The sequence below is a fragment of the Pseudomonas sp. ICMP 460 genome (genome assembly GCF_002723595.1).
Lineage (GTDB): Bacteria > Pseudomonadota > Gammaproteobacteria > Pseudomonadales > Pseudomonadaceae > Aquipseudomonas > Aquipseudomonas kitaguniensis.
In genome coordinates this window covers 1-57,433 of the sequence record NZ_LKBR01000022.1, presented here as the reverse complement: position 1 = coordinate 57,433, position 57,433 = coordinate 1, and the positions used below count along the sequence as shown (strand labels likewise).

General features: G+C 61.0%; 52 protein-coding genes (1 of these 52 cut by a window edge). 13 read left to right on the top strand and 39 right to left on the bottom strand.

The features are described 5' to 3' along the window. Window positions 1-156: the beginning of an urease accessory protein UreE gene (gene ureE / locus AO240_RS16250; protein ID WP_058411306.1), read on the bottom strand. Its footprint begins 345 nt before the window's first position; only the first 156 of its 501 coding nucleotides appear in the window; the start codon lies at window positions 154-156; its stop codon lies off the left edge, out of view. A gap of 352 nt (window positions 157-508) precedes the next feature. Between ureE and AO240_RS16245 the strand changes: the two genes are divergently transcribed. After that, complete coding sequence (locus AO240_RS16245; RefSeq protein WP_099237423.1) at window positions 509-1,003, top strand: C40 family peptidase; 495 nt, start codon at window positions 509-511, stop codon at window positions 1,001-1,003. Between the two features lie 5 nt (window positions 1,004-1,008). Here AO240_RS16245 and AO240_RS16240 read toward each other — a convergent pair whose 3' ends face one another. Further along, entirely contained in the window at window positions 1,009-1,641 is a 633-nt protein-coding gene (locus tag AO240_RS16240; RefSeq protein ID WP_058411305.1) for a TetR family transcriptional regulator, read from the bottom strand. Between the two features lie 175 nt (window positions 1,642-1,816). Then, window positions 1,817-2,188 (bottom strand): hypothetical protein, encoded by a 372-nt coding sequence (locus tag AO240_RS16235; RefSeq protein ID WP_058411304.1) that lies wholly within the window; start codon window positions 2,186-2,188, stop codon window positions 1,817-1,819. A gap of 367 nt (window positions 2,189-2,555) precedes the next feature. On the opposite strand from AO240_RS16235, the gene AO240_RS16230 reads away from it, so the two are divergent. Further along, window positions 2,556-4,622, top strand: a complete 2,067-nt coding sequence (locus AO240_RS16230; protein WP_099237393.1) for an AsmA family protein — start codon at window positions 2,556-2,558, stop codon at window positions 4,620-4,622. 140 nt (window positions 4,623-4,762) lie between these two features. Here the strand turns inward: AO240_RS16230 and AO240_RS16220 are convergent, their stop codons facing one another. Continuing rightward, window positions 4,763-5,293, bottom strand: a complete 531-nt coding sequence (locus AO240_RS16220) for a bacterioferritin (RefSeq protein WP_058411302.1) — start codon at window positions 5,291-5,293, stop codon at window positions 4,763-4,765. Between the two features lie 284 nt (window positions 5,294-5,577). Continuing rightward, window positions 5,578-6,468 (bottom strand): DMT family transporter, encoded by an 891-nt coding sequence (locus AO240_RS16215; protein WP_099237389.1) that lies wholly within the window; start codon window positions 6,466-6,468, stop codon window positions 5,578-5,580. Between the two features lie 180 nt (window positions 6,469-6,648). On the opposite strand from AO240_RS16215, the gene AO240_RS16210 reads away from it, so the two are divergent. Together AO240_RS16210 and AO240_RS16205 are read left to right on the top strand one after the other, a co-directional pair. Further along, on the top strand, window positions 6,649-6,951 hold the full coding sequence (locus AO240_RS16210) for a PsiF family protein (protein WP_099237387.1): 303 nt from the start codon (window positions 6,649-6,651) through the stop codon (window positions 6,949-6,951). Window positions 6,952-7,145: 194 nt separating this feature from the next. Next, the gene (locus AO240_RS16205) at window positions 7,146-8,159 is read left to right on the top strand and encodes an AI-2E family transporter (RefSeq protein WP_099237385.1); all 1,014 of its coding nucleotides are present in this window, start codon (window positions 7,146-7,148) and stop codon (window positions 8,157-8,159) included. A gap of 202 nt (window positions 8,160-8,361) precedes the next feature. On the opposite strand, the gene AO240_RS16200 is transcribed toward AO240_RS16205, so the two are convergent. After that, entirely contained in the window at window positions 8,362-9,630 is a 1,269-nt protein-coding gene (locus AO240_RS16200) for an Hsp70 family protein (protein WP_058411298.1), read from the bottom strand. 238 nt (window positions 9,631-9,868) lie between these two features. On the opposite strand from AO240_RS16200, the gene AO240_RS16195 reads away from it, so the two are divergent. Together AO240_RS16195 and AO240_RS16190 are read left to right on the top strand one after the other, a co-directional pair. Then, window positions 9,869-10,807 carry a DnaJ C-terminal domain-containing protein gene (locus AO240_RS16195; RefSeq protein WP_099237383.1) on the top strand — a complete coding sequence of 313 codons (939 nt, stop codon included), beginning with the start codon at window positions 9,869-9,871 and terminating at the stop codon, window positions 10,805-10,807. A gap of 79 nt (window positions 10,808-10,886) precedes the next feature. Continuing rightward, window positions 10,887-17,897 (top strand): dermonecrotic toxin domain-containing protein, encoded by a 7,011-nt coding sequence (locus AO240_RS16190; protein WP_099237381.1) that lies wholly within the window; start codon window positions 10,887-10,889, stop codon window positions 17,895-17,897. Between the two features lie 122 nt (window positions 17,898-18,019). On the opposite strand, the gene ureC is transcribed toward AO240_RS16190, so the two are convergent. The 20 genes from ureC to AO240_RS16090 form a co-directional block, all read right to left on the bottom strand. After that, the gene (ureC, locus tag AO240_RS16185; RefSeq protein WP_099237379.1) at window positions 18,020-19,720 is read right to left on the bottom strand and encodes an urease subunit alpha; all 1,701 of its coding nucleotides are present in this window, start codon (window positions 19,718-19,720) and stop codon (window positions 18,020-18,022) included. 117 nt (window positions 19,721-19,837) lie between these two features. Further along, entirely contained in the window at window positions 19,838-20,143 is a 306-nt protein-coding gene (locus AO240_RS16180; RefSeq protein WP_058414486.1) for an urease subunit beta, read from the bottom strand. After that, a complete protein-coding gene (locus AO240_RS16175; RefSeq protein WP_058414487.1) occupies window positions 20,140-20,673 on the bottom strand; it encodes a GNAT family N-acetyltransferase in 534 nt (177 codons plus the stop codon). The genes AO240_RS16180 and AO240_RS16175 overlap by 4 nt, the downstream gene beginning before the upstream one ends. A gap of 5 nt (window positions 20,674-20,678) precedes the next feature. Continuing rightward, window positions 20,679-21,191: a GNAT family N-acetyltransferase gene (locus tag AO240_RS16170; RefSeq protein WP_058414488.1), complete on the bottom strand. Its 513-nt coding sequence runs from the start codon at window positions 21,189-21,191 to the stop codon at window positions 20,679-20,681. A 9-nt stretch (window positions 21,192-21,200) separates the two neighbouring features. After that, window positions 21,201-21,503 carry an urease subunit gamma gene (gene ureA, locus AO240_RS16165; RefSeq protein WP_003171437.1) on the bottom strand — a complete coding sequence of 101 codons (303 nt, stop codon included), beginning with the start codon at window positions 21,501-21,503 and terminating at the stop codon, window positions 21,201-21,203. Window positions 21,504-21,588: 85 nt separating this feature from the next. Beyond that, window positions 21,589-22,428: an urease accessory protein UreD gene (locus AO240_RS16160; protein ID WP_058414489.1), complete on the bottom strand. Its 840-nt coding sequence runs from the start codon at window positions 22,426-22,428 to the stop codon at window positions 21,589-21,591. A 31-nt stretch (window positions 22,429-22,459) separates the two neighbouring features. Further along, the gene (urtE, locus tag AO240_RS16155; protein WP_099237377.1) at window positions 22,460-23,158 is read right to left on the bottom strand and encodes an urea ABC transporter ATP-binding subunit UrtE; all 699 of its coding nucleotides are present in this window, start codon (window positions 23,156-23,158) and stop codon (window positions 22,460-22,462) included. 119 nt (window positions 23,159-23,277) lie between these two features. Continuing rightward, on the bottom strand, window positions 23,278-24,126 hold the full coding sequence (gene urtD / locus AO240_RS16150; protein WP_099237375.1) for an urea ABC transporter ATP-binding protein UrtD: 849 nt from the start codon (window positions 24,124-24,126) through the stop codon (window positions 23,278-23,280). Beyond that, window positions 24,123-25,202, bottom strand: a complete 1,080-nt coding sequence (gene urtC / locus AO240_RS16145; protein WP_099237373.1) for an urea ABC transporter permease subunit UrtC — start codon at window positions 25,200-25,202, stop codon at window positions 24,123-24,125. The genes urtD and urtC overlap by 4 nt, the downstream gene beginning before the upstream one ends. After that, complete coding sequence (gene urtB / locus AO240_RS16140; protein WP_099237371.1) at window positions 25,202-26,704, bottom strand: urea ABC transporter permease subunit UrtB; 1,503 nt, start codon at window positions 26,702-26,704, stop codon at window positions 25,202-25,204. The genes urtC and urtB overlap by 1 nt, the downstream gene beginning before the upstream one ends. A gap of 138 nt (window positions 26,705-26,842) precedes the next feature. Next, window positions 26,843-28,108, bottom strand: a complete 1,266-nt coding sequence (gene urtA, locus AO240_RS16135; protein ID WP_058414494.1) for an urea ABC transporter substrate-binding protein — start codon at window positions 28,106-28,108, stop codon at window positions 26,843-26,845. 241 nt (window positions 28,109-28,349) lie between these two features. After that, window positions 28,350-29,360, bottom strand: a complete 1,011-nt coding sequence (locus AO240_RS16130) for an iron ABC transporter permease (RefSeq protein ID WP_099237369.1) — start codon at window positions 29,358-29,360, stop codon at window positions 28,350-28,352. Continuing rightward, window positions 29,357-30,304 (bottom strand): ABC transporter substrate-binding protein, encoded by a 948-nt coding sequence (locus AO240_RS16125; protein WP_099237367.1) that lies wholly within the window; start codon window positions 30,302-30,304, stop codon window positions 29,357-29,359. Before AO240_RS16125 ends, AO240_RS16130 begins: the two co-directional genes overlap by 4 nt. After that, the gene (locus AO240_RS16120) at window positions 30,301-31,089 is read right to left on the bottom strand and encodes an ABC transporter ATP-binding protein (RefSeq protein ID WP_099237365.1); all 789 of its coding nucleotides are present in this window, start codon (window positions 31,087-31,089) and stop codon (window positions 30,301-30,303) included. The genes AO240_RS16125 and AO240_RS16120 overlap by 4 nt, the downstream gene beginning before the upstream one ends. A 208-nt stretch (window positions 31,090-31,297) precedes the next feature. After that, window positions 31,298-32,782: a PepSY domain-containing protein gene (locus tag AO240_RS16115; protein WP_256585966.1), complete on the bottom strand. Its 1,485-nt coding sequence runs from the start codon at window positions 32,780-32,782 to the stop codon at window positions 31,298-31,300. A 93-nt stretch (window positions 32,783-32,875) separates the two neighbouring features. Further along, the gene (locus AO240_RS16110) at window positions 32,876-33,277 is read right to left on the bottom strand and encodes a DUF2946 domain-containing protein (RefSeq protein WP_099237363.1); all 402 of its coding nucleotides are present in this window, start codon (window positions 33,275-33,277) and stop codon (window positions 32,876-32,878) included. A gap of 11 nt (window positions 33,278-33,288) precedes the next feature. Further along, entirely contained in the window at window positions 33,289-33,771 is a 483-nt protein-coding gene (locus tag AO240_RS16105) for a copper chaperone PCu(A)C (protein WP_099237361.1), read from the bottom strand. A 46-nt stretch (window positions 33,772-33,817) separates the two neighbouring features. After that, window positions 33,818-34,213 (bottom strand): DUF2946 domain-containing protein, encoded by a 396-nt coding sequence (locus AO240_RS16100; protein ID WP_099237359.1) that lies wholly within the window; start codon window positions 34,211-34,213, stop codon window positions 33,818-33,820. A 97-nt stretch (window positions 34,214-34,310) separates the two neighbouring features. Beyond that, window positions 34,311-34,601 carry an addiction module antidote protein gene (locus tag AO240_RS16095; protein ID WP_058414501.1) on the bottom strand — a complete coding sequence of 97 codons (291 nt, stop codon included), beginning with the start codon at window positions 34,599-34,601 and terminating at the stop codon, window positions 34,311-34,313. Window positions 34,602-34,604: 3 nt separating this feature from the next. After that, window positions 34,605-34,907, bottom strand: coding sequence for a type II toxin-antitoxin system RelE/ParE family toxin (locus AO240_RS16090; protein ID WP_099237357.1), 303 nt, complete (start codon window positions 34,905-34,907; stop codon window positions 34,605-34,607). A 361-nt stretch (window positions 34,908-35,268) separates the two neighbouring features. Here AO240_RS16090 and AO240_RS16085 point away from each other — a divergent pair, with 361 nt between their 5' ends. Together AO240_RS16085 and AO240_RS16075 are read left to right on the top strand one after the other, a co-directional pair. Continuing rightward, complete coding sequence (locus AO240_RS16085; protein WP_099237419.1) at window positions 35,269-35,517, top strand: DUF6124 family protein; 249 nt, start codon at window positions 35,269-35,271, stop codon at window positions 35,515-35,517. A 358-nt stretch (window positions 35,518-35,875) separates the two neighbouring features. Then, window positions 35,876-36,121 carry a DUF6124 family protein gene (locus tag AO240_RS16075; protein ID WP_099237353.1) on the top strand — a complete coding sequence of 82 codons (246 nt, stop codon included), beginning with the start codon at window positions 35,876-35,878 and terminating at the stop codon, window positions 36,119-36,121. Between the two features lie 105 nt (window positions 36,122-36,226). On the opposite strand, the gene AO240_RS16070 is transcribed toward AO240_RS16075, so the two are convergent. Next, window positions 36,227-36,946, bottom strand: a complete 720-nt coding sequence (locus AO240_RS16070) for a cobalt-precorrin-6A reductase (RefSeq protein WP_099237351.1) — start codon at window positions 36,944-36,946, stop codon at window positions 36,227-36,229. Then, entirely contained in the window at window positions 36,943-38,148 is a 1,206-nt protein-coding gene (gene cbiE, locus AO240_RS16065; RefSeq protein WP_099237349.1) for a precorrin-6y C5,15-methyltransferase (decarboxylating) subunit CbiE, read from the bottom strand. The genes AO240_RS16070 and cbiE overlap by 4 nt, the downstream gene beginning before the upstream one ends. Before the next feature lie 38 nt (window positions 38,149-38,186). Here cbiE and cobG point away from each other — a divergent pair, with 38 nt between their 5' ends. From cobG to AO240_RS16040, 5 genes are all read left to right on the top strand, one after another. Continuing rightward, window positions 38,187-39,533: a precorrin-3B synthase gene (cobG, locus tag AO240_RS16060; protein WP_099237347.1), complete on the top strand. Its 1,347-nt coding sequence runs from the start codon at window positions 38,187-38,189 to the stop codon at window positions 39,531-39,533. After that, window positions 39,526-40,152 (top strand): precorrin-8X methylmutase, encoded by a 627-nt coding sequence (locus AO240_RS16055; RefSeq protein WP_058414508.1) that lies wholly within the window; start codon window positions 39,526-39,528, stop codon window positions 40,150-40,152. The genes cobG and AO240_RS16055 overlap by 8 nt, the downstream gene beginning before the upstream one ends. Next, complete coding sequence (locus tag AO240_RS16050) at window positions 40,152-40,883, top strand: precorrin-2 C(20)-methyltransferase (protein ID WP_099237345.1); 732 nt, start codon at window positions 40,152-40,154, stop codon at window positions 40,881-40,883. Before AO240_RS16055 ends, AO240_RS16050 begins: the two co-directional genes overlap by 1 nt. Then, the gene (cobJ, locus tag AO240_RS16045; protein WP_099237343.1) at window positions 40,883-42,520 is read left to right on the top strand and encodes a precorrin-3B C(17)-methyltransferase; all 1,638 of its coding nucleotides are present in this window, start codon (window positions 40,883-40,885) and stop codon (window positions 42,518-42,520) included. Before AO240_RS16050 ends, cobJ begins: the two co-directional genes overlap by 1 nt. Window positions 42,521-42,757: 237 nt before the next feature. Then, window positions 42,758-43,537, top strand: coding sequence for a hypothetical protein (locus tag AO240_RS16040; protein WP_099237341.1), 780 nt, complete (start codon window positions 42,758-42,760; stop codon window positions 43,535-43,537). Here the strand turns inward: AO240_RS16040 and AO240_RS16035 are convergent. From AO240_RS16035 to aroQ, 11 genes are all read right to left on the bottom strand, one after another. Continuing rightward, entirely contained in the window at window positions 43,534-44,130 is a 597-nt protein-coding gene (locus AO240_RS16035; protein ID WP_003171467.1) for a MarC family protein, read from the bottom strand. The genes AO240_RS16040 and AO240_RS16035 overlap by 4 nt on opposite strands. Window positions 44,131-44,527: 397 nt before the next feature. Next, entirely contained in the window at window positions 44,528-47,299 is a 2,772-nt protein-coding gene (locus AO240_RS16030; RefSeq protein WP_099237339.1) for a hybrid sensor histidine kinase/response regulator, read from the bottom strand. A gap of 115 nt (window positions 47,300-47,414) precedes the next feature. Continuing rightward, the gene (gene purD / locus AO240_RS16025; protein ID WP_099237337.1) at window positions 47,415-48,707 is read right to left on the bottom strand and encodes a phosphoribosylamine--glycine ligase; all 1,293 of its coding nucleotides are present in this window, start codon (window positions 48,705-48,707) and stop codon (window positions 47,415-47,417) included. A gap of 169 nt (window positions 48,708-48,876) precedes the next feature. Next, window positions 48,877-50,484: a bifunctional phosphoribosylaminoimidazolecarboxamide formyltransferase/IMP cyclohydrolase gene (gene purH, locus AO240_RS16020; RefSeq protein WP_099237335.1), complete on the bottom strand. Its 1,608-nt coding sequence runs from the start codon at window positions 50,482-50,484 to the stop codon at window positions 48,877-48,879. An 82-nt stretch (window positions 50,485-50,566) separates the two neighbouring features. Then, on the bottom strand, window positions 50,567-50,887 hold the full coding sequence (gene fis / locus AO240_RS16015) for a DNA-binding transcriptional regulator Fis (RefSeq protein WP_002555375.1): 321 nt from the start codon (window positions 50,885-50,887) through the stop codon (window positions 50,567-50,569). Next, window positions 50,884-51,897 (bottom strand): tRNA dihydrouridine synthase DusB, encoded by a 1,014-nt coding sequence (gene dusB, locus AO240_RS16010; protein WP_099237333.1) that lies wholly within the window; start codon window positions 51,895-51,897, stop codon window positions 50,884-50,886. The genes fis and dusB overlap by 4 nt, the downstream gene beginning before the upstream one ends. 185 nt (window positions 51,898-52,082) lie before the next feature. Continuing rightward, entirely contained in the window at window positions 52,083-53,366 is a 1,284-nt protein-coding gene (locus AO240_RS16005; protein ID WP_099237331.1) for a DUF3426 domain-containing protein, read from the bottom strand. 30 nt (window positions 53,367-53,396) lie between these two features. Further along, complete coding sequence (prmA, locus tag AO240_RS16000) at window positions 53,397-54,275, bottom strand: 50S ribosomal protein L11 methyltransferase (RefSeq protein ID WP_099237329.1); 879 nt, start codon at window positions 54,273-54,275, stop codon at window positions 53,397-53,399. A 261-nt stretch (window positions 54,276-54,536) separates the two neighbouring features. Beyond that, on the bottom strand, window positions 54,537-55,898 hold the full coding sequence (gene accC / locus AO240_RS15995) for an acetyl-CoA carboxylase biotin carboxylase subunit (RefSeq protein ID WP_058414519.1): 1,362 nt from the start codon (window positions 55,896-55,898) through the stop codon (window positions 54,537-54,539). Between the two features lie 17 nt (window positions 55,899-55,915). Then, window positions 55,916-56,377: an acetyl-CoA carboxylase biotin carboxyl carrier protein gene (gene accB, locus AO240_RS15990; protein ID WP_058414520.1), complete on the bottom strand. Its 462-nt coding sequence runs from the start codon at window positions 56,375-56,377 to the stop codon at window positions 55,916-55,918. A gap of 24 nt (window positions 56,378-56,401) precedes the next feature. Further along, entirely contained in the window at window positions 56,402-56,857 is a 456-nt protein-coding gene (aroQ, locus tag AO240_RS15985) for a type II 3-dehydroquinate dehydratase (RefSeq protein WP_058414521.1), read from the bottom strand. Window positions 56,858-57,433 lie beyond the last annotated feature (576 nt).

The window sequence follows — 57,433 nt, the reverse complement described above, 5'->3', positions numbered from 1 at the left end:
GCGCAGCGGCGGCTGGCCGCGCTCCAGGAACAGGCCGACGTCTTCACCGTCGGCACTGAAACAGCGCAGGCGGCTTTTGCTGCGTGCTTCGAAATTCAGCAGCAGTTCGGCGGCCCAAAGGGCTTGCGGGGCGATTCGGCGGTGTATCACCAGCATCGGAAGGCTTCCAGCTATGAGCGGTTGGGGATCAGCAATAAAACAGCTAGAGCAAGGGGCTTGCCAATCACGCAGGCAGGTCGGAAAACCCTGTAGGCAAGCGCGGTTGTGCAACCGAACAGTGCGTAAGCCTGCACGGCCTGTGCTTTAATTTGGTGCGCTCACGGTTTTATGGCACTGGAACGGGGCGTTCTGCGTGTAAGTGAGCAAGCGGCTGTATGAACATTCCTTCATCTGAGTCGCGCAGGTGTTTTTAAGCCTATTCCTACGCAATGCGAAGATTCGCCGTTCATGGAGTTACGCGCTGTTTGATTAGGATGTGCGCCGTATTCACACCACGGCGGCACGCCTCATGTTCAGATCAATGTTGTGCTCAGTTATAGTCAGTCTGTCTTGCCTGATGACCTCGGCGTCAGCCAATTTTCGGCCGCATGTGGCCTTCGGGTCTGCGCCAAAGCCTTCCATCAATAACCTTATCGACCGCGCGCATGCGTTGCTCGGCACGCCTTACAAGGGCGGCGGCACGTCGGTGGACCAAGGGTTTGATTGCAGCAGTTTGCTGGTTTACCTGTTCAAGACCGAAGCCAATATTGGGCTACCGCGCACCACCACGGCGATGCATCGCTCCAGTGCCGCGACCATCGCGCGCGAGGCGCTCAAACCTGGCGACGCGGTGTTTTTCAACGGCGATGGGCGCGGTCAGGTCAGCCACGTCGGTCTGTATATAGGCGAAGGCAAGTTCATCCATTCACCGAGTACCGGCAAACGCGTGCGTATCGACTCGCTCAGCAGCAGTTACTGGAATAAGCACTACACCACGGCCAAGCGCTTCCACACGGCGGGCTGACCGGCTTACTCGGTGCTGCCCAGCCCTTGCCAGTGCTTGAGCCCGATAAAGATAAAGCGCAATTGCTGGGTGATCTTCGCTTGCGGTGTCAGGTGCGCAGGCAGCGCTTGGGCGGGTGGGTCGATGATGTCGGGCAAGGTCGCAAACACACTCTTGACGATCAGGTCGGCCATGACGTGCAGCCCTTCGGCATCCAGGTGCTGGAGTTTGGGCATGCGCGTAAGGTCGGCAGCCAGGTCGCTGGTGATGTCTTCGCGCAGGGCGCCGATGGCTTGGCGCACCGCCAGGCAGCCGCCGTATTGTTCGCGGGCGAGGAACAGGAACTGCGAACGGTTGGCCGAGACCACATCCAGAAAAATGCGCACGGACGCATCGATGATGCCGCCCATCACGAATTCATTGTGGCGCACCAGGCGAATCGTAGCGCGGAAGGTCTGGCCGACTTCACTCACCAAGACCAAACCCAGTTGGTCCATGTCGTCAAAATGACGATAGAACCCGGTAGGCACTATGCCGGCGGTTTTCGCCACTTCGCGCAGGCTGAGGCTGCCGAACCCACGGCCACACTCCATCAGATGGCGGGCTGCGTCCATCAAGGCGAGTCGGGTCTGTTGCTTCTGTTCGGCGCGGGGCAGCATTGGCGGGCGGGCTTTGTCGGCAAGTCAGCGAAGCACTCTAGCAAAACAGCTTCGTCGGCGTCGAACTTGGCGCACGCTATGCGCGGCAAATGGGGGGCACAGGCTGTTTAAAACAAATCTTCAGAAGTCAAAAGCCCGATCCACAGAGCGGGCTTTTTTCTGGGCTACCACAGGCTTAGCTCTGTGCTTGATGCAGGTCTTGCAAACGGTCTGAACCACCTTCAGCCACACCTTCAGTGTAAGCGCGCTCGTTGGCGTTTTCCGAGCCACCTTCTACCAGGCCTTTTTGTTCCAGGCGATCACGGCCACCTTCGGCGACGCCTTCGGTGTAGGCACGTTTGTTGGCGTGTTCCGAACCATTTTCAGCAACAGCGCCACTGGCGTAGTCACGGTTTTCTTCTTCTTGCGAACCGCTGCGGGCCAGTGTTTGGCTGGTTTGCACGGCTTGGGCGGAATTCTGTGGGGTCGCTTGTTCAGCGGCTGGCAGGGCAAAAGCGCTGGAAGCCAGGACCGACAGCATAACGGTAGCGAGTAATTGGCGTTTCATGAGGGTTGCTCCTTGGGAGTGCGATAAAGTGGGTACAGGGCTAATGCTACTCTCGATAAGTCGATATAAAAGTTCATAAACACAATGGTAATAATCAACAGAATTGATTGTTCCCGGCGGAGGCTCTAGCACGCACCTCTCAAGCCCGCGGTTTTGCACCAAGGTGGGTATTTTCGACTCGTTTGTGGGTAACACCGGTGCAGTGTTGATGGTTTATTCGACCGCAGCTGTAGGATGAGTCGCTTTTTTTGCGATGAATTCGTACTCCGGCTAAACCCCCAGACCGTTTGTCAGTCGTAGCCTTATAAGCTGTAGTTAAAAGGTGCGCGCAGCGCGCACCCTCAGTCGTAATCAGGAGTTATGTGCAATGACGCGCACTCGTAAAATCGTCGCTTGGAGCTGCGCCAGCTTCGTTGTGTTAATCGCCGTGGTGGTATTGGTTCTGGTGTTCTTTGACTGGAACCGCATCAAGCCGCCGCTCAATGCCAAAGTCTCCGAAGAGTTGCATCGCCCGTTTGCTATCAATGGCAACCTGGCGGTGGTGTGGGCGCGTGAGCCGGATGAGGGCGGCTGGCGGGCGTGGGTGCCGTGGCCGCACGTGATTGCCGAAGACCTGAGTTTGGGCAACCCCGACTGGTCGAAAAAACCGCAAATGGTCACGCTCAAGCGCGTGGAGCTGCGTATTTCGCCGTTGGCGCTGTTGGTGCAGCGCGTGGTGATCCCGCGTATCGACCTGACCGAGCCGAGCGCCGACTTGCAGCGCCTGGCCGATGGTCGCGCCAACTGGACCTTCACCTTCGACCCCAAAGACCCCAACGCTGAACCTTCCAACTGGGTGGTGGACATCGGCGCGATTGGCTTCGACAAGGGCCACGTCACTCTTGATGACCAAACCCTCAAGACCCAACTCGATGTGATCATCGACCCGCTGGGCAAGCCGATTCCGTTTGGTGAAATTGTCGGCGACGCGGATGCCAAAAAGGCCCTGGAAAAAGGCTCGGCGCCGCAGGACTACGCGTTTGGCCTCAAGGTCAAAGGCGAGTATCACGGGCAGAAACTCGATGGCACCGGCAAGATCGGTGGCCTGATTGCCTTGCAGGACGCGACCAAGCCGTTCCCGTTACAGGCCCAGGTTAAAATCGCCGACACCCGCATCGCGCTGGCCGGCACCCTGACCGACCCGCTGAACCTCGGCGCGCTGGACCTGCGCCTGAAACTGTCCGGCAGCAGCCTCGGCAACTTGTACCCATTAACCGGCGTGACGCTGCCGGATTCGCCGGCGTACTCGACCGACGGCCACCTGATCGCCAAGCTGCACGAAGCCAGCGGCGCCTCGTTCAGCTACGAGAATTTCAACGGCAAGATCGGCGACAGCGACATCCACGGCAACCTTGGTTTTGTGGCCAGCAAGCCACGGCCCAAGCTCAGTGGCGCGCTGGTCTCCAACCAATTGCTGATGGCTGACCTCGCGCCGTTGATCGGCGCAGACTCCAACGCCAAGCAAAAAGCCCGAGGCGGTGAAAGCAAGCAGCCCGCGACCAAAGTGCTGCCGGTGGAAGAGTTCCGCACCGAGCGCTGGCGTGACATGGACGCCGATGTCGAATTCACCGGTAAACGCATCGTGCACAGTGCCGACCTGCCGTTCACCGACCTCTACACCCACGTGGTGCTCAACGACGGCGAACTGAGCCTGGAACCCCTGCGTTTCGGCGTGGCCGGCGGCAAGCTCGATGCGCAGATTCGTTTGAATGGCCGCACCACGCCGATGGAAGGAAGCGCCAAACTCACGGCTCGCAACTTCAAGCTCAAGCAGCTGTTCCCGACGTTTGAGCCGATGAAAACCAGCTTTGGTGAACTCAACGGCGATGCCGATATAGCCGGGCGTGGCAACTCGGTGGCGGCGCTGCTGGGCAGCTCGAATGGTGATCTGAAAATGCTCATCAACGACGGCGCTATCAGCCGTGGCCTGATGGAAATCGCCGGGCTTAACGTGGGCAATTACGTGGTGGGCCGCCTGTTTGGCGACAAGGAAGTGAAGATCAATTGCGCGGCGGCGGACTTCGGCATCAAGACCGGTCTGGCAACCACGCGCTTGTTTGTGTTCGATACCGAGAACGCGATTATTTACATCGATGGCACCGCGAATATGGCGTCCGAGCAGTTGGACCTGACCATTACGCCGGAGTCGAAAGGCTTCCGCCTGTTCTCGCTGCGCTCTCCGCTGTACGTCAACGGGCCGTTCATCAAGCCCAATGCCGGGGTCAAAGCGGTGCCGCTGATGCTGCGTGGCGCGGGCATGGTGGCGCTGGGTGTGATAGCCGGCCCGGCAGCGGGGTTGTTGGCACTGGTTGCACCGAGCACGGATGAACCTAACCAATGCGCCCCGTTGTTGCAGCAGATGCAGCAAGGCAAGGCGCCGAAGACCGTGAAGTAACGGTCAAAACCCGCATCCCGCATCCCAATGTGGGAGCGGGCTTGCTTGCGATGGCGGTGGTTCAGTCAACATGTGTATCGACTGTTACTCCGCTATCGCGAGCAAGCCCGCTCCCACAGGGGGTGTTGCAGTGTTGCTGATTACAGGCTGCTAAGGATGTCAGCCATGTCGTCTGCGTGTTCTTCTTCCTGTGCCAGGATTTCTTCGAACAGGCGGCGAGTGGTTGGGTCCTTGTCACCGATGTACTGGATAATCTCGCGGTAGCTGTCCACCGCGATGCGCTCGGCCACCAGGTCTTCGTAGACCATTTCCTTCAAGCTGTTGCCCGCCACGTATTGAGCGTGGGAGTTTTTCGACAGCAGGTCCGGGTTGAACTCCGGCTCACCGCCCAGTTGCACGATGCGCTCGGCGAGTTTGTCGGCGTGCTCGGCTTCTTGGGTGGCGTGCTCAAGGAACTCTTCGGCGGCAACGTGCGCTTTCACGCCGGTTGCCATGAAGTAGTGGCGCTTGTAGCGCAGTACGCACACCAGTTCAGTGGCCAGCGAGCCGTTGAGCAGGCGAATGATCTCTTCGCGGTCGGCGTCATAACCCTCGGTCACGGCACCGTTTTCGACATTCTGGCGGGCGCGTTGGCGCAGCGTCGCAACGTCAGTCAAGTTTGCTTCAGTCATCTCAATCTCCTGGTGCTAATCCGGTTTTACGCCACGCTCTACCGGCGTGATCGCTCGAAGTTGTGAGTACTTGAGGCGGCAAAAAGTTTTATCGGATTTGCCCGCAGCGTCATACGTCAGGCGAAGGCGCCGAGCCTATTCGCTTGTTTATCGAGCCTGCGCAGCGGCTTAAGGACGCTGGGGGGTAGCAGGTCTACCGCGTTAGCGTTGATCGCGAGCAAGCCCGCTCCCACCGTTGAAATAAGCTCAACTGTGGGAGCGGGCTTGCTCGCGAAGGCGGTTTATCAAGCGACGCGGGCTGCCTGACTGCGCACCGGCGTAGTCCAGCGCTCCGACAAAATCACCCCGCCCAAGGTCAGCAAGCCACCGACGAGGTGATACAGCGCCAACGCTTCCTTCAACACCAGCGCGGCAATCAACGCGGTGATCAACGGCAGCAGGTTGAAAAACAGCGTAGTCCGGCTTGGTCCCAGGGTTTTTACCGAGTGCATCCACGCCAGCGGCGCGAGCATCGACGCCAGCAGGCACGCGTACATCACCAGCGGAATATTCGCCCAGCTCAAACCGGCTTTGGTCGAAAACAGGAACAGCGGAAACAGCACCACCACCGCCACCAGCACCTGCAAATACAGCAACACCAACGGTGGCAGGCGCAGCTGCCATTTTTTCAGCAGGGTGCTGTAGACCGCGTAGGCCAGGGTAGCCACCAGCATCATGCCGTCGCCAAGGTTGACGCCGTGTTGCAGCAACGCGCTGAGGCTGCCGGCTGACACCACCACCACCACGCCTGCGAACGACAGCACTGCGCCGGTCAGCGCACCAAACGTGAGGCGCTGACCGAGGCTGATAATGGCGGCGGTCAGCGCCATCAATGGCATCAACGAAAGGATGATGCCCATGTTGGTGGCGCTGGTCAGCGTGGCAGCGTAGTAGGCCAGGCTTTGATAGACGGCCATGCCAAGCACGCCGAGGATGAAGATCTTGCCCAGGTTCGGGCGGATCAGCGGCCAGTTGGCAACCACCGGCTTGAGCATGAACGGGGTAAACAGCAGCGCCGCCAGCAACCAGCGGTAAAAGCCGATTTCGGCAGGGAAGATCGCGCCCACGGCCAATTTGTTGATGACCGTGTTACCGGCCCAGATAAAAATGGCGAGCAGGGGATACGCATATTGCATCTAAAAAAACCAGGTGGGTTGAAGAGGCGCGATTATCCCCTGTCTGGAAAAATCCTGTACGGCGATCAAGGCTGCAGCAGTATCGGCGGTCGAATCTTTACCGCCCCTGACAGGTAACAGGCTTTGACTACACTGCTGGTAGGCCGTGCCCCTTCGGCACGGTAACAGGGAGAAAACTCCATGAAGATGCTGCGTATTCCGCTGTTGATGATGGGCTTGCTGTTGTGTTCTCAAGGGTTTGCCGCGACCGCCCAGCAAAATAAAATGACCACCTGCAATGCTGAAGCCAGCACCAAGACGCTTAAAGGCGATGACCGCAAGGCCTTTATGAAGACCTGCCTGTCGGCGCCGGCCGCCAATGACGCCAAGACCCTGACCCCACAGCAGCAGAAGATGAAAGACTGCAATGCGTCGGCGAAAACCAAAGCCCTGGCCGGCGATGCGCGTAAAACATTCATGAGCACCTGCCTCAAAGGAAGCTGATGACGCGAATCCGCTGTGGGGGCGGGCTTGCTCGCGAAAGCGGTGGGTCATTCAACACATCAGTGACTGGCCTACCGCATTCGCGAGCAAGCCCGCTCCCACACTGACGGTGTTCACCGCAATCAGACCTCTCGCTTGATTGTCTCAAGGCTGGCAGACTGCCCATCCTTTAACGCCGTTCGTTTTGAGGCTGTATGCCAACGTTTTCTCAGCGTCACGTGTTGTTGCTGGTCAGTTGCATCATCATTTTCGGTGGTTTACTGCTGGTTCTGCCGCTCAAACTGCTGCCCAGCCTGTTGGCCGGCCTGCTGGTGTATGAACTGGTCAATATGCTTACCCCGCAGTTGCAACGGCTGATCGAAGGCCGGCGCGCGCGTTGGCTGGCCGTGGCGTTGCTGGGCACCTTGATCGTCAGCGTGCTGACCTTGATCTTCGCCGGTGCCATTAGCTTTTTGCTCCACGAAGCGGAAAACCCCGGCGCTTCCCTGGATAAATTCATGGGCGTGGTCGACCGCGCGCGTGGCCAGTTACCGCCGTTCCTTGACGCGTACCTGCCGGCCAGCGCCGCCGAGTTCCGCGTGGCCATCGGCGATTGGCTGAGCAAACACCTGAGCGAACTGCAACTGGTCGGCAAAGACGCCGCCCACATGTTCGTCACCCTGCTGATCGGCATGGTGCTGGGCGCGATCATCGCCCTGCAACGCGTGCCCGACGTGACCAAGCGCAAGCCACTGGCTGCCGCCTTGTTCGACCGCCTGCACCTGCTGGTGCAAGCGTTTCGCAACATCGTATTCGCGCAGATCAAGATTGCCGCGCTCAATACCGCCTTCACCGCGATCTTCCTGGCGGTGGTGCTGCCGTTATGCGGGATTCACCTGCCGCTGACCAAAACCCTGATCGTACTGACCTTCCTGCTCGGCTTGCTGCCGGTGATCGGCAACCTGATGTCGAACACGCTGATCACCATCGTCGCGCTGTCGCTGTCGATTTGGGTGGCGGTGGCGGCGCTGGGGTATTTGATCGTGATTCACAAGGTCGAGTACTTCCTCAACGCGCGAATCGTCGGCGGGCAAATCAGTGCCAAATCGTGGGAATTGCTGCTGGCGATGCTGGTATTCGAAGCCGCATTCGGCCTGCCGGGCGTGGTGGCCGGGCCGATTTATTATGCGTATTTGAAGAGTGAGCTGAAGCTGGCGGGGATGGTTTGACCGTATTCCGGCAGGGCGACTGAAGAGCCGCCCTGTTCCCGCTTGGGCGGCAAGGGGTTCAGGTGTACACAGATCAAACTGTGGGAGCGGGCTTGCTCGCGATGAGGGTGTGACAGCCAGCACATCAATTGACTGTCACACCGCCATCGCGAGCAAGCCCGCTCCCACAGTTGATTTTCAGTGTTAATGACATCGGGGCCGGTCAGCTGCCGTAGCGCTTGCTGGCCTCAATTGCCAAACCGCTGCCGATGCTGCCGAAGATATTCCCTTCCACGTGTCGCGCATTCGGCAACATCGCCGAGATGCTGTGGCGCAGCGCCGGAATGCCGCTGGAACCGCCGGTAAAAAACACCGTGTCGACTTGCGCCACGTCTACCGAGGCGTCGGTGAGCAGTTTGGTCACGCTGTTGCGCACGCGCTCCAGCAAGCCATCAATCGCCGACTCGAACAGCGTGCGGCTCAGGTCCACGCTCAAGCCCGGTTCCACCCGGTCCAGCAGCACGTGACGGCTGTGTTCGTGGGTCAGTTGGATCTTGGTTTCTTCCACTTCCATGGCCAGCCAGTGCCCGGCGCGCTGCTCGATCAGCTTGAACAGGCGGTCGATGCCGCCGGTGTCTTCGATGTCGTAACGCATGCTGCCCAGCGCCAGTTGGGATTTTTGCGAGTACACCGAGTTGATGGTGTGCCAGGTAGCCAGGTTCATGTGGTGGCTGGTGGGCATGTAGGCGCCGCTTTTCATGCGGCTGCCGTAGCCGAACAGCGGCATCATGCCGGCCAGCGACAGTTGCTTGTCGAAGTCGGTGCCGCCGATGTGCACACCGCCGGTGGCGAGGATGTCGTCGTGGCGGTTGTCGTTATGGCGACGGTCCGGCGACAGGCGCACCAGCGAGAAGTCGGACGTACCGCCGCCGATGTCGACGATCAGTACCAGCTCTTCCTTTTGAATGGTGGACTCGTAGTCGAAGGCTGCCGCAATCGGTTCGTACTGGAACGAGATGTCCTTGAAGCCGATCGCGCGTGCCACGTCCACCAGGGTGTTTTCGGCTTCCTGGTCGGCCATCGGGTCGTCGTCGACAAAGAACACCGGGCGGCCCAGCACGACTTCTTCGAACTCGCGGCCGGCGGTGGCTTCAGCGCGGCTTTTGAGTTGGCCGATAAACAGCCCAAGCAGGTCGGTGAACGGCATCGCGGTGCCGAGTACGCTGGTGTCGTGCTTGATCAACTTGGAACCGAGCAGGCTCTTGAGCGAGCGCATCAGCCGGCCTTCGTAGTTTTCCAGGTACTCGTGCAGGGCCAGGCGGCCGTACACCGGGCGGCGCTCCTCGAAGTTGAAGAACACCACCGACGGCAGGGTGATTTTGTCGTCCTCCAGCGCGATCAGCGTTTCCATGCCGGGGCGAATCCAGCCGACGGTAGAGTTGGACGTGCCAAAGTCGATGCCGCAGGCACGGGCTGGGGATGAGTTTTCCATGTCTATCGGGTTCCGGTTGAAAAACGGCCGCGCAGTGTATGCCAGTCGAAGGCGGATGCGTAGGCCGACCATCCGTTAAATCGTGCTTGAAACCTCAGGTTTTGCCCCCACATCTGTTGCATACGGCTAGCGCCGATAACACTTTGACGCACCCACAGGCCACAACACTCAACAGGTGCAAAGCAGCGCACGTTGTGCCCAAGGCTGTGCGATCTCGATTAAGGATGGTGAACCGCCGATGGATTTCAAAGACTACTACAAGATTTTGGGTGTCGAGCCGACGGCCGATGACAAGGAAATCAAAGCCGCCTACCGCAAGCTCGCGCGTAAATATCACCCGGACGTGAGCAAGGAAAAAGACGCCGAAGAGCGTTTCAAGGACGCGTCCGAAGCCTATGAAGCGCTTAAAAGCGCAGACAAGCGCGCGGAATACGACGAACTGCGCAAATACGGCCAACATGGCCAGCCGTTCCAGGGTCCACCGGGCTGGCAGAGCCGTGGCGGTTTTGGCGGCGGCCAGAACACCGAAGATTTTTCGGACTTTTTCAGCTCGATCTTCGGCAACCGTGGCGATGCTTTCGGTGGCGGCCAGCGCCGCCCTGCCGGGCGCAAGGGCCAGGATGTGGAGATGCACCTGACGGTCTCGCTTGAGGACACGCTGTCCACCGAGTCCAAGCAGATCAGCTTCCAGGTGCCGCAGTACGACGCCTCGGGTCGCCACGTGAGCAATACCACCAAGAGCCTGAACGTGAAGATCCCCGCCGGCGTAGCCGATGGCGAGCGCATCCGCCTCAAGGCCCAGGGCGCGCCGGGCATTGGCGGTGGGGCGAATGGCGACCTGTACCTGATCATCAAGTTTGCGCCGCACGCCAGGTTTGAAGTGGATGGCGAAAACCTGATCATCAACTTGCCCCTGGCACCATGGGAACTGGCGCTGGGCGCCGAAGTGGCGGTGCCGACCCTCACCGGCAAGATCAACCTCAAGGTGCCCGCCGGCAGCCAGAACGGCCAGCGCATGCGCGCCAAAGGCCATGGCTTGCTGAACAAGGCCGGGCAGCGCGGCTACCTGTTTGTGCAGCTCAAGGCGGTGATGCCTAAAAGCAGCGACGAAGAGGTCAAGGCGTTGTGGCAGGAGCTTGCGCAGAAAGCGGCGTTTAATCCGCGTGAACATTTTTGATCGGCATAAATATCTAGGCTTTTCAGGCAGGGCTATTCGATAGGTTGGTTGTTTTACAGCCCATCACGGATAGCCCGCTATGTCAGAACAACCCGTCACCTCCACCCCCGAAGGCACCTTCAACGTTGACCTTCGGGGCGTGCATTACGACTTCCTCAAAGACCGTGTGCCCGCCTGGTTCAATCAGGCCAGCGTAAAACGCCAGCAAGAACTCGCCAGCCATGAAATGGAACTGCCCAGTTGGTACCTGACCGCCACGGTTCAGCAACGGGCGGCTTTGGCCGACAGCCATGTCCGTTATCGCGAGACCTTGAACCAGGTGGAAAACCGCCTGGGCAACATCAACGATGTGTTGGCGTTTGCCGAGCCACTGCTTAAACAGGCGATCAAGCAACGCTTCAACCTGGACCTGGACGTCAACAACGTCTTTTTCGCGCGCAAGTATGGGTTTAAAGATCGCGACGACCTGTTCGGTGCCTTTGTCTTCGACCAGCAAGACGATCCGGCGCTGCGTTACGAGTACCTCACGGTATCCCTGCTTGAGGCCGCCCTGGCCAACTTTGAACCTGACGAAGAACAAGCAGGTCCGTGCAGCGACTGCAGGCTCATAACCACCGTGAGCGCTGCCTATGGCGCCGACGTAGTCCCGCCCCTCAGGGTTTTCACGGCGGGCGCTGTGCCCATCGCAGCGCATGACTTCGCCCGGATGTGTCGCACCCTGGACCTCGGGAATATGTACCAGCAGCACATCAACGCGGTCGTGCAACCCGGCGACGAGAGCCAACGCACCGCCGTGCACAATCAGTTGCAAGAGCATCAGCGCCAACGGCTGGCGCTGAGTGCCGAAATTGCCAGCCGCCGGCCCGAGTGGGGCATCAGCGCGGATGCCTACCGCATGGTCCAGCAGCTCATCACCGACCCGAGCCGTGCCACCCTCGATGGCAAAACGGTGACGGTTGCCGCGCTTCAGGTGTTTGGCAGTGTGTTGGTGGGGCCGTTGCTGATTGGGCCAGACCGTAAAGACAGTGACAGGGTTGAACGCCTGGTGGTGTTCATTCCCAATGACCCACAGCAGCCGCTCAAGGAGTACGCCTCCAGCGCTGCGTTCATGGCAGAACTCAGGGACCGTTTGCACAGTGCCTCGTACCGGCGCTTTTTCAGCCGGTTCGTGCCGCAGCGCGAGCAGGGCATCTTTTTTCAGCGCTTTAACACGCTGTATAAACCCGTCAACGGCAACGGCGCGGCAGGCGATTACCCGCTCGGCTCAAGGGTGAAGTTGCCGCTGGATGAGGTGGGCATCAACGGCAACCTGTGGGCGCAATTGCGCGATGCGCAGGTGCGCAAAATTTTAGCCGATGCCCGCGCCGTGGCCGTGCCCACCGGCGACGAAGACAGCAAAGCCCGCGAGGAGCGCCTGGAAAGCTACCTGGATGCGGTGGTCAGTGTGTTCAACCTGGCCGCTTTTGTGGTGCCGGGGCTGGGGCCGATCATGCTGGCGGTAGGCGCCGCGCAGATGTGCACAGAAGTGTATGAAGGCATCGAAGCCTATGAGCAAGGCGACGTGAAGACCATGTGGGCGCACTTCTCGAGTGTGGCCCTGAATGCGGCGATGCTTGGCACCGGGGCCAGGGTACTGCCCGAAATCAAGCTGTCGAGCAGCGTCGATAACCTCAAGCCGGTCACGCTGCCGACGGGCAAGCAGGTGCTGTGGAACCCCGATCTTGCGCCGTATAAAGTGCCGGTCAAACTGCCCATCGATGCCAAGCCGGACGCCTTGGGCCTCTACTCGCACAATGGGCGCACAGTCTGGGCGCATGAAGGTGACCACTATCACGTCAGGCAGGAGGCCGATACCTTCCAATACCGCATCCAGCACCCCAGCCGCCCCGGCGCCTATGAACCGCAGCTGGAGCATAACCATGCCGGCGCCTGGCGCCATGAAGTCGAGGAACCACTGACCTGGGACAAGCCGACCCTGATGCGGCGCCTGGGGCTGGAGCAGCGTGGGCTTGGCAGCGAAACGCTGGAGCAAGTGCGTACCGCCAGCGGTGTTGAGGAGGACACCTTGCGCCAGACGTTTGTCGAGCATGCGCCGTTGCCTTTGTTGCTTGAGGACACGCTCCAGCACTTCAAGGCCCACCAGGCGCTGAGCACTTTTGTTGAGCAAATGCACAGCAGCGACCCGTCGGCCTACGCCAAGGCTGAGCCGGCGCTGCAACTGAACATGATGCGGCGCAGCGGAATGTTGCCGGTCGACGCAGCGCTTCGAGTGCTCGACGGCAACAACCGGATTCTTTGGCAAGATGACGCCTCGGCGACGGCTTCCCGGCGCGTGGTGGTGGTCAGCGAAAGCCAAATGGCGCGCGGCGGGTTGCTCGAACAAGTGTTGAGCACCTTGCAAAGCGTTGACCCCACGCTCAAGGAAATCCCCGGCAGTACCGAAGACTCGCTGGCCGTGCGGGCGGGCAAGTTACGCGAACACATCGCCAATCTCGTCGATACGTTCAAGGGCCAACTGGTCGAGGAGCGCTACAAAGCGTTGAACGCATCCGACGACCCGGATGTAGGGCAGGTTTTGGCGACGTACACGCGGCTGCCGGCGTCGATGGCTGCCGAGCTGATCAAAAGCCTGACCGACGAGCAACTGCAGGCCTTTCGCAACAGCGCGCTGTTGCCCGAGGCGCAGCGTGAACAAGCGCGCTGGTTTGAGCAGGAAATACGCGTGTCGCGTGCCTATGAGGGGCTGCAGCTGGACACCCTGGCAAACATCGACAGCCAGCGCCTGGCCTTGCGAACCCTGGGAACCTTGCCTGGCTGGCCACTCGGAACGCGGGTGGAGCTGCGCCAATATTCGGTTCAAGGCAAGTTGCTCGATGCCATAGGTTCCGCCGATTCCACCACCCGCAAGATCCTGGTGCTCAAAGACAACGGATTGTTCGAAGCCCCGGTGCCCCGAGACTTTTACGCCGCAGCCTTTGAACTGCTGTCTGTCGCAGAGCGCCAAGGCCTTGGGTTCACCGACGCGATGCAACTGAAGGCAGCGATTGTTCAATCGCCCTTGCCGCGTGCGCCGTTGCGCAGCGTGTTGCTCGACAACCCGGTACGCAAGCCCAGCGTTGAAGCGGGGTTGGGCTTGCTCGGCGGCGGCCGTGGGTTTCGAAAGCTTGTGGCCGGCGTTTTTAGCCCGTCAGAGGCGTCGATAAACGCGCGGGTGCGCACGCTCTACCCGGACTTGAGCGATGAGGCGGTCACGGCCTTTATCCAGTCATTGGGCCAGGATGTTAAAAGTGGCTTGAAACTTCGCGAAGCTGAGTTCGAGACACTGAAGAGGGAATTGAACGTTTGGGTTCACGCCAATACAGCGCAATCTTCGTCGGGGGCGTTGGACCCCTTTGCCCGAGCGCCTTCCATCGCCAGGCAGATCATCAGCCACTGGCGTCGCGTCGATAAAGGCCCCATGCAATTAAGAATGGGTGGGGACGCGTTCGAATTGCCGGTTTTGAGTGCCGACTTCAGCCATATCGAGACGCTTGAGCTGTTCGCGGTCAGGCACTCCGCCAACATTGACGCTTTTCTTAAAAAGTTCACTCAGCTTAAAGGGTTGATGATTAACCGTTGCGGGCTTACCGAGTTGCCCGCCGCCATCGGTGAAATGAACAACCTGACCTCGTTGAACTTGACCGGCAACAGCATTCGCTTGAGCCCGCGAAGCGCCAGGATGCTCAGCACACTGGGCAACCTTAAAGAACTCTACCTCACCAATAACCCGCTGGGGATGGCCCCGGACTTCAGCGCGATGCCGCGCTTGCGAAGCCTGAACTTGAGGAACACTCAGCTGGAGCAGTGGCCAACGGGGCTGAGCGCCGACACCGGCCTGACGCTCGTTGACTTAAGCCATAACCTGTTGCGTGAGGTACCCCAGCAGCGGCTCAACCCGCCGATTGAGCGACTCGACGCGACGGCGCGCCTGAATAACGTCACCTTGCTTGAGGGCAACCGTTTCCCTGCCGACTACTGGCAGCAGTTCGATAACTACTGGCGACGGCTGAATCAGGCCCTGCCGGAGTTGGCCAAAAGCGCGCGCGAGGGCGCGTTCGACAGCGGCAACCCCAGGCTTGAAAAAATTCGACGCATGTACCCGGACAAACGCATGCATGAGGCCCGGGAGTTGATCTGGGGGTTGGGCGAGGGCGCCGATGCAGAGCTGGCCAGGCTCGAATTGGAATTCGATACCTTACAGCGGCAATTGAGCGCGTGGACATTTTCGGGCGGCGGCGAGCGCCAACGTTACCTGCGCGCCGGCCAACGGCAAGCCAACGCAGACTGGCTGGATGATCGTTACCTGGCGCAACAACGGATTCGCGCATGCTGGCGCCGGGATACCCCGCAAATGCTTAACAATGACGGGCAACCGATTGGCCTGGAGCTGGATTTGGGGGACCTGAGGTTGCCCAGCCTGCCGGATCTGGATGTTGATTTCAGCCATGTTGGCTCACTCAAGCTGAACAACATGAACCTCAGCACTTCGCCCGAAGGGTTCCTTACGCGTTACCGGCATCTGCGCTGGCTGGACCTGTCAAACAACCAGCTACGCACACTGCCGCCGGCCCTGGGCGAGATGAATGGCCTGACCCGCTTGTTTTTGCAAAACAACCAGATTCGCCTGACCCCCGAAACGGCGCAGATTCTGTCGCAGCGCGTGACCCTGCGCGCGTTATGGCTGCAGAGCAACACGCTCGGCATCGCGCCGGACTTCAGCCTGATAACCGATATGCGCTCCCTCGTCTTGAGCAACGCAGGTATTGATGCCTGGCCTGCCGGTTTGGCTGCGCAACCGAACCTGGACCAGATAGACCTGCGCAATAACACCATCACGAGCGTTCCGGCCGCAGTCATTGCGCCACCTGACGCACAGTTGGCGCAAACCGCACGGGTCAATAATGTGACCTCTGTCTCGGGTAATCCTTTGACTGCCGACACGTTGCAACAGGTCAGGCAATACAGGCTGCGGCTTGAACAAGCGGGCTTGGCAACAGCGGACAATCCGAACCTGTTGGTCGCGACCGCGCTGCACCCACGTGCTGCAATCGTGCCTGCTGGCGGTGCGCAGCAGCCGTTCTTGCGCTGGACCCAGGGCTTGTCTGCGGACGAGGTGTCCGCCAAGAGAGCGCAGTGGCTTGCGTTACGCGGCCAAGAGGGCGCCGACGGCATTTTCTGGCAGTTGGATAAATTGGAAACGACCACGGGCGACCATGCCGATCAGCAGGCTCGGGTGTGGGAAGTGATAGAGGCCATCAGTGAAAATACCGTCGAGTCCGAGCGCCTGCGTCAAGAAATATTCGAGCTGGGCGCAGAGGCAAAATGTTGTGATCGCGCAGCGTTCATCTTCACCAATATGGAGGTTGCGGTGATGGTCTCCAAAGCGCGCGCAGTGGCTGGCGACCAAGGCCAGGGTGCGCAGTTGCAGACGTTGGCCAAGGGCCTGTTTCGGTTGGACGAGGTGGACCGAATTGCCTCGGCAGACATTGCCCGTAGCGAAGCCATCGTCAACGACCCGACCGTCAGCGTGGATGACAGGCTGCCGCATATTCAACGCTTGAGCGAAGAGGTTGAGATAAGGCTGGTCTACCGTGTTGGCCTCAAGGAGCGCCTGCAATTGCCGGGGCCGCCTCAGCAAATGAAGTTCGCCGACTTGGCCAAAGTCACCCAGGCGATGCTCGACGCAGCGTATGAGCACATTCTGACATTGGACAGTTCGCCGAAAGAGTTCCGCGCGCTGCTGTCGAGGGAGTTTTGGCAAGACTACGTCACCAGCAAATATCGGGCGAAATTTGAGGCCCAGAGCCAACCCTATCAAGAGCGACTGGCGGACCTGACGGCTCGTTTTGAAGCGCAGGAGTTGGCAAAAACCTTGTACAAGCAACAGGCTGACGAGCTGCAGGCGCGGCTGGCGATAGAAGAAGGCACGCTGGTCGACGTGCTGAGCCGAGAGGAAATCGCGCAGATCTTGCTGCCTCGCGAACCGCTTGAAGTGCTGGTCGAGCCAGGCAAGAGCACCCCGCGTGGGTTACAGCTCGCGCAGGCGCGAGCCATCGAGTTCAATGGCAAGCCGTACTTTGTTGCAAGCCTGCCGGATGCGGAGGGCGAGCACTACCTGTTGTGGGTGCAGGCGCCGGATAATCCGTTTGCGTTGGCCAGTAGCGGGGTCGTCGCCAAGCCTAATGCCGACGGGGTCTGGAAGCGCCCACGCACGCCGGGAGGGATGCGCCCTGCGGTTTCCGATGATGAGTTTGAAGACGCACCCGAGTCCATGCCGATGGCGCCGTACACGGCGGACGAACTCAGCTTCATGCGGCGTGAGGTGCATTTTACCGCCGCGCCCAATCGCGTCGGCAGTTATAACCGTGCGAACAACGGCAAGTACCCGCTCAGGGACTATCAGGGCCGGCCGATACGCATTCGAAAGCTGCAACGAAACGTCGACCTGGCGGAGTCGGGCACGCGATACACGTCAGATCAGGTCAAACCTTACATAAAGTTTGCCGCCTATGAAGAAGTCGGTGCGCGTTATGAAGAAAAACTGCAATGGCGTACGTTCACTGCGCAGGACCTGAAAGTGCCTCAGGAAAGCTCGCTGATAGGGCAGTCCATGGTGGCGGCCAACCGGCGTATCGCTAAAGGCGAAATACTCGGCGTATACGGCGGCACGGTACTTCCCACTGGAATATTTGGCCCCTCGGGTCAAACCTACACCATGCTTGTCAGCGAACTACCGATACTTGGGGGCATGCAGTTGGGCAGGGAATTGGTTCACCTGTCCGGGGACAATATCCTCTCCAGAATCAATACCAACTTTGAATATGGCGCGGATGGCAAACCGTTACGCCAGGCCCTGGAGGGTTATAACGTGGAGGCCGTGCCGTTCAGCATTGAGGCAGATATGTGGCTTGGAATGGGGCCGGAGGCCACACTTAAATCCAAGAAATTTACGCTGACGGCGGTATTTGCGACCGAGGATATTGCGGCCGGCACCGAGCTGCGCATGGATTATCAATACACCGAAGGCATGATTAAAACGCTGTTCACATAAGGCGCCACAGTCTGCGTGGGAGCGGGCTTGCTCGCGATTGCGGTGTATCAGTTGAAAGCTACTTATCTGACACACCGCATCGCGAGCAAGCCCGCTCCCACCGTTAGCTGCTTTCGGCTTGGCTAGAACAAAAAGTAGCGCTGGGCCATCGGCAGCACTTCCGCCGGTTCGCACCATAGCAACACACCGTCGGCCTTGACCTGATAGGTCTGCGGGTCCACCTCGATATCCGGCAGGTAGTCGTTGTGGATCAGGTCGGTTTTCTGCACGTTGCGGCAGCCTTTAACCACCGCGATTTGCTTCTTCAAGCCCAACGCTTCGGGCAACCCGGCGTCCTGCGCGGCCTGGCTGATAAAGGTCAGGCTGGTGGCGTGCAACGAGCTGCCGAAGCTTGCGAACATCGGGCGGTAATGCACCGGCTGCGGCGTGGGAATCGACGCGTTGGCGTCGCCCATCAGGCTTGAGGCAATCGCACCGCCTTTGAGAATCAACGTCGGCTTGACCCCAAAAAACGCCGGACGCCACAGCACCAGATCAGCCCATTTACCCACCTCGATGGAGCCGACAATGTGGCTGACGCCGTGGGTGATCGCCGGGTTGATGGTGTACTTGGCGATATAGCGTTTGATGCGGAAGTTGTCGTTGCCGGGGCCGTCACCGGACAGCGCGCCGCGCTGTTTTTTCATCTTGTCGGCGGTCTGCCAGGTCCGCGTAATCACTTCGCCAACGCGGCCCATGGCCTGGCTGTCGGAGCTGATCATCGAGAACGCGCCGAGGTCGTGCAGGATGTCTTCAGCGGCGATGGTTTCGCGGCGGATGCGGCTTTCGGCGAACGCCACGTCTTCGGCGATGCTTGGGTCCAGGTGATGGCAGACCATCAACATGTCCAGGTGCTCGTCGATGGTGTTGCGGGTGAACGGCCGGGTCGGGTTGGTGGAGCTGGGCAACACGTTCGGCAAACCGCAAGCCTTGATGATGTCCGGCGCGTGGCCGCCACCGGCACCTTCGGTGTGGTAGGTGTGAATGGTGCGGCCCTTGAGCGCGGCGAGGGTGGTTTCGACGAAGCCGGATTCGTTGAGCGTGTCGCTGTGGATCGCCACCTGCACATCGTACTGATCGGCCACGTTGAGGCAATTGTCGATGCTGGCCGGGGTGGTGCCCCAGTCTTCATGCAACTTCAAACCAATGGCGCCGGCCTTGACCTGTTCGATTAACGGCTCGGGCAGACTGGCGTTGCCCTTGCCGGTAAAACCGATGTTCATCGGGAACGAATCACTGGCTTGCAGCATGCGCGCCAGGTGCCACGGCCCCGAGGTACAGGTGGTGGCGTTGGTGCCGGTGGCCGGTCCCGTGCCGCCGCCGATCATGGTGGTCACGCCGCTGGTCAGCGCTTCTTCGATCTGCTGCGGGCAGATGAAGTGCACATGGCTGTCGATGCCGCCGGCGGTGAGGATCATGCCTTCACCGGCGATCACTTCGGTACTGGCACCGATCGCCATGGTTACGCCCGGTTGAATGTCCGGGTTGCCGGCCTTGCCGATCGCGTGAATGCGCCCGTTCTTCAGGCCGACGTCAGCCTTGACGATGCCCCAGTGGTCGATGATCAGCGCGTTGGTGATCAGCGTGTCCACGACCTCATGGGCGAGCAATTGGCTCTGGCCCTGGCCATCGCGGATCACCTTGCCGCCGCCGAATTTGACTTCTTCGCCGTAAACGGTGAAGTCCTGCTCGACTTCGATGAACAGCTCGGTGTCGGCCAGGCGGACCTTGTCACCGACGGTGGGGCCGTACATGTCGGCATATGCCTGACGACTGATTTTCATAGCCTAATTCCTCGCATATGAGTTGCAAGCTTCAAGCTGCAAGCCTCAAGTAAAAGCCAATATGTGCGCCGCAAACTGCTCTTTCTTGCAACTTGAGGCTTGGAACTTGAAGTCGACCTACAAGTCGCCCATGACCTTTCCTGTAAACCCAAACACTCGGCGTTCCCCGCTCAGGTCGACGAGCTCGACAGTCCTCGCCTGCCCGGGCTCAAAGCGCACCGCCGTGCCCGCCGGAATATTCAGGCGCATGCCACGGCTCGCGGCGCGGTCAAAGGTCAGCGCGTCATTGGTCTCGAAAAAATGATAATGCGAGCCCACCTGAATCGGCCGATCACCGCTGTTGGCCACGCTCAAGCTGACGGTGCGCCGGCCCACGTTGAGTTCGATGTCGCCAGGCTGGATCTGATATTCGCCAGGAATCATGCAGGTTGCCCCAAGGTCTTGAAGTAGATGGCGGTCGGCGTATAACGCCCGTCCGGGCTTTGGCAATAGTCGGGCAACTCACCGATCTTGGTGTAGCGCAACGACTGGTAAAAAGCTTCGGCACCCGAACCGGCCTCGGTGTCGAGGTACAACAGGCCGCGCTTGTGCTGGCGCGCGGCGAGTTCCAGAGTGCTCATCAATTGCTGCCCCAAACCATGGCGGCGCGCGCTGCTGTGCACCAGCAGTTTTTGCACCTCGGCGCGGTTCTGGCCATTGGCTTTCTGGCACAGCGCCAATTGCACGCTGGCGATCACTTTTTCGTCGCGCACCACCACCCACAGCAGCAGGCTCGCGTCTTCAATACTGGCCTGCACACCGCTCAGATAGGCACGCGCCTGGGCCTCATCGAAGTCATCCATGAAGCCCACCGAGGCGCCATGCTTGACCGCGTCGAGCAGCAGCTCGATCAAGCCCTGGCGGTAATGCGCAAAACTTTCAGCATTCACTCGACGCAGTTGAGCAGTGTTCATCGATCTCACTCCTTGGGCGGTTCGGCGCCCGGATTCAATGTCAGTTGCATAAAGGTCAGGTCCAGCCAGCGGCCGAACTTGATGCCCACGTGCGGCATCTGCCCGGTGGTGACGAACCCCAGGCGCTCGTGCAGGCGCACAGACGCCTGGTTGCCGCTTTCGATGGCCGCGACCATCACATGCTTGCCGCAGGCGCGGGCACGTTCGATCAGTGCTTGCATCAGGCGCGGGCCAAGGCCTTTGCCGCGCTGGTCATTGCGTACATATACCGAGTGTTCGACGCTGTAGCGGAAACCCTCGAAGGGCCGCCAGTCGCCGAACGAGGCGTAGCCGGTGACTTCAGCGTTTTCCACCGAAACCAGAATCGGGTACGCCTGCGCCTGGCGCGCGCTGAACCAGGCCTGACGGTTGGCCAGGTCTACCGGTTGTTCGTTCCAGATCGCCGTGGTGTTGAGTACCGCGTCGTTGTAGATGTGCAGAATCGCCGGCAAGTCTTGCCAGGTGGCATCACGAATCATGGCCGGGCCTCACGCGATAGGCTGGTGGACGGTGACCAGCTTGGTGCCGTCGGGAAACGTGGCCTCCACCTGAATGTCGGGGATCATTTCCGGGATGCCCTCCATCACTTGTTCGCGGCTGAGCAGCGTGGTGCCGTAGTGCATCAGGTCGGCGACCGTGCGGCCATCGCGGGCGCCTTCCATCAAGGCGGCGGAAATGTAGGCGATGGTTTCCGGGTAGTTGAGCTTCACACCCCGCGCCAAGCGACGTTCGGCGACTAAGCCTGCGGTGAAGATCAACAGTTTGTCTTTTTCCCGTGGGGTCAAATCCATGGTTCAAGGTCCTTCATGGCATACATTCTTAAATACAACAGAGATCCAGGGTGGGAGGCGGCTTGCGCCTTCCGCCTTGTGATCTTCATGTGCTCCAGATTCGTGGTGCGACGGCCGCTCGCCCAAGTACCGCCGGGCGCAGCAACTTCCATAGATCAATCAACCAGCCCCGCGCGTGCAGCGCTTCACTGGCCAGGCAGCGCGCCACCAACACACCCGGCAACTGGGTCAGGTCGCCGCGCACCGCATGCGGCAGGCTGCGGCAGGCCTCAAGCAATTCAGGTTCGATGTCGCCAGTCAGCAGCAACGTCGCAAACACCGGTTGCCCGTCCAGCCCGATGGGCGAGTCGAGCAAGCCATCGGCGCCCACAATGCGCTGGCGTTCATGCCAGAGCAACTGGCCGTCGCGGCGAATATCCAGGTGCGATTGAAAGTGGCCGAGGTCGAAACGCTCGCCACTGGCGGGGCGGCCGAGGGCGACCACGTCCCAATAGAACAGCCGCGCATCGCCTTGCAGGTCAATGCGCGTGGTGAGTTCGGCCTGGGCGGCGCTGAACACAATGGTTTCCTGCGGCAGCCATTCCAGCGTCGCGCCGGCTTCCACGCTCAAGTCGAGCTGTTGAAACGCCGGGCCGCTGGCGCGATACCACTTGGCCGCGCCGGGGCTGGTCAATTGTGCCCAGGCACCGGCGCCGACAGTGGCGCGAATGTCCAGGCGGTCACCGCCGGCAATCCCGCCGGGCGGGTGCACGATAATGTGCTGGCACACCTCGGGGCCTTCGGCATACAGGTGCTTTTGCACGCGCAGCGGGCCGACGTGGCGGCGCATTACCGGGCGCGTGGTGTCGCCAAAACGCGCGTAGCCGAGCTCCAGCTCGGCATGCCAGCTTGGCGTGAACAGGGCAGGGGAAACGGGCAGGTTCATGGTTTAGTGCTTATCGTTAGGACGCTACAGATTAGATGGTAACCAAGCCGCGCACACCCTCAGTTTCCATATTTTCACCTCGGCCTTGTTGGACGATTTCGCCGCGTGACATCACCAGATACTGGTCGGCCAGCTCGGCGGCGAAGTCGTAGAACTGCTCCACCAGCAGGATCGCCATGTCGCCGCGCGCCGCGAGCTTTTTGATCACCGCGCCGATCTCTTTGATCACTGACGGCTGAATGCCCTCGGTCGGCTCATCCAGAATCAACAGGCGCGGGCGGCTCGCCAATGCGCGACCAATCGCCAACTGTTGTTGCTGGCCGCCGGACAAGTCGCCGCCACGCCGGTGCTTCATTTGCAGTAATACCGGGAACAACTCATAGATAAATGCCGGCACTTCCTTGGCTTCGGCGCCCGGGAAACGCGACAGGCCCATCAGCAGGTTTTCTTCCACCGTCAGCCTGCCAAAAATTTCCCGGCCCTGTGGCACATAGGCGATACCGGCGTGCACGCGCTGGTGTGGTTTGAAGCCGGTGATGGTCTTGCCTTCCCAGTTCACCGCGCCTTCTTTGGCCGGCAGCAAGCCCATCAGGCACTTGAGCAAGGTGGTCTTGCCCACGCCGTTACGGCCGAGCAGGCAGGTGACTTCGCCGACTTTTACGTCGAAAGACAGCCCGCGCAGGATGTGGCTACCGCCGTAGTATTGGTGCAGCTGTTGTACTTGTAGCATTGGAACTCCGTTAGTTGGGCTTCGAGCAGTAAGCTTCAAGCTGCAAGTAAGAGCAGGTCGGCACACGGTTCAGCGTTCACTTGCCGCTTGAAGCTTGCAGCTCGAAGCTGGCCGATGTGTCACCGTCCCAAATAAACTTCAATAACGCGCTCGTCGGCCTGCACCTGTTCCAGCGACCCTTCGGCCAGCACGCTGCCTTGGTGCAACACGGTCACGTGGTCGGCAATCGAGCCGACAAAACCCATGTCGTGCTCTACCACCATCAACGAATGCTTGCCCGCCAGGCGTTTGAACAGTTCAGCGGTAAACTCGGTTTCGGCGTCGGTCATGCCCGCCACCGGTTCATCCAGCAGCAACAGTTGCGGGTCTTGCATCAACAGCATGCCAATTTCCAGAAACTGCTTTTGCCCATGCGACAGCAGCCCGGCCGGGCGCTGCACCGAGGCGGTCAGGCGGATGGTGTCGAGCACTTCATCGATGCGGTCTTTCTGCTCGCCGCTGAGGCGTGCGCGCAGGCTGGCCCACACCGACTTGTCGGCCTTTTGCGCCAGTTCCAGGTTCTCGAACACGCTGAGCGCTTCGAACACCGTGGGTTTCTGGAACTTGCGCCCGATGCCCGCCTGAGCAATCTGCACTTCGCTCATGCTGGTCAGGTCGAGCGTTTCGCCAAACCAGGCCTTGCCATGGCTCGGCCGGGTCTTGCCGGTGATCACGTCCATCAGCGTGGTCTTGCCCGCACCGTTGGGGCCGATGATGCAACGCAATTCGCCGACGCCGATGTACAGGTTCAAGCCGTTGAGCGCCTTGAAGCCATCGAAGCTGACGCTGATGTCTTCCAGGGTCAGGATAGTGCCGTGGCGCGTGTTCAGGCCGACGCCCGCGGCCTGGCCGATACCGATCGCATCACGTCCGCTGCCCGCATCAAGAATGGGTTCGAGCATAAATTCCGCCGTCGCTGTGACTCTCATTGTTCACCCCGTTTCTTCAACAGGCCGATCACACCCTTGGGCAAATACAAGGTGACGAGGATGAACAGCGCGCCCAAAAAGAACAGCCAGTATTCCGGGAAGGCCACGGTGAACCAGCTCTTCATGCCGTTCACCACGCCCGCGCCGAGCAACGGCCCGATCAAGGTGCCGCGCCCGCCCAAGGCCACCCACACGGCGGCTTCAATCGAGTTGGTCGGCGACATCTCGCTGGGGTTGATGATGCCCACTTGCGGCACATACAACGCGCCAGCCAAGCCACACAACACCGCGCTCAACACCCACACAAACAACTTGAACCCACGCGGGTCATAGCCGCAGAACATCAGGCGGTTCTCGGCATCGCGCAGTGCGGTCAATACCCGCCCGAACTTGCTCTGCGCCAGGCGCCAGCCGGTGTACAGGCTCGCCACCAGCAGCACCACGGTGGCCACAAACAGCACCGCCCGCGTGGCCGGTTCGGTAATCCCGAAACCCAAAATACTGCGGAAATTGGTAAAGCCGTTATTGCCGCCAAACCCGGTCTCGTTGCGAAAAAACAGCAGCATCCCGGCAAAGGTCAGCGCCTGGGTCATGATCGAGAAATACACGCCCTTGATCCGCGAGCGAAAGGCGAAAAAACCGAATACCAGCGCCAGTAAACCCGGCGCCAACACTACCAGGCACATGGCCCAGAGGAAGTGCTGGGTGCCCACCCAGTACCACGGCAATTCGGTCCACGACAAAAAGGTCATGAACGCCGGCAGTTCATCACCGGACGCCTGGCGCATCAGGTACATGCCCATCGCATAACCGCCCAGGGCAAAAAACAAACCGTGGCCGAGCGACAACATCCCGGCATAACCCCATACCAAGTCCAGCGCCAGCGCGACAATCGCGTAGCACAGAATTTTGCCCACCAGCGTCAAGGTGTAGGCCGACACGTGCAGCGGGTTTTCCGGCGACAGCAGTGAACACAACGGCAGCGCCAACAGCAGGGCCAACATCACCCCGCCGAGCGCTATCGTCACCTTGGGGCCGACCTTTTGCGTGGCCGTAAGCATCAATGGCTGGTTCATCAGTCGATCACCCGTCCTTTCAGTGCGAAGAGTCCTTGCGGGCGCTTCTGAATAAACAGAATGATCAGCGCGAGGATCAGGATCTTGCCGAGCACGGCGCCGATCTGCGGTTCGAGAATCTTGTTGGCAATGCCCAAACCAAACGCGGCCATTACGCTACCGGCCAACTGGCCGACACCGCCGAGTACCACCACCAGGAACGAGTCGATGATGTAGCTCTGGCCGAGGTCCGGGCCGACGTTGCCGATCTGGCTGAGCGCTACGCCGCCAAGGCCGGCGATGCCGGAACCGAGGCCAAACGCGAGCATGTCTACGCGCCCGGTCGGCACGCCGCAGCAGGCGGCCATGTTGCGGTTCTGGGTAACCGCGCGCACGTTGAGGCCCAAACGGGTTTTGTTCAGCAGCAGCCAGGTCAGCACCACTACGCACAGCGCAAACGCGATGATCACGATGCGGTTGTACGGCAGCACCAGGTTGGGCAGCACTTGAATGCCGCCCGACAGCCACGCCGGGTTCGCCACTTCAACGTTCTGCGCGCCGAACACCAGGCGTACCAGTTGGATCAGCATCAAGCTGATGCCCCACGTCGCCAGCAGGGTTTCCAGAGGGCGGCCATACAGGTGACGAATCACCGTGCGTTCCAGCGCCATGCCGATGGCGGCGGTGACGAAAAACGCCACCGGCAGCGCAATCAGCGGGTAGAACTCAATGGCGCCGGGCACATAGCGCTGCATCATTAATTGCACGACGTAGGTGGAATAGGCCCCGAGCATCAGCATCTCGCCGTGGGCCATGTTGATCACGCCAAGCAGGCCGAACGTGATCGCCAGGCCCAAGGCGGCGAGCAGCAGGATTGAACCGAGCGACATGCCGCTGAAGGCTTGGCCAAGAATCTCGCCGAACATCAATTTACGTTTGACTTGGGCCAGGCTGGTCTCGGCGGCGGTGTGCACGGCGGCGTCGGTTTCGACACCCGGCGCGAGCAACGCTTCAAGGCGTGTGCGCGCCAGCGGGTCGCCGGTGCCGCCCAACAAACGCACGGCTTGCAGGCGCACGGCCGGGTCGCTGTCAACTAGTTGCAGGTTGGCCAGGGCCAAACTGAGGGCGGTGTGTACGTCCTCGTTGGTTTCGGCGGCAACGCGCTGGTCGAGGAATTTGAGTTGCGCAGGCTGTGCGCTTTTTTGCAGGGTTTGCGCGGCGCCAAGGCGCACCTTGGGGTCTGCAGCGAGCAGTTGCTGGCTGGCTTGTACATTGTCGATCAGGCCGCGCAGGCGGTTGTTCAGGCGCACGGTTTTGGTGTCGCCGTTGACCGTCAGTTGGCCTTGTTGCAGCGCGTCGATCAACTCGATGCGCGCCGGGTCGGGCTGAGCGGCCCAGTCCTGCAGCAGCTTGGCTTGTTGCGTCGGGTTGGCGGCAAGAAAGTCTTCAGCGTCGCTGGCGTGTGCAGCTAAAGGCAGCAACAGCAGCGCGGCGAGGATGAAGCGGTGGAGGGCAGTGGGCATAGAAAAGTGTCCTGATCATGCGCGGTCAAACTGTGGGAGCGGGCTTGCTCGCGAATGCGGTGGATCAGTACCAAATGCTTTGACTGATGCACCGCATTCGCGAGCAAGCCCGCTGCCACATTTGATCTGTGGTGCGGCTTAGTTGCTCTTCACCGCGTAATCCGGCTTCTTGTCATTGCCAGGAATGTACGGGCTCCATGGCTGAGCCCGAATCGGCTCATTGGTCTGCCACACCACCGAGAACTGCCCATCGGCCTGGATCTCGCCGATCATCACCGGCTTGTGCAGGTGGTGGTTGGTTTTATCCATGGTCAGGGTAAAGCCCGACGGCGCGGCGAAGGTCTGGCCGGCCAGTGCTTCACGCACTTTGTCGACGTCGGTGGACTTGGCTTTTTCCGCCGCCTGCGCCCACATATGAATGCCCACATAGGTGGCTTCCATTGGGTCGTTGGTCACGGCTTTATCCGCGCCCGGCAGGTTGTGCGCCTTGGCATAGGCCTTCCAGTCGGCGACGAATTTCTTGTTCACCGGGTTCTCGACTGACTGGAAGTAGTTCCAGGCGGCGAGGTTGCCCACCAGCGGCTTGGTGTCGATGCCGCGCAATTCCTCTTCACCCACCGAGAACGCGACTACCGGCACGTCGGTTGCCTTCAAGCCCTGGTTGGCGAGTTCTTTGTAGAACGGCACGTTGGAGTCGCCATTCACGGTGGAGATCACTGCGGTTTTGCCGCCGGCGGAGAATTTTTTGATGTTGGCGACGATGGTCTGGTAATCGGCGTGACCGAACGGGGTGTAGACCTCTTCAATATCTTTATCCGCGACGCCTTTGGCGTGCAGGAACGAACGCAAAATCTTGTTGGTGGTGCGTGGGTACACATAGTCGGTGCCCAACAGGAAGAAACGCTTGGCACTGCCGCCTTCTTCGCTCATCAGGTATTCCACCGCAGGGATCGCCTGCTGGTTCGGCGCCGCACCGGTATAGAACACGTTAGGCGACATCTCTTCGCCTTCGTATTGCACCGGGTAGAACAGCAGGCCGTTGAGTTCTTCGAACACCGGCAGCACCGATTTACGCGACACCGAGGTCCAGCAACCAAACACCACGGCGACTTTGTCCTGGGTCAGCAACTGGCGGCCTTTTTCGGCAAACAGCGGCCAGTTCGACGCGGGGTCTACGACCACCGGTTCGAGCATTTTGCCGTTGACGCCGCCCTTGGCGTTGATCTCGTCGATGGTCATCAACGCCATGTCTTTAAGCGAGGTTTCGGAGATGGCCATGGTCCCCGACAACGAATGCAGGATGCCGACCTTGATGGTCTCGGCGGCCTGCACAGTCCAGGTCAACCCCATGGCGACAATGGATGCCGACAAAGTAAAAGCCTTGATCAAGCTACGACGCTGCATGGTGCGATCTCCGTAAACCGATATTTTTGTGGGCAGATACGCAGGACTTTGCAAAGGCTGTGCCTGCGGCACTTAACACCGGGTTAACGGGCAACTGAGCGGAGAGGTTGACGGTGGCGCGCACCAACTTGGCGCCGCAATCGCCACCGAGTGCACGGCAGGCCCTTAAAGAGGGCGCAGGCATAGGCAGGCAGTGCGATTGCGCGATTTGGTCTGCGCCGGCAACAGCTGAATGCTGACCTCAGCGTTTGCGCATCAAGCCGATAAAAAACCGCCCGCCGATGGCTGCCGTCGCCACGCCAATCGGCAGGTCTTCGGGGGCGATCAGGGTGCGGGTCGCAACGTCCACCCACACCAGAAACACACTGCCCAGCAGTACGCACACCGGCAGCAATCGGCGGTGCTCGGCGCCGACCAAACGGCGGGCGATGTGCGGCACCATCAGGCCGACAAAACCGATGGAACCGCTGATGGACACCAGCACGCCGGTCATCAAGGACGCGACCAGGAACACTTTCAGCCGCACGTTGCGCGCGTTCAGGCCCAGGGTCACGGCGGTCTGCTCGCCGGCCATCAAAGCATTCAACGGCCGCGCCATGCACAGCAGCAATACCAGCCCCAGCAGCACGGTAGCGGCGGGGATCGCCAGCAGCTCCCAACGCGCCAGGCCCAAGCCGCCAAGCATCCAGAACATCACCGCCGACGCCGCGCGGTGGTCGCCCATAAACAGCAGCAGGTTGGCCACCGCCATCATCACGAACGACACCGCCACGCCGCACAGCAACAGCCGGTCACTCTCCAGGCGGCCATTACGGCTGGCCACCGCCAACACCACCAGCATGCTCAACAAGGCCCCGATAAACGCGGCGACCGGCAAGGTCAGCACACCGATGATTTGCCCCACATGCAGCACCACAATCACCGCGCCGAGGGTGGCGCCGGAGGTCACGCCCAACAGGTGCGGGTCGGCCAGCGGGTTACGCGTCACCGCCTGCAACACTGCACCGATCAACGCCAGCCCGGCGCCCACCAGCGCACCCAGCAGCATGCGCGGCACGCGGATCAGCCACACAATATGTTCCTGCCCCGCGCTCCAGTTGACGGCACCGATACCGAACGCCTTGTTCAGCAAAATTTGCCACACCACCTCCACCGGCACCCGCGCCGAGCCGAACCCCAGCGAGATCACGCACGAGACCAGCAGCAACGCGCCCAGCGCAATCAGCAACAGCCTGTAGCGACCCGTGATCATTCGCCGTGAAAGCCTTTGGCCAGGGTTTCAACCGCCAACACGTTGTCGATACCCGGCGTTGCCTGCACGTAGGGGATCACGATAAAACGCTGGTTCTTGATCGCGTCCACCGACTGCAGGGCCGGGTTATTGAGCAGGAACTGTTGTTTTTGCTCGGCGGTGGTTTCGCTGTAGTCGACGATCACGATCACCTGCGGGTTACGCTCCACCACGGTCTCCCAGTTGACGCGGGTCCAGCTGGCGTCGACGTCATCGAGAATATTGCGCCCACCGGCGGCGGCGATCAGCGCGTGCGGCATGCCCAGGCGGCCGGACGTCATGGCGCGGTCTTCACCGCTGTCATACAGGAACACGCGCGGTTTGCTGGCAGGCAGGTGTTTTTGCACCTCGGCAACCTGCGCCTGCATCTGCGCGATCAAGGCAGCGGCGCGGTCTTGCACATCGAAAATCTTGCCCAGGTTGCGCAGGTCGTTATAGGTGTCGTCCAGCGTGGCGGCCGGGCGCTTCATCACAAACGCGCACGACTCGGTCAGCTCATACACGTTGATCCCCAAGGGTTGCAGGGTTTGCGGCGTGAGGTCACCGCCCACGCGCATGCCGTAGTCCCAGCCGGCGAAGAAGAAATCGACGTTGGCATTCAGCAGGGTTTCCACCGACGGGTACTTGCTCGCCAGCTCCGGCAGGCCGTCGAGGATCGCGGCCATTTCCGGCGTGACCGACTTCCAGCCGGTGACGCCGCTGTAACCGGCCATGTGCGATTTGAGGCCGAGTGCGAGCATCATCTGCGTCATGTTGATGTCGTGGCTGACCGCGTGCTTCGGCGCTTCCTGAAAGGTCACGTCGCGGTTGCAGCTTTTGATGGTCACCGGGTAATCGGTCGCCGCGGCGAAGGCATGGGCAGTGCCGAACAGCAGGGCGAGAGAGAGCAGGGCGCGCAGGTTCATGGTTGGGTTATCCAAGTGATTCGGGGGTAGCCGGACAAGGGGTGAGTGTCGATCAGGGCGTCGACGCCAAACACGTCGCGCAGCAACTCGACGGTCAGCACGTCGTGGGGCGTGCCGCTGGCGACGATGCGCCCGTGGTTGATCACGTACAGGCGATCACAGAAGGCGGCGGCCAGGTTGAGGTCGTGGATGCTCGCCAGCGTGCCGATGTTCAAACGTTTAACCAGCTTCAGAAGCTCCAGCTGATAGCGCGGGTCGAGGTGGTTGGTCGGCTCATCCAGGATCAGCAGTTGCGGTTGCTGCGCCAGGGCGCGGGCGAGAATTACCCGCTGTTTTTCACCGCCCGACAGCGTGGCAAACGCATGGTCTTCGAAGTCCTGCATGCCCACCGACGTCAACACGCTGCGCACCAATTGCTGGTCGTGCAGCGTGTCGCCGTCGAACAAGCCTTTGTGCGGCGTGCGGCCCATGGCGACCACTTCATCCACACGCAAACCGAAGGCATCGGGGAATTCCTGCAGCACCACCGCGATGCGTTGCGCGCACCACTTGGCGCTGTGTTTCCACACGTTCTGATGCGCGAGCAGCACCTCGCCGTGTTGCGGTTTGCTGAACCGGTAAGCACAGCGCAACAGGCTGGTCTTGCCGCTGCCATTGGGGCCGATCAGCCCGACAAACTCCCCCGCACCGACCTGTAAGCTGGCGTCACGTAGTTGGAAATGATGGCTGCAGTGGTCGTGACCCGGTGGGGTCCAGGCCAAGCCGGTTATAGCGAGTGACGTCATCAATGTTCTCAAGGTCAGCGCAAATCAAACTGTGCGAGCAAGCAAGCGCCTTGTTTATCGGCCTATCAGTTTTCGTCGAAGGGCTACTCGCCGCAGGGCGCGGCGAGCAACGATAGCGCAGAAAGTGTTATAAGTTAACACTTATTGGCTGCGGCACACAGGTCGCACAAGGCTACACAAGGGCGCTGTTTCAGGTGTCTCGCCTGTTTCACGCAGAACCTGAAGCAGATTCACGTGGGCGAAAAAACCGCGCCAACACCAGACGATCCAGCGCCCACACCACGATCAACGAGGCGCCCACCAGCGGAAAAATGATCGCCAGCGCGAGCATGATCAGCATCGCGGTTTTCCACTTCGGCAGGTCATGGCGCAACGGTGGAACGCCCAGCCCACCGGCTGGCCGGCGCTTCCACCAGATCACCACACCGCTCACCGCACTGAGCAGAATCATCAGGCAAATCACCAGCACGATCAGTTGGTTGACCCAGCCGAACATCTTGCCTTCATGCAGCATCACGCCGGTTTCGGTGGCGCGTGCCAGCGTGTTGTAGTGCGCCCAGCGCACATCGGCGAGCACCTTGCCGGTGTACTGATCGATGTGCAGCGTGGCGTCGTTGCGCGGGTCGTCGGCAAATACCGCGACGGTGAACACGCCGGTGGCGGTGGTCGGGAAGGTGATGCTGTAGCCGGGCTCGACCTTGCGTGAGTTGGCCATATCGACCACCTGTTGCAGGCGCACCGTCGGCGCGGCGGGGCCTGCCTGCATCGCGCCGTGGTTCATGTGTTCGGCGTGGTCGCCGGACATCGGCATTGGCGTGTTCTCCATCGCCCACGGCACTGTCTGTTGGCTCGCGGTATTGAGGCTGCGCGCTTGCTGGTCGGACTGCGGCACGTTGTTCCACATGGCCGCCGGGAAGCGATTCCACAAGTCGGCGTATTGCTTGCCCCAGAAGCCGGTCCAGGTCATGCCGCTGAGCAGCATCACCAGCAAAAACGCCGCGCCCCAAAAGCCTGCGACCGCATGCATGTCACGCCAGAACACCCGGCCACGTGTGTTAAAGCGAGGCCACAACACCCCGGCCGACGACTTGCCGCGTGGCCACCACAGGTACACGCCAGACACCACCAGCATCACGCCCCAGCCGGCGGCGAGTTCCACCAGGCGGTCGCCGAGCGTTCCGATCATCAGCTCGCCGTGGAGCGCGCGGGCGATGGCTTGCAGGTTGTATTTGGCGTCCTGCTCGCCGAGCACTCTGCCGCGATACGGGTCGACAAATACCGTGACTTCGCGCCCGCCGTCATGCATCACAAATTGCGCGCTGCGGGTGGCATCGGCAGGCGGCAGGTATTTGCTGATCGTGCCTTGGGGGAAGGCCGCCTGCGCGCGTTGCAATTGTTCGTCGGCACTCAACACCTGCGCGGCGGGTTGCACCTTGAGCAAGTCGCCGTACATCAGCGGGTCGAGCTGCGGTTTGAACAGGTAGATGATGCCGGTCAAGGCCAGCAGCACCATAAACGGCGCCACAAACAGCCCGGCGTAAAAGTGCCAACGCCAAGCCAGGTTGTAGAAAGAAACTGTTTGAGTGCCCTTGTGGGAGGGCGCTTGCTGCCGATGCTTTTTATCGCCGGTGCCGGTTGGCGCGGGGCGTTCGGGAGTGTGATCAGCGCGGGTGTCAGCAGAAAACCTGGACATGACAAATTCCATCCATCAATCGTAAACAACACGGCCAGCAGCCTGCGGCTGTCTGTTTAAAGTCGGCCTGGGTGAAGTAACGTTATGCAGTGCTTACGCAGTGATGGGTGGCGCGCGGCTGCGGGCGCCGGGGAAGATGCTCTGCCGGGCATGGCCCAGGCGGACGGCCGGGGTGAGGGCGCTGGCCGCTGGCACAGTGCCAAGCGTCAGGTACGACACACTGCCAGGCAGCGCCGGGCAACTGAACAGCAGGTCGCAATAACCGCACTTGGCCCACAGCGCGTGATGTTCGTCGGGGGCTTTAGGGTGATGGGCATCGCCGTGACTGCCCGGCATGTCCATGGACATTTCCATCGGCATAGCGGCGTGGTGATCCATCGGCATCGCTTGGGAAATCAGCGGACCGATAAAGATCATCAGCATGGCGAACAGGCTGATCCAACTGCCGCGCATCCGGCGCTGGTGTGGAGACAACCTGGCGCGAGGGGCGCCCATCGGGTGTTGGCCTATTGAGCGTGCTGATGCCCTTGGGTGGTGGTCGGCGGCACTTTCTGCACGGACACTTCCACCTCGACCTTGCCGGCTTTTTCGAAGGTCAGGGTCAGCGGGAATTGCTTGCCATCGGCCAACAGGCTGCGGTCTTTAAGGCCCAGCAACATGACGTGATAGGCCATTGGCGCAAAGGTCAATTCACCCTTGGCCGGTACCGCCACGCTGAGCACGTGCTGCATCTTCATCAAGTCGCCCTGCATCACATGCTCATGCAGCTCGGCCTTGTCCGCCACCGGCGTCTCGACACTGAGCAAACGGTCGGCGGTAGCCCCGCTGTTATGAATCACAAAATACGCCGCGACGGTCGGCGCATTCGGCGGCAACTCCTGTGACCACGGGTCGCTGACCAGCAAGTCGCCGACCTTGTAGTCTTCGGCATTCGCGGCACTGAACACCGGCAGCAACAAAGCAGCCAGTAGAAGGGAAGATTTGAGCATGGCAGTTCTCCAGAACGGTTCTAAACGCAGTTAACGTGCGAAACAGTCAGACCGTGGGAGAGGCGCGCGGGTTAAGGCTCGGCCATTGCTGGCGCGGCGCAGGGTTTTGCACTGCCGCTGGCGACAGGCCCAGCACCGCATCCAGCCGTGTGACATACACCTGCGGCACGTGCCCCGGCAGCGCCACCAACGGCGCAGAGCCTGCGCAATACGCGCAATGCTGCAGGGTCGAGTGGTCGTCTTGCTGCGGCGCCGGAATATCCAGTTTGCCCAGCGCAATGGCCTTCAGGCTGGCGCCATTCGACGAACAAAAACTGCCCCACAGCATTTGCTGAACAGGGTCTTGGGCGTGCTGCATCGCGCTGACCATCGGCATGGCAAAGGCGTTGAACAGCACTGCGAAGCAGGCGATCCACACACTTGCAAAGCGTTGACGGGCCATGGCGGACAATCCGTAGGGTTGAGCGATCAGGCGGGTATTTAGCCTGAACGGGGGGCATAAGTAAAAAGGCGTGGCGTGGTTTGGTGTCACAGGGCTATCAGATAGCGGAGGCGTGGAGCCTCAGGCCAAGCGCTTTCATTACTTTCATGATAGTCGCGAACTCCGGATTGCCAGTGGTGGAGAGGGCTTTGTATAAACTTTCGCGTCCCAGGCCTGCGTCTCGGGCTATTTGGGTCATGCCTTGGGCACGGGCGATATCGTTGAGGGCGGTACGAATCAGCAGGCCGTCACCCGCATCGTCTTCAAAGCAAGTCTCCAAATAGGCGGCCATCTCCAAAGGCGTTTTCAAGTATTTTGCTGCATCAAAACGGGTAAAAGACTCGCTCATGATTTATTCCTCGCTTTCAGGATTTATTGCCAGTTGTTTTGCACGCGTGATGTCTCGGCTTTGTGTCGATTTGTCGCCACCTACCAACAACAGATAAAACACCTTGTCTCGACGCGTGAAGTAAACGCGATACCCAGGGCCGTAGTGGATTCGCATTTCTGACACACCGTCACCTACAGGCTCACAGTCACCGAAATTCCCTGCCTGCGCCATTCGCAGTCTCTTCAAAACGCGTACTTTGGCGAAAGGATCCCGCAGTGCTTCCAACCATCTGACAAACTCGATGGTTTCAATGAACTCAATCATCACGAATCGTATTCCTTGGGATACAGAATGGCAAGTCGCGATGCGCTGCAAAACAAATGCATCCCCATCGCGGAGGTTGGTGCAAAACCGCGAGAGGCGAGGTTATAGCGAGGGCTTTTGGCTGAACCAGCCAGCTGGTTCGGAAGTGGTTGTAGGGCAGGTCGACTTTTAGGTGGCGAAACCAAGCAACGTAATGTTTGGCTTTGTATCAGTAAGCACGGAAATTTCCGACAACGTTTTGAGGTTGTCCCTAGGACACTCGGTCTCTAGTTTGCGTACACCGCTGCAAGTGCAGCGCTATGGTGGCTGTGCGCGGGATACCTTCGGGTATGCCGGTGTTCTGGAGAATCGGTCCGCGAACCTGCGTACAGCTGCCACCCCCAATCCCCCCGTCCTGCTTTTCACCGTGGCCGATGGCATCAGCACCGAAGACCTGTTGGTCAACCTCAGCGAAACACTCGCCTCGGCCAATGCCCTGAGCTGCGACTTGGCGTTTAACCTGGAAGGACCAAAACGTGAGGAATTGCTGGGCATTGCGCAGTTGATTGAGTTGGCGCAGTTGCTGGCGGAGCGCGTGCACGAACGCGTCGGGCAGACGACCACCGTTTAAAGGTGGGAGCTGGCTTGCCTGCGATGCAGGCGACTCAGTCTTCCAGTTAAACCGAGGTGATGCTATCGCAGGCAAGCCAGCTCCCACAGTTTGGATTGCGCTCGGCTATTGCTTGGCGTTGAGCCTGCTTGTTGCACGCGCACTGGAGAAATTTCCGACAGGGATTTCAGGTTGTCCCTAGGACACTCGATCTCTAGCTTGCGTACACCGCTGCAAGTGCAGCGTTATGGCGGCTGTGCGCGGGATACCTTCGGGTATGCCGGCTTCCTTGATCTCCGGTCCGCGAACCTGCGCACAGCTGCCACCCATCGCATCGCGGCGATTGGTGGCAGCTCCACTCAGATTAAGGAGCGTCACAATGATTAAACCCACCCCCAATCCCCCCGTCCTGCTGTTTACCGTGGCCGATGGCATCAGTACCGAAGACCTGTTGGTCAACCTCAGCGAAACACTCGCCTCGGCCAATGCCCTGAGCTGTGACTTGGCCTTTAACCTGGAAGGACCAAAACGCGAGGAGTTGCTGGGCATTGCGCAGTTGATCGAGTTGGCGCAGTTGCTGGCGGAGCGTGTGCACGAACGCGTCGGGCAGACGACCACTGTTTAAAGGTGGGAGGAGGCTTGCTCCCGATAGCGGTGGTTCAGCTAACACATCAGTGACTGACGCACCGCCATCGGGAGCAAGCCCCCTGCCACCTTTAAAAAGTGTCGTTCAGAGGTCGGTGATTGCCTTCAGCAGCGCGGCCACGGTGGTGAACTCCCGGTCCACAGCAGCCAGCACCGGCCGCTTCAACACCACCACCGGCACTCCACGTTCCCGCGCCACTTCAAGCTTGGGCTCGGTGGCTGCACTGCCGCTGTTCTTGCTGATCAGCACGTCAATCCCGCGCCGCTCAAACAACGCGCGCTCATCTTCAATCAGAAACGGCCCACGTGCGCCGATCACTTCGCAGCGTTCATTGCCGGGGTACACTTCCAGCGCGCGCAGGGTCCAGAACTGCTCGGCGGGGATCTCGTGCAGATGCTGCAACGGCTCGCGGCCCAAGGTGAACAGCGGGCGCTTGAACGGCTTCAACGCGTCAATCAATTGCGCCCAATCACTTACCTCGCGCCAGTCATCCGCCGCCTGCGGTTGCCACGCGGGGCGCCGCAATGCCCAGCCTGGAATACCGCATAAGCGCGCCGCCAGGGCCGCGTTCTGGCTGATCTGCGCGGCGTAGGGGTGCGTGGCATCAAGCATCAAACTGATGTTTTCATCGCGAACAAACTGCGCCAAACCTTCGGCCCCGCCATAACCGCCGACACGCACTTGGCAGGTCAGGTCCGTCGGCACGCGACCCACGCCCGCGAGGCTGTAGATATGCTGCGGGCCGAGCGTGCGGGCAATCGCCAGCGCTTCAGTCACGCCGCCCAGCAACAGAATGCGCTTCATAGCGGCTTCACCAGGTCCAGCAAAGTGATCGGCAGCGCCTGGCGCCACGTATCAAACTCACCCAATGGCTGAGCCTGAGCCACATGGATGCGGGTCAGTTCGCCGCCGTGCTGGTCGCGCCAGTTCATCAGGGTCATTTCACTTTGCAGGGTCACCGCATTGGCGACGAGCCGACCACCGGGGCGCAGGTGTTGCCAACAGGTGTCGAGCACGCCGTCGCGGGTGACGCCGCCGCCAATGAAGATCGCATCCGGTGCTTCGAGGCCGCGCAGCGCGTCCGGCGCCTTGCCGCGAATCAGTTGCAGGCCGGGCACGCCAAGGGCGTCGCGGTTGTGTTCGATCAACCCTTGGCGGCCTGCATCGGCTTCAATCGCCACGGCGCGGCAGCTTGGGTGCGCGCGCATCCATTCGATGCCGATGGAGCCGCTGCCCGCGCCGACATCCCACAACAGTTCGCCGGGCATCGGCGCGAGGCGGGCGAGGGTCATGGCGCGCACATCGCGCTTGGTCAGTTGGCCATCGTGTTTGAACGCGGCGTCGGGCAGCCCGGCGAGGCGTGACAGGCGCGGCGTGTTGGCGTCGGCGAGGCAGTCAATGGCGACCAGATTCAAATCGGCGACTGAACGGTGTTTCCACTCCTCGGCCAGCCCGTCGATACGCTGCTCGGCCGCGCCGCCCAGGTGTTCAAACACGCTCAACCGGCTAGGCGCAAACCCGGACTCAACCAACAGCGCGGCAATCCGCGCGGGGCTGCGCCCATCATTACTCAGCACCAGCAACCGAGTGCCACTGGCCAGGTGCGCATTAATCGCCGCCAATGGCCGAGCCACCACGGATAACGTCACCACGTCCTGCAACGGCCAACCAAGCCGCGCCGCCGCCAGTGAAACCGACGAAGGCGCCGGTAAAATCAGCAACTCCTCAGCCGCCACCTGCCGTGCCAAACTGGCGCCCACGCCATAGAACATCGGGTCGCCGCTGGCCAGCACACACACCGGCTCGCCGCGCCGCGCCAGCACCGGCTCCAGCGCAAACGGGCTCGGCCACAGCTGGCGTTCGCCACGAATACACACCGGCAACAGGTCCAACTGGCGTTGGCCGCCTATAATCCGCGAGGCGCGCAGCAAGGCATGCCGAGCGTTTCTGCCGAGCCCCTTGAAGCCGTCTTCACCGATGCCTACTACCGTCAGCCAGGGCGACATATCAATTCCTTGAACGACATCCGACGGGCAGGCTTTTCATGCCGCCGGACAAAGCAGGCATAATACCGCGCCTTTACCCGTCAACCGGTAGCCCCGTGAACCCAACGCCTGCTCTGAATACTTTGCGCCCCTCGGCTTGCCCGGGGTTGCTGCGTATCGTCCAGGCGTTGGATGGCGGCATTTGCCGGATCAAATTGGCCGGTGGTTCGATCAGCGCAGCGCAAGCCCATGCGCTGGCAGACGCAGCCCAGGCCTACGCCGGCGGGGTGATCGAGGCGACCAACCGCGCCAATCTGCAGATTCGCGGTATTGGCGCCGAGCAGGGCGCCTTGATTGCCGCGCTGTTGGCCGCAGGTTTAGGCCCGAACAACGCCGCCGGTGACGACGTGCGCAACCTGATGCTCAGCCCCGGCGCCGGTATCGACCCGCAGATGCTGTTCGACACCCGCCCGCTGGCCGAGCAGATCCTCGCGACGTTGCAAAACCAGCCGCGCTTCCATGCGCTGTCGGCCAAGTTCGCCGTGCAACTGGATGGCGGTGAGGCGCTGGCGATGCTCGAACATCACCATGACCTGTGGCTGTCAGCCTTTGAGCGCGAGGGCGAGACGCTGCTGGCGTTCGGCCTGGCCGGTTGCCCTGGGCTGGATGCGCCGTTGGCGGCGGTGCGGCTGGACCAAGGCCATGCGCTGGTGGTCAGCGTGCTGGAGGCGTTTCTCGACCTCGCCACGCCTGAGCAAACGCGCATGCGCCATTTGGCTGTGGATAACGTACTGCGCCACCTCAGCCTGCCTTTGCTGCCGGTGGATGGCTTCAAGCGCCCGGCCAGTGGCGCTGTGTTGCACCTGGGAAGTTATCCACAGCGTCAAAAAGATCAGCACTACGTTGCCGCCGTTGCACCCTTGGGGCGCCTCGACTCGATGATGCTCAAGGGCGCCGCGCAGCTCGCCAGCGAGTTCGGCGACGGCACGTTGCGCTTCACGCCCTGGCAGGGCGTGCTGCTGCCTAACGTTAAACACCCTCACGCGGTGACCGAAGGCCTGATGCAACTCGGCTTTCTCTGTTCAGTCGAGCAACCCTTGGCGCGCATGATCGCCTGCACCGGTTCCAGCGGTTGCGGCAAAGGCCTGGCCGATACCAAGGCCGACGCCGTGCAACTGGCCGCGCTGCAACCCGGCGCCGAGGTGCACCTGTCGGGCTGTTCGCGCTCCTGCGCCGCCGCGCACACCGCGCCGGTCACCTTGCTGGCAGTCAGCCCCGGCCACTACGACGTCTATTTTCGCGAGGCAGCCCAGCCCGGTTTCGGCCGGCTGCACGCGCGCACTCTTTCTATTGAAGCGGCGGGCGCCTTGCTGCGCGCTCGCCCACGGAGCAACACCGATGATTGATTACATCCGCGACGGTCAGGAGATCTATCGCAACTCCTTCGCCATTATTCGCGCGGAAGCCAAGTTGGAGCGCATCCCGGCCGACCTGGAAAAACTCGCGGTGCGGGTGATTCACGCGTGCGGCATGGTTGACGCCATCGACGGCCTGCAGTTTTCCGAAGGCGCCGGCAAGGCCGGGCGTGATGCACTGGCGGCGGGCGCGCCGATTTTGTGCGATGCGCGGATGGTCTCCGAAGGCGTGACGCGCACCCGCCTGCCGGCGAATAACCAGGTGATTTGCACCCTGCGCGACGACAGCGTGCCGGCGTTGGCGCTAGAGCTGGGCAACACCCGCTCTGCCGCCGCGCTGGAGCTGTGGCGCCCGCACCTGGAAGGCAGTGTGGTGGTGATTGGCAACGCGCCGACCGCGTTGTTCTACCTGCTCGAAATGCTCGATGCCGGCGCGCCGAAGCCTGCGTTGATTCTCGGTTTTCCGGTGGGCTTTGTCGGCGCTGCCGAATCCAAGGCGATGCTCGCGGCCGACAGCCGTGGCGTGCCGTTCGTGATCATGCAAGGCCGCTTGGGCGGCAGTGCAATGGCCGCCGCTGCGGTGAACGCCTTGGCCACGGAGGTCGAATAATGCCCGCACGCGGACGTTTGCTTGGCCTGGGCGTAGGCCCCGGCGACCCGGAACTGATCACCGTCAAAGCCCTGCGCTTGCTGCGCGAGTCGCCGGTGGTGGCGTACTTCGTGGCCAAGGGCAAGAAGGGCAACGCCTTCGGTATCATCGAGGACCACTTGGTGGCGCAGCAGACGCTGATGCCGCTGGTGTACCCGGTGACCACCGAGGCGCTGCCGGCGCCGCTGTCTTATGAGCAAGTGATCAGCGACTTCTACGACCGCGCCAGCCTGGACGTGGCCGCGCACCTGGATGCCGGCCGCGATGTGGCGGTGATCTGTGAAGGCGATCCGTTTTTCTACGGCTCCTACATGTACCTGCACGACCGCTTGGCCGAGCACTATGAGGCACAGGTTATCCCCGGCGTGTGCTCGATGTTGGGCGGCGCCTCGGTGCTTGGCGCGCCGCTGGTGTATCGCAATCAGAGCTTGTCGGTGCTGTCGGGCGTGTTGCCGCATGACGACCTCAAGCGGCGCTTGGCCGATGCGGATGCGGCGGTGATCATGAAGCTGGGGCGCAACTTCCACAAAGTGCGCCAGGTGCTGGAAGAACTCGGTTTGGCCGAGCGCGCGTTGTATGTGGAGCGCGCGACCATGTCGAACCAGAAAATCGTGCCGCTGGTTGAGGTTGACCCGACGTCGTCGCCGTACTTCTCGTTGATCATCGTTCCGGGTGAAAGGTGGCAAGGTTGATGACCCCGGCGATCATTATTCTGGGCCAGGGCAGCCTGGCCACCGCGCGCAAGATCGCGCAGGTTTACCCCGGCGCGTTGATCCACGGCTTGGCCGGGCGGGTTGACGGCGCCGACCAGGTGTACAGCGAGTTCGGCGCGACCCTGCGCCAGCTTTATCAACAGGGCACGCCGCTGATCGCGCTGTGCGCCGCCGGTATCGTCATCCGCACGCTGGCGCCGCTGCTGCTGGAAAAAGGCGAAGAACCCGCCGTGCTGGCCGTGGCCGAAGACGGCAGTGCCGTGGTGCCGTTGCTCGGTGGGTTGGGCGGGGTGAACGTGATGGCGCGTGACATCGGCGCTGCACTCGGTGTGGCCGCGGCGATCACCACCAGCGGCGAACTGCGTTTCGGCACTTGCCTGCTCAACCCGCCGGCGGGGTATCAGTTGGCTGACCTTGAGCTGGGCAAGCGTTTTGTCTCGGACCTGTTGGCGGGCGCACCGGTGCGTATCGAAGGTGCGGCGCCGTGGCTGGAGCAGGCCAACCTGCCGCAGGATCAGCAGGCCGACCTGACGATTCATGTGGGCAACGCCGAGCGCGTGCCGGCGGCGAATGAATTGCTGATTTATCCAAAAAATGTCTGCGTCACCTGCTTGCCGGGCGCGGATCTGGCCGCGCGTGTGCGGGCGGCGTTGCATAAAGCCGGCATCGCCATGCAATCGCTGGCGTGCCTGTTGGCCAGTGAAACGCAGATGGCCGAGCCGTCGTTGCAGGCGGCGGCGCAGGAACTGGGGGTGCCGCTGCGGTTTGCCGAGGTGGCGCAAGACGCCGACATCGTGATCACTGTGGCCGAGCAACCGCTGAACCTGTCGCACGTCGGTCGCCCGCGTGGCCGCCTCGCCGTGATCGGCCTCGGCCCCGGCGCCGCCGAGTTGATGGTGCCGGCGGTCAAGGCTGAACTGGCGCGTTGCACCGATGTGCTGGGCTACGAAACCTATGTGCGCATGGCCGGGCCGTTTCGTGATGACCAGGTGCAGCACTGCACCGACAACCGCGAAGAAATGCAGCGTGCGCGCCATGCGTTTGAGCTGGCCGCGCAGGGCCGCTCGGTGGTGGTGGTGTCGTCCGGCGACCCTGGCGTGTTCGCCATGGCGGCCGCCGTGATCGAAGCCTTGCACGAATCGAGTGACGCGGCCTGGCATCAAGTCGACCTGCAGATATTGCCGGGCGTCTCGGCGTCTCTGGCCACCGCCGCGCAAGCGGGTGCGCCGCTGGGCCATGATTTTTGCGTGATGTCGCTGTCCGACAACCTCAAGCCCTGGTCGATTATTGAAAAGCGCCTGGACCTCGCGTCCCAGGCCGACCTGGCCTTGGCGTTCTATAACCCGATCTCGCGTGCGCGGCCCTGGCAACTCGGGCGTGCGCTGGAAATTGTCGCGCTGCATCGCACGCCTGAAACCCCGGTGGTGCTGGGGCGTGATATTGGTCGCCCCGGCCAGACGCTGCGCGTCACCACGCTCGGGCAACTCACGCCTGCGCAGGTCGACATGCGCACCATGGTGCTGATCGGCTCGTCCACCACGTGCGTGTTTCCGCGTGCGGGTGGCGGTGAGTGGGTGTACACGCCGCGCTGGTATGGCGAAAAACCGGCCTCCTGAAAACGCCCCGCGAGCCGCAAGAAAGCTCCGAATAACGCCAGGTAAAAATCTGCCGTTGTTCGGGGCTTTTTCTTTTTTTATCGATGAAATGCGTAACGCCCACAGGCGCGCCTTGTCATTGTTGGGGCGAGCTGTTTGGGCGGTGGCGCCAAGCGATGTTTGTCGTCTGGAAAGCCCGCCCGCCACTCGACTAGTGTGAAGGCGAACCCCATGTGGGGTGCTTGTGGAGAATCGAAAATGGAGCGACATCACAAAAGGGTCATCAATGCGAAAAGGCGCAAGCTGATTGCTGCCTATAAGCTGCCAGGTGCACCGGGCGCTACGCCGGTTGTGCCACCGGGCACAGAGGATGATTGCAATGCGGCGGTGGTGAACAACGGTGTGATCTCGTTTGTTGAAGGCATATCCGCCTTGAACCGCGAGTACATCCGCAAGAGCTACCTGTTGGCGAGCAGCTATGTCAGCGACGTGTTGAAAGTGCAGCGCGGCACGCAGGCGTGGTACGACGAATTTATCAAGGTGATGATCAGTTTGGGCTGGCTGCCGCTGCGCAGCCGTTTCGAGCGGGTCAAAAGCTCGGGCAAGGGCCTGACCGTGCAACTGACAGCGCTGAGCATGATTGCCGCGATGCTGGCGTCGACCTCATTGGCCGGGCCATTGATCGCAGCAATGCCAAAATTGGCGGCCGACGCACTGGAGGCGATGAAGCAGCAACCTGCCTCATTCGAGCTGTTCAAGCGCAACAGCAGCGTGCATCAGGGCGGTGATTTCGGCCTGGCGTCCTGCGCCGAAACCGATGGCGAACTGATGATGGTGCTGGTGACTTACAGCTCTCAAGGCGTGAGCAAACAGCTGGGGTTGCCGTTCCTGGAGTGGGACAGCGCCGCGTTCGAGGCCTTCAGCGGGCAGACCTGCCTGGTGCTGAATACGTCGGTGGTTAACGAAAAGACCTTGCAACTGATGCGCGAAAGCGCGGGTGACAAAGTGCAGTCGGCAATCGCCCAATACCGCATCTAGGGCACGAGATAGCCGCGCACCCCGGTGAAGATAATTTGCGCGGCGAGGGCGCACACGAACAACCCCATTAACCGGCTGACAATCTGCAAGCCCTGGTCACCCAGAATGCGTTCGATACGGTTGGACAGGTAAAGCACCACGCCCACCGTGAGGCTGGCCAGGGCGATGCTGAGGATCGCGGTGAGCTTGTCATCCCAGTGCGGCTGGCTGACGCCCATCACCAGCAATGCACCGATGGTGCCGGGGCCAACCGTCAGCGGGATGGTCAGCGGCACGATGGTCACGTCTTGCTGCACGTTGTCGGTCTGCACGGCTGATTTGCCTTGGGCCATGCCCAGGGCCGAGATAAACAGCACGCTGCCGGCGCCGATGCGGAAGGCGTCTACGGTGATGCCGAAGACACTGAAAATCACCCGGCCGAACAGGTAGAGCAGCACGCTTGAAACGAGCGTCGCCAGCGCGACTTTCCAGGCCAGGCGGCGGCGTTCCTTGCTCGAATAGCCACGGGTCAGGCTGATGAAGCAAGACAGCACGAAAAACGGGCTGTAGAGCACCAGCATTTTCAGGTAAACGCTGAACAACACGTGGAGCATGAGGGTGGCTCGCGGGCGGGTAAAGTTGGCTGAGTCTATCAGGCGGCAGCGGTCAAAGGTGGGGGTTGGGTGTTGCTGGTTAAAGGGGCGCCTCTCACATCAAAAGCATGGCGGCCTGACAGCCCACCCGAGTGGTTAAAGCAGATCAAAAGCGGCTTTGGAATACACAACAGATTGGCTTTCTGTGGGAGCGGGCTTGCTCGCGATTGCAGTGTGTCAGTTGAAAACTATTTATCTGACACACCGTCATCGCGAGCAAGCCCGCTCCCACATTTTGACTGCATTCTGCTTGGGAGATTAGGCGGGTATTCCGGTCTTTCCAAAAGTGAGTCGCTGTCAGCGCGGAACCCATTTCAGCCGTTACCCAAATAATGCATAGGCATACCCTGAGCAGTTCTCAGGAGGGCGCATGCTCCGGTCGCTGTTGACGCTGCGCCACCCAATACTCCACCAATTCGCGCAGTTGCGATAACTCCACTGGCTTGGCCATATGCCCGTCCATCCCGGCCTGGCGTGCGCGCTCTTTATGTTCCGACAGGATATGCGCCGTCAGCGCCACCACCGGCGTGCGAATACGTTGGTGGCTGACTTCCCACGCGCGTAGCTGTTGGGTCGCGGAGAAGCCGTCGAGGATCGGCATTTCACAGTCCATCAACACCAGGTCGTAACGCTGGGCTTTCATCGCCTCCAGCGCTTCTTCGCCGTTGCTGGCGGTGTCGGGGTTGAGGTTGAGCTTGCCGAGCATGCCGCGGATCACTTTGGTGGAAATGCTGTTGTCTTCGGCCACCAGAATCCTGAAATCGCTGGGCACGGTCACGGCTGCCGGCGCGCTGAGGGCGACGCGTGGCTGCACCACACCTTTGTTGCGTTGGGTCAGTTCGTCGGCCAGGGTGGTCTTCAGCGTGTAGCCGGCCACCGGCTTGGCGAGGATGCGCTTGATCCCGCAGTTGCGCGCGATGATCTTGCTCGGCGCGTTGCTGATACCGGTCAGCATGATCAGCAGGATGTCGTGGTTAAGGCTCGGGTCTTCCTTGATTTTCGCCGCCAGTTGCATGCCGGTCATACCGGGCATGTTCTGGTCCAGCAGCACCACGTCGAAATAATCGCGCAGGTGCGCCTTGGTGCGCAGCAACGCCAGGGCTTCTTTGCCCGAAGGCACGGCGCTGACGTTCAGGCCCCACGCGGTGCATTGCTGCACCAGCACTTTGCGGCAGGTGTCGTTGTCGTCCACCACCAATACGCGTGCGCCTTTGAGCGGGCCATCGAGGTCGGAGGTCGGGTGTTCCAGGCGTTCCGGGTCCAGCGGCAGGGTCAGCCATAAGGTGCTGCCTTGATGGCTGCCGCTCTTGATGCCGAACTCGCCGTTCATCAACAGGATCAGTTGGCGGGCGATCACCAGGCCCAAGTGGCCGCTCAAGCGCGTGGCCGACAGGAAGTTCTTGCTGTGCAGTTCGCTGTGCAACAACGCGTCGCGCTCGGCGGCTTCCATCGGCAGGCCGCTGTCTTGCACGGCGATGCGCAGGCGCGGCTTGGTGCTGCGTTCGTCGAGGGCGACGACGATCAGCACTTCGCCTTCGTCGGTTTTTTGCAGGGCGTTTTCCAACAGGCTCAACAGTGCCTGGCGCAGGCGCGTCGGGTCGCCACTGATCACGCGGGGCACTTGTGGCTGGATAAAGCTGATCAGCTCGACGTTTTGCTGTTCGGCCTTGGCGCGGAAGATGCTCAGGCAGTCTTCGATCAGCGCGTTGAGGTCAAATTGCACGTCGTCCAGTTCGATCTGCCCGGACTCCAGTTTGGAGATGTCGAGAATCTCGTTGATCAGTGTCAGCAGTTCGTTGCCGGCGCTGTGGATGGTTTGCACGTAGTCACGCTGTTTCACCGACAGCGGTGTGCCCAGCAGCAGCTCGGTCATGCCCAGCACGCCGTTCATGGGGGTGCGGATTTCGTGGCTGATCTTTGCCAAAAACTCGGCCTTGGCGGCGATTTCGGCGTTGCTGGCGGCCAGGTCGCGGCTGAGGCTGAAGCGCGCTTCTACAATCGCGCGCTGGCGTTCGCCCAAGGCCAGGCTCATCAGCAAGCCGCTGAGGCAGACAAACCCGAGCAGGGTGACGATTAAACCTTGCGGCGCCACCAGCGTCAGGCCGAGCAGGGCAGGCAGGATGATCAGCGTGCCGATGTTGAACACAACCATTGCGGCCACGAACAGACGCGCCGGCCGGTAGCCTTTCTGCCAGTGATAGGCCGAGACAAACAACATGCTCAGGCCGGCCAGTGCGACCAGGGCGTAGGTGATGATGTTCAGCGGCAAGGTGTTGACGAACAACAGCAGCAGGCCGCACAGCACGATCAACAGGATGTCGGCCATCAACAGCTTGTTCAGCGGGTGTGGGCCTAAAGGCATGAAAAACCGGTAGGCATACATTAGTCCGCACGGCGCGGTCAGCAGCAGGGCGAGGTAGGCGCCGGGGGTTTGCATGGCGTGCCAGTTGGGCAGCCACGGCCCCAACAGGTTGAGCAACAGCGCCAGGCTGGCCATCAACAGCACCTCGCAGGCCGCCAGCCACAGGCTGCTGCGCGAGCGGTGGTAAGCGAAGCGCGTGAGGTTGTGCAGGATCAGCATCAACAGGCAGCCGAACAACAGGCCGTAAATCAGTGTTTGGGTCTGGTCGGCAGCCGCAAGTACCGCAGGTTCCAGGGTGATAAAGGGCCGCAGCTCATGTTCAGAGACCAGGCGCAGGTAGACATCGAGGGTCTTCTGGCTTTGCGGCAGCGGCAGCATGAAATCGCTGCTGGGCAGTGGGCGCGCCGCCTGGGGCTGGCGGGTGCCGGTGTTTTGTTGTTCCACCAGCGTCTCGCCGTCCAGTACATAGAGGCTCAGGTGGGACAGGTCCGGGGCGAATACCCGCAGCACTTGCTCGTGCTTGCCGGGTTGCAGCTTGAAGCGAACCCACAACGCACCGTCCGGCTCGGCGGCGGTGATGCGGTCCAGTTCGATGGGGCTGAATTGATTGATGTAGCGCGCGGAGCGGATGTCGCTCAGTTGCAAGTCGGCCTGTTCATCAAGCAATACCGACCAGCCACTGCCTTGCGCGGCGGCCTGGGCCGGGAACAAGCAGAGCAAGGTCAGCAGGCTGACTGTGAAACCTATGGCGATCCTGAGCCAGCGCACGGCGAAATCCCTTCGTAGGTTGATGCACGGGTTAACTATGCGCGGGGTGACATGAGCACGGCAAGGGCCAGTGGCCCTTACCTGACCGAACGGATAGCTACTTGATTGTAGCTGTTCAGTTGCTCTCGCCACGTTCGCGGGCAATGGCGCGGTAGCCGATGTCCTGGCGGTAGAAGCAACCTTTCCAGTCGATTTTTTTGGCCAGTGCATACGCTTGTTGTTGCGCAGCGTCGACACTGGCACCCATCGCGGTGGCGCACAATACACGACCACCTGCGGTTACAACATTGCCGTCCTTGAGCGCGGTGCCCGCATGGAACACCTTGCCTTCCAGCGTAGCAGCCGCGTCCAGGCCTTCAATCACATCGCCCTTGGCGTAGTCGGCTGGGTAGCCGCCGGCCGCCAGCACAATACCGACGCTTGGGCGCGGGTCCCACTGTGCTTCAACCTTGTCCAGCGCTTGGGCCAGCGCCGCTTCTACCAGCAGCACCAGGCTCGATTGCAGACGCAGCATCACCGGTTGGGTTTCCGGGTCACCAAAGCGGCAGTTGAACTCGATGACTTTCGGGTTGCCGGCTTTGTCGATCATCAGGCCGGCATACAGGAAGCCGGTGTACACATTGCCTTCGTCGGCCATGCCGCGCACGGTCGGCCAGATCACCAGGTCCATCACGCGCTGGTGAACCTCGGCGGTCACCACGGGGGCCGGGGAGTAAGCGCCCATGCCGCCGGTGTTCGGGCCAGTGTCGGCGTCGCCGACGCGTTTGTGGTCCTGGCTGGTGGCCATCGGCAGCACGTTTTTGCCGTCGACCATCACGATAAAGCTGGCTTCTTCGCCGTCGAGGAACTCCTCGATGACCACGCGTGAACCGGCGTCACCAAAAGCGTTGCCAGCGAGCATGTCGCGCACCGCGTCTTCGGCTTCCTGCAGGGTCATCGCAACGATAACGCCTTTGCCGGCGGCCAGGCCATCGGCCTTGATCACGATGGGCGCACCTTTTTCACGCAGATAAGCCAGGGCCGGCTCGATCTCGGTGAAGTTCTGGTAGTCGGCAGTCGGGATCTTGTGGCGCGCCAGGAAATCCTTGGTGAAGGCTTTGGAGCCTTCCAGCTGCGCCGCGCCGGCGGTAGGGCCGAAGCAATCCAGGCCACGGCTGCGGAACAGGTCCACGACGCCTGCAACCAACGGCACTTCGGGGCCGACGATGGTCAGGGATACATTCTGCTCGGCGAAGTCGGCCAACTGCTCAAGGGCCAGAACGTCGATGGCAACGTTCTCGCACTTGGCTTCAATCGCGGTACCGGCGTTGCCCGGTGCTACAAAAACTTTTTGCACGCGTGGGTCCTGGGCTACTTTCCAGGCCAGGGCGTGTTCGCGGCCACCGCTGCCAATGATAAGGACGTTCAAGTCAGACTCCTTCGGAGGAAGTTACAAGCCGCAAGCTGCACGTTAGAAGCGATCTTGGCGCTTTGAAGTGCTGCATTCGGCTTTGAATTAGAGAGGCTGCAAACAACAGCAAAAGCAACACTGTTCTGCTTTTACTTGTGGCTTGCAGCGTGAAACTTGCAGCCCCACGTCAATGGCGGAAGTGGCGCATGCCGGTGAAGACCATGGCGATGCCGGCTTCGTCAGCAGCGGCGATCACTTCGGCATCGCGCATCGAGCCACCCGGTTGGATCACGGCGGTAACACCGGCCTTGGCGGCGTTATCCAGACCGTCGCGGAACGGGAAGAACGCATCAGACGCCATCACCGAACCGGCGACCTGCAAGCCCGCGTGTTCAGCCTTGATTGCGGCGATACGCGCCGAGTTCACGCGGCTCATCTGGCCAGCGCCGACACCGATGGTCTGGCGGTTCTTGGCGTAGACGATGGCGTTGGATTTAACGTACTTGGCGACTTTCCAGGCGAAGATCAGGTCGTTGATCTCGTGCTCGGTCGGTGCGCGCTGGGTCACCACTTTCAGGTCGGCGCTGCCGATCATGCCGATGTCGCGGCTCTGTACCAGCAAGCCGCCGTTGACGCGCTTGTAGTCCCAGGCAGCGGCGCGGTCAGCCGACCACTCGCCGCAGGTCAGCAGGCGTACATTGGCCTTGGCCGCAACGATGGCGCGCGCTTCGGCGCTGACGCTTGGGGCGATGATCACTTCAACGAACTGGCGCTCAACGATCGCCCTGGCGGTCTCGGCATCCAGTTCACGGTTGAAGGCGATGATGCCGCCGAACGCCGACTCGGTGTCGGTGGCGTAGGCCAGTTCGTAGGCCTGGCGAATGCCGCCTTCAGCGTCCGGGCTCACGGCCACGCCGCACGGGTTGGCGTGCTTGACGATCACGCAGGCGGGCTTGACGAAGCTCTTCACACATTCAAGCGCAGCGTCGGTGTCGGCCACGTTGTTGTAGGACAGCTCTTTGCCTTGCAGTTGGGTCGCGGTGGCGATGCCGACTTCGGCCGGTTTGGCTTCCACGTAGAACGCCGCGCTCTGGTGCGGGTTCTCGCCGTAGCGCATTTCCTGGGCCTTGATGAACTGGCTGTTGAAGGTGCGCGGGAACTGGCTGCGGCCTTCGGTGCTGAGGGTTTCAGCCGCCTGGTTCACGGTGCCCATGTAGTTGGCGATCATGCCGTCGTAGGCGGCGGTGTGTTCGAAGGCCTTGAGCATCAGGTCGAAACGCTGGGCGTAGGTCAGGCCGCCGGCCTTGAGGCCTTCCAGCACGTGGGCGTAGTCGCTGGCGTTAACCACGATGGCCACGTCTTTGTGGTTTTTGGCTGCCGAGCGAACCATGGTCGGGCCGCCGATATCGATGTTTTCGATGGCGCTCGGCAGGTCGCAGCCTGGCTTGTTGATGGTGGCTTCGAAGGGGTAGAGGTTAACGGCCACCAGGTCGATCGGCTTGATGCCGTGCTCGCTCATGATGGCGTCGTCGATACCGCGACGGCCGAGGATGCCGCCGTGGATTTTCGGGTGCAGGGTCTTGACGCGACCGTCCATCATTTCTGCGAAACCGGTGTAGTCCGCGACTTCTACTGCGGCCACGCCGTTGTCCTGCAGCAGTTTGAAGGTCCCGCCCGTGGAGAGGATTTCCACGCCCAGAGCTTCCAGCTCCCGGGCAAATTCGAGGATCCCGGTCTTGTCGGAAACGCTGATCAAGGCGCGGCGGATCGGCAGGCGGGTGGTCTGGTCGGTCATTTCAATTTCCATCAAAAGCAAAGGAGTCAGCAAAAAAGGCGTCCGTTTTTTACGCGGGCGCCTTTCTGGTTTGATTGAATGCTTACAGCAAATCGTACTGCTTGAGCTTTTTGCGCAAGGTGCCACGGTTGAGGCCCAGCAGCTCACTGGCTTTGGTCTGGTTGCCCTTGACGTAGTTCATCACGCTTTCGAGCAAGGGCGCCTCGACTTCGGAGAGCACCAGGTTGTACACGTCCGTGACGGAAGCGCCCTCAAGGTGGGCGAAATAATTGTGCAGCGCCTTCTCGACACTCCCGCGAAGGGTCTGGCCTTCTTCGCTCGGCGTGTTGAGGTGCTGTTTCAAATTGACGTTGTCGCTCACGGGTGTTGTTCCACTCACTAAAGTCTCGGTCATCATCGTCATGCGGCCACCCCCTCTCCGTCCCCTGTTCCCAGGCTCTTTTCACGCTCGCTGAAGAACTCTCGAACGGTGGCGACCTGTGCTTGCGTATCATCCAAACGATTGAAGTGGGCGCGAAACTCCCTGGCGCCCGGCAGGGTTGCGAGATACCAACCCACATGCTTGCGAGCAATGCGTACGCCCATCACGTCTCCGTAGAAAGCGTGCAAGGCGGCCAGATGCTCTAGCAGAATACGTTCCACCTCGACCAACTCCGGTGCCGGTAATACTTCGCCGGTACGCAAAAAATGCTCGATCTCACGAAAAATCCACGGCCGCCCCTGGGCAGCCCGGCCAATCAACAAACCATCGGCACCGGTTGCGTGCAGCACGCGCTGGGCCTTCTGGGCTGAGTCGATGTCGCCATTGGCAAACACCGGCATCGACACCGCCTGCTTGATCGCGGCAATGGTGTCGTACTCGGCTTCACCGGTGTAAAGGTCGGCGCGGGTGCGGCCATGCACTGCCAGCGCTGCTATTCCTGCCTGTTCGGCGATCCTGGCCACCGTCAGGCCGTTTTTGTTGTCCCGGTCCCAGCCGGTACGAATCTTCAGGGTGACCGGCACATCCACGGCGGCGACAACGGCCTGCAGGATCTCGGCTACCAATTGCTCATCTTTCAACAGGGCGGAACCGGCGGCCTTGTTGCAGACCTTCTTGGCCGGGCAGCCCATGTTGATATCAATGATCTGTGCGCCCAGCTCCACGTTGGCTCGGGCCGCTTGCGCGAGCATTTGCGCATCACCACCGGCGATCTGTACCGAGCGCGGCTCGGGATCACCTTCGTGGATCATGCGCAACCGCGATTTGCGGGTGTTCCACAAACTCATGTCGCTGGTGACCATTTCAGAGACTACTAGACCCGCGCCCAAGCGCTTGCACAGCTGACGAAAGGGCTGGTCTGTGACGCCCGCCATCGGGGCGAGAATCAAGCCATTGTGCAATGTGTATGGACCGATGCGTACCGCCGACATAGGGCTTCCCTGTTGTGGGGCCGGATCATTAGAGTTCGAAAAAGGGTTGGCATGATACCCGCTCTCGATGACTGGATAAAGGCTGAATTGGATAAAATCTGAACAGTTATTTGTTTGTCGCGGTTGGTCTGGTTGCGCAGCCTCAAGTCAAAAATCTGCCGTCAAACCTCGGTGCCGCTGCTGTTTCACTCGGGCGAATGAAAGCTCAGGCTGTAATTCACGGCTTTATTGCCGGGGTCGAGAATATCCAGGGAGATATGGATCGGGGTTTGCGACGGCATTTCGCTCACTCCGGCCAGCTCGCCACTCAGGTATTCGGCAGGTTTGAACCGACGGCTGGCAATCAGGCCGCCATTGAGGTCGGCAAAGCGCAGCTCAAGCAGCGGGAAGGGCTGGGAGAACGCTGCACGGTTGTAGACGATTGCATCCACTACCAGCGCCCCGGCGAACTCCGGGTTGCTGCGCACTACCAGGTTGCTGCTCTTGATGTGCGAAATATCGACGCGTGATGGCACCGTGCAGCCGAGGGTCGGGCACAGTTGCTGGAACCACGGGCGGTAAGCGTCCTGGCGCGCCAGGTCGCCGAATTGATAGGCGATGTACTGGCCCGCCAGGCCAGCGGCAGCGATCAGCACCAGCACAGTCCAGAGCAGACGGCGGCCGAAGCTCTGCGGGCGCTTCTGCGCGTAAAGGTGCAGTGGGTCTTCTTCCAGGTCTTGCAGCACCGTGTCGTGCACGCTGGCGTCGGGGCTCGGGCGCTTGCGACGCAGTGGCGGGCGCTCTTGGGCGTCCGACGCGTCGGCGGCTTTGGTCAGCAGCGTGAAGGGCGGGTCCCGATCGTCCTCATCTTCGTCTTCGTCAGCGGTTGAACGCAGCGGCGGCTCATCGTCGACAGCATCGGCGTGAAACGACATGGACGGTTCGGTGCGCTGCCGGGTCGCAGCGGCCTTGGCCGGTTCAGCTGCGTCTTCGGGCGCTTGGGCGCGCTCGCCAGGCGGATCGCTGAACAAGCTGGCGGCCCACTTTTCTTCCTCGGCCTTGAGGTGGTCGCGGCTGGCGCTGAGGGCGTCGTCCTTTTGCCGGCGGTCGGCACCGGCTTGGCGACGCTCCGCGCCGGGCGCATGGCTGTGCTGAAGGTCGCGGCGTTCCAGCTTGGCCAGTTCTTCGTCCAGGTCGAGGTTGTCCAGGTCCAGTGCTTCGCTGGTCCACTGCTTCTGGCTGATCGCCCGCGGTGGGTTTGGCGCGGCCTCGGCCGTTGGCTGCGCGACAGCCGGTGGCTCAGGTAGCTGAGTTTCCTGAGCTTCCTGAGCCGACGCGCTGGCGCGCTGTTCCAGCAACTGGCGAACCGCGTTGAATACTTGCAGGCACGAGCCGCAGCGCACCACGCCACGGGCCGCGCTCAGTTGGGCGTGGTTGACGCGAAAGCGCGCTTGGCAATGTGGGCACTGGGTGACGAAACTGTCGGTCATGCGGCCATCCGATTCAGGCAAGCGCTCATTCTAGCGCCGACGACCACTGATGCGTACCCAGCCATCACGGTTAGCAATAGGGTCCAGCTCGAAATCCTCGGCATAGGCCGCCGCCACGTCTTCACCTTGCTCGGCGAGGATGCCCGACAGCGCCAGGCGGCCGCCCGGCTTGACCAGGCTCGACAACTGCGGTGCCAGCGACACCAGCGGCCCGGCGAGGATATTCGCCACCAGCACATCGGCCTGCACCTGGGGCAATTGCTCCGGCAGGTACAGCGGGAAGTTGGCTTCAGGAATATGGTTGCGGCCGGCGTTATCGCGCGAGGCTTCCAGCGCCTGCACGTCGATGTCGGTGCCCACGGCTTGCTTGGCGCCCAGCAACAGCGCGGCAATCGCGAGGATGCCCGAGCCGCAGCCGAAGTCCAGCACGTTGCAGTCGGTCAGGTCCTGGCCGTCCAGCCATTCCAGGCACAAGGCGGTGGTGGGATGGGTGCCGGTGCCGAACGCCAGGCCGGGGTCGAGCAGCAGGTTGACCGCCTCAGGCTCCGGCGCGGCGTGCCAGCTTGGCACGATCCACAGGCGCTGGCCGAAACGCATCGGCTGGAAGTTGTCCATCCAGCTGCGCTCCCAGTCCTGGTCTTCGATGACTTCGCTGTGGTGCTCGGGCAGCGGGCTGCCGGTCAGCAGTTGCATATGCGCGAGCACGGCGGCGGCGTCGGTGCCGTCTTCGAACAAGGCCAGCAAGTGCGTGTGCGACCACAGCGGCGTGGTGTTGAGTTCAGGCTCGAAGATCGGTTGGTCTTCGGCGTCCATGAAGGTCACGGACACCGCGCCGACTTCGAGGAAAGCATCTTCGTAGGTTTCGGCTTGTTCTGGGCTGATGGCGAGACGGACTTGCAGCCAAGGCATGGCGGGCACCTTTGAAAATAATGAGTGTGCAGCAGGGAAGGGGCTGCGAAAGCGCGCAAGTTTACGCGAGCGGTGGGCTTGTGGCGAGCGGGCTTGCCCCGTGTGGGAGGGGGCATGCTCGCGATAGCGGTGTATCAGTCAAATAATCTTCAACTGACCTACCGCTATCGGCAGCAAGCCCCCTCCCACAGGTTTTTTTGGTGTGGTTGCTACCCCAGAAACAACAAAGCCGCCCGAAGGCGGCTTTGTTGGGTGGAGCACTTACTGGTTAGCCAGCTTGTGTTCCAGGTAGTGAATGTTCACACCACCTTCGCAGAAGCCTTCATCACGTACCAGATCCCGGTGCAGCGGGATGTTGGTCTTGATGCCGTCGACCACAATTTCGTCCAGGGCATTGCGCATACGGGCCATGGCCTCGTCGCGAGTCGCGCCCCAGGTGATCAGCTTGCCGATCAACGAGTCGTAGTTGGACGGAACCTTGTAGCCGCTGTACAGGTGCGAATCCACACGTACGCCGTTGCCGCCGGGCGCGTGGAAATGCTTGACCAGGCCAGGGCTTGGGATAAAGGTTTTTGCGTCTTCGGCGTTGATCCGGCACTCAAGCGAGTGGCCGTGGATCTTCACGTCGTCCTGGGTGAAGGACAGCACGTTACCGGCGGCGATGCTGAGCATCTCCTTGACGATGTCGATACCGGTCACCATCTCCGACACCGGGTGTTCTACCTGCACGCGAGTGTTCATCTCGATGAAGTAGAAACGGCCGTTTTCGTAGAGGAACTCGAAGGTGCCGGCGCCACGGTAGTTGATGTCGATGCACGCCTTGACGCAGCGGGCCAACACTTCCTGGCGCGCGGTTTCATCCAGGCCCGGTGCCGGAGCTTCTTCCAGCACTTTCTGGTGACGACGTTGCAGCGAGCAATCGCGGTCGCCCAAGTGGATGGCGTGGCCCTGGCCGTCGGACAGTACCTGCACTTCCACGTGACGTGGGTTGGTTAGGTACTTTTCGAGGTAGACCATCGGATTGCCAAACCAGGCAGCCGCTTCGGAGCGGGTTTGCTTGGCCGCCTCGATCAGGTCTTCTTCCTTGTGCACCACACGCATGCCGCGACCACCACCGCCACCGGCGGCCTTGATGATCACCGGGTAGCCGACTTCGCGACCAATGCGCAAAGCGGTGGCCTCGTCTTCCGGCAGTGGGCCGTCGGAACCTGGAACGGTGGGCACGCCGGCTGCGATCATGGCGTCTTTGGCCGAGACCTTGTCGCCCATCAGGCGAATGGTTTCGGCTTTGGGGCCGATGAAGGCAAACCCGGATTTTTCCACCTGTTCGGCGAAATCGGCGTTTTCCGCGAGGAAGCCGTAGCCCGGGTGGATGCCATCAGCGCCGGTCACTTCTGCGGCCGCGATGATGTTCGAGACTTTCAGGTACGAGTTCGTGGCCAGTGGCGGGCCGATGCAAATGCTTTCGTCCGCCAGTTTCACGTGCATCAATTCGGTGTCGGCCGTCGAGTAAACAGCGACGGTCTTGATGCCCTCTTCCTTACAGGCGCGCAGGATACGCAGCGCGATCTCGCCGCGGTTGGCGATCAGGACTTTTTGCAGTTTCTTCGCAGGTTTCAACATCGAAGGCGCTCCGCGGTTCAAACGATGGTGAACAGCGGCTGGTCGTACTCAACCGGCTGACCGTTTTCTACCAGGATGGATTCGATGACGCCGGCTTTTTCGGCCGTGATGTGGTTCATCATCTTCATCGCTTCAACGATGCAGATGGTGTCGCCCACTTTCACGGTCTTGCCGACTTCAACGAAGGCTGGCGAGGTCGGTGCCGGGGTGCGGTAGAACGTACCGACCATTGGCGACTTGACCACGAAGCCGTTCAGCACAGGCGCGGCCGGTGCGGCTGGCGCAGCAGCAACCGGCGCGGCGGCCGGGGCAGCAGCGGCCGGAGCCGGTGCTTGCATCTGTGGCGCGTAGAACTGTTGGGCCGGGGTCTTGCTGTGACGGCTGATCCGTACGGACTCTTCGCCTTCCTTGATTTCCAGCTCGTCGATACCGGATTCTTCCAGCAGCTCGATCAGTTTCTTAACTTTACGGATATCCATGAATCATCAACTCCCAAGGGTCGGTCAGGGGCGCTTGGCCGGTTGTTCAAGCTGTTCCAGGGCGGCCTCCAGGGCCAGCCGGTAACCGCTGGCGCCAAGGCCGCAGATCACTCCTACCGCTACGTCGGAGAAGTAAGAGTGATGGCGGAAAGGTTCACGTTTGTGCACGTTCGACAAATGCACTTCGATAAATGGGATGCTCACCGCCAGCAGCGCGTCACGTAATGCAACACTCGTGTGCGTAAAAGCGGCGGGATTGATCAGGATAAAGTCCACGCTTTCGCTGCGTGCGGCATGGATACGATCAATCAGTTCGTACTCGGCATTGCTTTGCAGGTAGAGCAAATGGTGGCCGGCATCACGCGCCCGCTGTTCCAGATCAAGGTTGATCTGATCCAGCGTAACTGCCCCGTAGACGCCCGGTTCGCGGGTGCCGAGCAGGTTCAGGTTGGGTCCGTGAAGAACCAGTAAGGTCGCCATCGGCTGTTCCTTGTTATTGATGTGGGTACGTCAGAACCCGGCGACTATGCCGCAAAGCCTTTGTGACTGTCCAGTTCTATGCAGTAGGCGGCACGATTAGCGAGGATTGCGCAAAATTTGTGACCATGCCTCAGAATCTGGTCATCCTGTGGGATTAGCTGTGGGAGCGGGCTTGCTCCCGATGGCGGTGGGTCAGTTAATTCATGTATCAACTGTAAAACTGCTATCGGGAGCGAGCGGCGTCCTATCAAACTACAAATAACCTATTGTTATTTTTTGAAATTTATCCAGGTTTTTGGCTTTCGTTTTGAATGCATATCCATTATTTCGGTTATGGCTTATATCGGTTCCGCTCTTACAGCGGGTCACTTTTGAACAGCGCAAAAGTAACCAAAACGCTCTTGCCCCACCACTCGGTGCTCTTACAGCGGGTCACTTTTGAACAGCGCAAAAGTAACCAAAACGCTCTTGCCCCACCACTCGGCACCTCGCTGTGGCTCGGTGTGCCCTCACTCCGATATTACGGAGCGGGCCGCCGCGATGGGCCATCCTTGGCCCAGCGCGGCTAAACCGGCG

Coding starts and splice junctions, on each gene's coding strand:
- AO240_RS16245 (WP_099237423.1), top strand. CDS start 509: ATGTTCAGATCAATGTTGTGCTCAGTTATAGTCAGTCTGTCTTGCCTG.
- AO240_RS16240 (WP_058411305.1), bottom strand. CDS start 1,641: ATGCTGCCCCGCGCCGAACAGAAGCAACAGACCCGACTCGCCTTGATG.
- AO240_RS16235 (WP_058411304.1), bottom strand. CDS start 2,188: ATGAAACGCCAATTACTCGCTACCGTTATGCTGTCGGTCCTGGCTTCC.
- AO240_RS16230 (WP_099237393.1), top strand. CDS start 2,556: ATGACGCGCACTCGTAAAATCGTCGCTTGGAGCTGCGCCAGCTTCGTT.
- AO240_RS16220 (WP_058411302.1), bottom strand. CDS start 5,293: ATGACTGAAGCAAACTTGACTGACGTTGCGACGCTGCGCCAACGCGCC.
- AO240_RS16215 (WP_099237389.1), bottom strand. CDS start 6,468: ATGCAATATGCGTATCCCCTGCTCGCCATTTTTATCTGGGCCGGTAAC.
- AO240_RS16210 (WP_099237387.1), top strand. CDS start 6,649: ATGAAGATGCTGCGTATTCCGCTGTTGATGATGGGCTTGCTGTTGTGT.
- AO240_RS16205 (WP_099237385.1), top strand. CDS start 7,146: ATGCCAACGTTTTCTCAGCGTCACGTGTTGTTGCTGGTCAGTTGCATC.
- AO240_RS16200 (WP_058411298.1), bottom strand. CDS start 9,630: ATGGAAAACTCATCCCCAGCCCGTGCCTGCGGCATCGACTTTGGCACG.
- AO240_RS16195 (WP_099237383.1), top strand. CDS start 9,869: ATGGATTTCAAAGACTACTACAAGATTTTGGGTGTCGAGCCGACGGCC.
- AO240_RS16190 (WP_099237381.1), top strand. CDS start 10,887: ATGTCAGAACAACCCGTCACCTCCACCCCCGAAGGCACCTTCAACGTT.
- ureC (WP_099237379.1), bottom strand. CDS start 19,720: ATGAAAATCAGTCGTCAGGCATATGCCGACATGTACGGCCCCACCGTC.
- AO240_RS16180 (WP_058414486.1), bottom strand. CDS start 20,143: ATGATTCCTGGCGAATATCAGATCCAGCCTGGCGACATCGAACTCAAC.
- AO240_RS16175 (WP_058414487.1), bottom strand. CDS start 20,673: ATGAACACTGCTCAACTGCGTCGAGTGAATGCTGAAAGTTTTGCGCAT.
- AO240_RS16170 (WP_058414488.1), bottom strand. CDS start 21,191: ATGATTCGTGATGCCACCTGGCAAGACTTGCCGGCGATTCTGCACATC.
- ureA (WP_003171437.1), bottom strand. CDS start 21,503: ATGGATTTGACCCCACGGGAAAAAGACAAACTGTTGATCTTCACCGCA.
- AO240_RS16160 (WP_058414489.1), bottom strand. CDS start 22,428: ATGAACCTGCCCGTTTCCCCTGCCCTGTTCACGCCAAGCTGGCATGCC.
- urtE (WP_099237377.1), bottom strand. CDS start 23,158: ATGCTACAAGTACAACAGCTGCACCAATACTACGGCGGTAGCCACATC.
- urtD (WP_099237375.1), bottom strand. CDS start 24,126: ATGAGAGTCACAGCGACGGCGGAATTTATGCTCGAACCCATTCTTGAT.
- urtC (WP_099237373.1), bottom strand. CDS start 25,202: ATGAACCAGCCATTGATGCTTACGGCCACGCAAAAGGTCGGCCCCAAG.
- urtB (WP_099237371.1), bottom strand. CDS start 26,704: ATGCCCACTGCCCTCCACCGCTTCATCCTCGCCGCGCTGCTGTTGCTG.
- urtA (WP_058414494.1), bottom strand. CDS start 28,108: ATGCAGCGTCGTAGCTTGATCAAGGCTTTTACTTTGTCGGCATCCATT.
- AO240_RS16130 (WP_099237369.1), bottom strand. CDS start 29,360: ATGATCACGGGTCGCTACAGGCTGTTGCTGATTGCGCTGGGCGCGTTG.
- AO240_RS16125 (WP_099237367.1), bottom strand. CDS start 30,304: ATGAACCTGCGCGCCCTGCTCTCTCTCGCCCTGCTGTTCGGCACTGCC.
- AO240_RS16120 (WP_099237365.1), bottom strand. CDS start 31,089: ATGACGTCACTCGCTATAACCGGCTTGGCCTGGACCCCACCGGGTCAC.
- AO240_RS16115 (WP_256585966.1), bottom strand. CDS start 32,782: ATGTCCAGGTTTTCTGCTGACACCCGCGCTGATCACACTCCCGAACGC.
- AO240_RS16110 (WP_099237363.1), bottom strand. CDS start 33,277: ATGGGCGCCCCTCGCGCCAGGTTGTCTCCACACCAGCGCCGGATGCGC.
- AO240_RS16105 (WP_099237361.1), bottom strand. CDS start 33,771: ATGCTCAAATCTTCCCTTCTACTGGCTGCTTTGTTGCTGCCGGTGTTC.
- AO240_RS16100 (WP_099237359.1), bottom strand. CDS start 34,213: ATGGCCCGTCAACGCTTTGCAAGTGTGTGGATCGCCTGCTTCGCAGTG.
- AO240_RS16095 (WP_058414501.1), bottom strand. CDS start 34,601: ATGAGCGAGTCTTTTACCCGTTTTGATGCAGCAAAATACTTGAAAACG.
- AO240_RS16090 (WP_099237357.1), bottom strand. CDS start 34,907: ATGATTGAGTTCATTGAAACCATCGAGTTTGTCAGATGGTTGGAAGCA.
- AO240_RS16075 (WP_099237353.1), top strand. CDS start 35,876: ATGATTAAACCCACCCCCAATCCCCCCGTCCTGCTGTTTACCGTGGCC.
- AO240_RS16070 (WP_099237351.1), bottom strand. CDS start 36,946: ATGAAGCGCATTCTGTTGCTGGGCGGCGTGACTGAAGCGCTGGCGATT.
- cbiE (WP_099237349.1), bottom strand. CDS start 38,148: ATGTCGCCCTGGCTGACGGTAGTAGGCATCGGTGAAGACGGCTTCAAG.
- cobG (WP_099237347.1), top strand. CDS start 38,187: ATGCCGCCGGACAAAGCAGGCATAATACCGCGCCTTTACCCGTCAACC.
- AO240_RS16055 (WP_058414508.1), top strand. CDS start 39,526: ATGATTGATTACATCCGCGACGGTCAGGAGATCTATCGCAACTCCTTC.
- AO240_RS16050 (WP_099237345.1), top strand. CDS start 40,152: ATGCCCGCACGCGGACGTTTGCTTGGCCTGGGCGTAGGCCCCGGCGAC.
- cobJ (WP_099237343.1), top strand. CDS start 40,883: ATGACCCCGGCGATCATTATTCTGGGCCAGGGCAGCCTGGCCACCGCG.
- AO240_RS16040 (WP_099237341.1), top strand. CDS start 42,758: ATGGAGCGACATCACAAAAGGGTCATCAATGCGAAAAGGCGCAAGCTG.
- AO240_RS16035 (WP_003171467.1), bottom strand. CDS start 44,130: ATGCTCCACGTGTTGTTCAGCGTTTACCTGAAAATGCTGGTGCTCTAC.
- purH (WP_099237335.1), bottom strand. CDS start 50,484: ATGACCGACCAGACCACCCGCCTGCCGATCCGCCGCGCCTTGATCAGC.
- fis (WP_002555375.1), bottom strand. CDS start 50,887: ATGACGATGATGACCGAGACTTTAGTGAGTGGAACAACACCCGTGAGC.
- dusB (WP_099237333.1), bottom strand. CDS start 51,897: ATGTCGGCGGTACGCATCGGTCCATACACATTGCACAATGGCTTGATT.
- AO240_RS16005 (WP_099237331.1), bottom strand. CDS start 53,366: ATGACCGACAGTTTCGTCACCCAGTGCCCACATTGCCAAGCGCGCTTT.
- prmA (WP_099237329.1), bottom strand. CDS start 54,275: ATGCCTTGGCTGCAAGTCCGTCTCGCCATCAGCCCAGAACAAGCCGAA.
- accC (WP_058414519.1), bottom strand. CDS start 55,898: ATGTTGAAACCTGCGAAGAAACTGCAAAAAGTCCTGATCGCCAACCGC.
- accB (WP_058414520.1), bottom strand. CDS start 56,377: ATGGATATCCGTAAAGTTAAGAAACTGATCGAGCTGCTGGAAGAATCC.
- aroQ (WP_058414521.1), bottom strand. CDS start 56,857: ATGGCGACCTTACTGGTTCTTCACGGACCCAACCTGAACCTGCTCGGC.